Genomic DNA, 57,124 nt, shown 5'->3' with positions numbered 1-57,124 from the left:
CACCGGCATCTTGCTCCTGGCTTCGCTCGGGCAACTTCTGATCGTCATGGTCGGGGCTATCGACTTGTCCGTACCCTCCATCGTTGCCGTGGGTGCGGGAGTGGTCGTGCACTACGCGGCACCGGGAAACAGCAGCATGGTTCTGACGATCATTGCAGCGCTCGGCATCACGGTACTGCTGAGTGTCGCGAACGGTTTTTTGATCTCGGTCCTGGGCCTGAACGCGTTGATCGTGACCATCGCGACGAACGGCATAATCGCCGGCGGTATCGGTTTGTGGACCGGTGTGTCGTTCTCCGTCTCCGGTGCCGCGCCCGAGAGTCTCCAGCGTTTCGCCGACCGGGCACCGCTGGGCATCAGTGCCTGCCTGATTCTTGCCGTCGTGCTCGCAGTCGCACTCTCGGCAGTTCTCCGGAAGACGCGGGCCGGACGCCAGGTCGTTTCGGTCGGTACCAATCGCAGGGCCGCGAAGATGCTCGGAATCAGAACGCACGCAGTCGATCTGACGACCTTCGCGGCCGCCGGACTGTTCTACGGCGCGGCCGGCGTCATGCTTGCGGGCTTCGTCGGTACCCCGGACGCGTCGATCGGTAGCCCGTACCAGCTGACGACCATCATCGCGCTGGCCATCGCCGGCGCGACCTTTGCCGGAGGGCCGGCGAGCGTGGCCAGCCTCGTGGCCGCCGCAGGCTTCCTCGAACTGCTGGACCAGGCTCTCGCAGTCAGGGGATTGTCGGCCGGTTGGCGCGACGTCGTCCAAGGATCCGCACTCGTCATCGCCGTGTCCGCCCTGACCATTGCCAGGTTGTCGGCGAGTGGGACATCCCGAGGCGTTCGGTTCATTCGGCGGCCGAAGCCCGACGCTCTTCTCGCCGCACGCGGCTGAATCTCGTACCAGACCCAGACACACAGGAGAACCGATCATGGTGACAACCATCACCCGTCCGAGATTCGTATCCCCCCGCCGGGTTGCCGCGGTGCTTGCGGTGGCAGTCGCGTGCGGCTCACTCGTTGCATGCTCGAGCACGACCGGTTCGAGCGCGGCCGAGAGCGGAGCCGACGCCAGCGCAGCAGACGGTCCGTCGGCGACCGCGACGCCCGAGCAGTTGGCCACTACGATCCGGAATGCATTTCTAGCAGACGTCGATCCGGAATCCCTCGATCCGACGGTTCGCGAGACACTGGAGGTCGCAGCCGTGCCGCCTACTCCGGAGCAGCAGGATCTGCTGACGACGTGCCTGGCGCAGACTTCCTGCGACACGGGACGGGGATCGTTGACGGTCGCGTTCGCCAACGACACCACCAACGCGTACCGAAACATCTACCGAGCCGAATTCACTGCGCAGGCCATCGCCTATCCGGCCGTGAAGACGATCATCTACAGCAACGCCAACAACAGTGTGAGCGCGGTCAACGCCAACCTGCGCAGTCTCATTGCGCAGCGGGTCGACGCCATCGTCATCAACTCCAACTACGCGGCTTCCATCGTGCCCGCACTGCAGCAGGCCCAGCAGGCAGGAATCGCGGTCATCGAGGCCGGAAACCCCGTCCCCGAGAACGTGTCGGAACTTGTCACGTCCGTGTTCGAGCCCGATCTGTGCGGCGCCTGGGGCGATGCCGGAAATCAGTTGGCCGACAACGTCACCGACGGACATAGCTACGCCATATACACCGGTATCGCCGGCAACCCGAACGCAGCGGTCTGGCAGCCGTGCCTCGACAGCGCGCTGACCGGCCGCGGTTGGACGCAAGCAGAAAGTGGTCTGACCGAGTGGACTCCGCAGGGGACCGCGCAGGCCGCGAGTGCTCTCATCGCATCGGGTCGTAATCCGGCCGCTATCGCCTACGACTACTCGCCGGAAGACTTCGTCAAGCCGTACATCGACCAGCGAATCACCCCGCCCTGGGTTCTCAGTGGGGGTGCGGTGAACTACGCCTGGCTCAACACGTTCGAGGATGCCAAGGCTGCGAACCTGAACCCACAGGGCTACCTGGTGAACAGTCAGGTCTGGTACGGACGCATCGGCGTCACTGCAGCACTGAAGTCGCTGGCGGGACAGGATGTCTCGTCCGCCGTGACCGTCGCGCAGCCCGTCGTGACGGTGGACAGTGTGCTACCGCTGAATGTGGAAGGCACCCCTGCCAACGCACCGGTCGGCGGACTGCTCTCAGTCGAGCAAATGACCACCGCATTGGCTGCGGGCTGATGATCGTAACCCCGGCTTCGATGTCACGAGTGACAGCAATGAACGGAAGGAACCGCACGTGAGCACGACGGCCAGAGAGAACACGGCCACGTCGACGTCGGTACTCGACGGGGCTGTGGTTCTGCAGAACGTCACCAAGACGTTTCCGGGTGTACGTGCGCTCGGTGATGTGCACTTCGACACCCGACCCGGTGAAGTCCACGCTCTCGTCGGGGAGAACGGCTCGGGTAAGTCGACTCTCATCAAGGTCGCCTCGGGCGTGTTGGTTCCGGACTCGGGAACGGTGACCATCGGGGGGTCCGAGCTCCGCGGCAGAGGCACCGGGCGGGCGCGGCGGCTCGGATTGATGACGGCGTATCAGGATACGTCGTTGGTCACCGAGCTGTCCGTGGCCGACAATGTGGCGCTGTCGTTCACCGCGTTGGGTTTGCGTCGCCCCGATGATGTTTCGGCACTTCTGTCGGATTTCGATCTACCCTTCGGGCCGACGGACAAGGTACAGGCGCTCGGTCCGGGTGCGCGTCAGCTGCTCGAGGTCGCCAGAGCGATGTGCCACAAGCCCGCGGTTCTGATGCTCGACGAACCGACCGCAGCGTTGGACATGCGATTCGCGTCCAAGCTCGAAGACCTCATTCGCCGTACTCGCGACGAGGGGGTGGCCATCGTTTACGTGAGCCACCGACTCGAAGAGGTCCGGCGGTTGGTCTATCGGCTCACGGTCATCCGCGACGGGGAGATTCAGGGAACGCACGACACCAAGGACTGGGACGTCGACCGGATCGTCGAGCTCATGGTGGGAGCCCCCACCGATCTCGAGTTCCCCACCCGCAACCGTGTCTCGAACGGCCCGACGTCGTTGAAGGTGGACAACCTCACCGGTGACGGTTTCGGGCCGGTGTCGATCTCCGTTGCTGCCGGTGAGATCGTCGGTGTCGCGGGTGCGGAGGGTAACGGCCAGCGAGCATTCCTGCGGGGTTTGATCGGTGTCGGGCGTCGAGGCGGGTCGGTCGAGATCGATGGCGCCGCGGTGAAGACCGACAACCCGTCGAGCGCCCTGCAGTCCGGAATCAGCTTCCAGAGTGGAGACCGGGCGGGGGAGTCCATGTTCGGGGCTTTGTCCGTCATGGACAACAGCACGGCGCAGTACGGTGCCGAGTCCGGCCCCGCCGGTCTGGCGACCGCCAAACGGCTGCAGGCGGCGTTCGCGCGTGTGTCGAGCAGCTTGGGAATCGTGGCGGCATCGCCGCATCAACCGATCGGCGCCCTGTCCGGCGGAAATCAGCAGAAGGCGATCCTCGCACGCCCAGCACTGCGTCGCCCCAAAGTTCTCGTGGTCGACGAGCCCACTCAGGGTGTCGACGCACGTGCACGCGTGGACATCTACGACATGCTGAGCGAGGCTGCCGAGAGTGGAATCGGCGTCCTGGTCAACTCGTCGGATTCTTCCGAGCTCGCGGGTCTGTGCGACCGCGTCTACGTGATGTCGCGGGGCGCGGTCGTCGAAGAATTGATGGGAACGATCTCCGAGGCGGACATCGTCCGGGGATTCGTCGGTGCGGTCGATGTGGACAAGGATCAAGAAAGCGGTCCCACATCGGGGTCCTTCTTCTCGCGGTTGCGAGCGCGGACGACGTCGAGTGTGTCGATCGTTGCTCTTGTGTTCTTCATCGCTGTGGTCGCTCTGTATGCAGGGTTCCAATCTCCCATCTTCTGGACGGGTGAAAACCTGTCCAACCTTCTGCTGCTGTGCCTACCGCTGACCTGTGTTGCGATTGGACAACAATTCGCCTTGCTGCCGGGCGGTTTCGACATATCGGTCGGCTCGACGATGAGTCTCACGGTGGTCGTTGCATCGATGACGTTGACCCAGTTCGGTCCCAGTTCTCTTCTGCTCAGCCTCGTGATGTTCGTTCTCGTCGCTGTTCTGGTGGGCGGGTTCAATGCCATCGTCGTCGGGGTGTTGAAGGTCAACGCAATCGTGGCAACGATCGCGACGCTGGGAATCGTGCAAGGTATCGCCGTGGTACTGCGACCGGAACCGGCCGGGCTCATCGCGCCCGAGCTGGCAGAGATCTTCAGTCTCGGAATCGGTTTTGTACCGACAGCGTTCATCGTCGTCGTCGTGATCGTCGTGCTGCTCGAGGTGTGGCTACATCGGTCGCCGTCCGGACTGGCCATTCGCGCAGTGGGGTTCAACGCCGAGTCGAGCGCGCGTGTCGGTGTTCAGGTCTCGAAGATAAAGGCCGGGGCACTGATGTTCTGCGCGGGAGGCGCAGTCGTGGGAGGCATCTTCCTTGCCTCGCAAGCGGGCGTCGGTTCCAACGCGGTCGGTGCCAGTTTCGCACTGCCGTGCTTCGCGGCCTGCTTCCTGGGCGGCGCCGTTCTCAGCGGTGGCCGTGGATCGTTTGCCGGCGCGTTGCTCGGTGCATTCCTGCTGTCGCTGCTCGACAACATCGCACCACTGCTCGGCATCCCCGATCCTGCTCGCCAGGTCATCTACGGGGTGATCATGTTGGTCGCTGTGTCGGCCTACGCCGCGAGTCAGCGGAAGAGCAGGTAGGCAGACGGCCGAGAAGGGGGGATCGACGCAGGTCAGACGCAACACACGCTGTTGTCAGGAGGTTACCTGTCAGGAAGTTGACAGCATGGTGATGCGCGTCATACTGTAATGACAGGCACATCGACCGTCTGATGCGAGGCGCGTCGCCACGATGGCCGACAGATGCGCTCCGGCTGCCCTGAGCACCGCAGACACCACAGGAGAACCACATGTCCAGTTCGAACGAAAACCTCATCGACGAGGCCCCACCCGGGGGCCACGGGGTTGCCGTCGCGCATGCAGACCCGGCTGCGATGCGCAAGATCTCGATCGCGAGCGTCGCAGGCACCACGATCGAGTTCTACGACTTCTTCATCTACGGCACCGCTGCGGCGCTGGTGTTCCCGCAGGTTTTCTTCCCGGCGCTCGGTGCTGCCGCCGGAACCGTCGCATCCTTCGCGACACTCGGCGTTGCCTTCTTCTTCCGGCCTCTGGGTGCCATCTTGTTCGGACACTTCGGCGACAAGCTCGGCCGTAAGAAAACCCTCATCACCACGCTGCTCGTGATGGGAATCGCGACGGTTCTCGTTGGTCTGATGCCGACCGCGGCCACGATCGGTGTTGCCGCGCCGATTCTGTTGGTACTCCTGCGAATTCTGCAGGGCTTGGCCGCCGGCGGTGAATGGGCGGGAGCCGCGCTGTTCACGTCCGAAAACGCCCCGGTGGGCAAACGTGGTTTCTGGAGCATGGCGCCGTCCCTCGGTGGCGGCATCGCATTGACGCTCGGCAACCTGACATTCCTCGTCACCGGGCTGTCGATGAGCGAAGAACAGTTCGTGAGCTTCGGATGGCGGATCCCGTTCATCGGCAGCCTCCTGTTGGTCGCACTCGGACTGTTCATCCGGCTGAAGATCGAAGAGACTCCGGTGTTCCGGACGCAGGTCAAGCGCGAAGGTGTTACGAAGCTTCCGTTCCTCGAGGCCCTCAAGAGTCAGCCGCGAGAGCTGTTCCTCGCCGCAGGCATGGTCATCTGTGTGCCGTCCTTCACTTACATCGGCTCGTCGTACCTGATGAACTACGGACGCAGGGAACTGGATCTGCAGACGAACTTCGTGCTCGCCATGGGTTGTATCGCAGGCGCCGCCATCACCGCAGGCATCGTGCTCGCCGCTATCTGGTCCGACCGGATCGGTCGTCGCCCGGTCATCATTGTCGGAGCATCGCTCGCCGTCGCCTGGTCGCTGGTACTGTTCCCGCTGCTCGATCTGGGTGGTCGCACTGCATTCGGCGTCGGCGTCTTTGTCACGATGTTCATCTCGGGCGTCGCCTGCGGGCCGCTCGGCGCCTACATGTCCGAGCTGTTCCAGACCCGGTACCGCTACACCGCCGCCGGGTTGAGCTACAACTTGGGCAACATGATCGGTGGAGCAATTCCGCCGCTGATCGCGGCTGCCGTCACCGCGGCATATGGTGGCTTCGCCTTCGGCGTGGTTCTCGCCGCTTTCTGTCTCGTGAGCCTGGTGTGCATCCTGCTCCTCAAGGAGACCAGGGGTAACGACCTCACCGTCTGATCCGCGACGGCGTGTTTCATGATCGTCCGGCAAGGGGCGCTGCGGGTTCGATTCCGCAGCGTCCCTTGTCTTCGTTCGCTGATCGAGACCCGATGTCGATCAGCATCACAAGCAGAAGGGTGATCGATGGGTAATCAGTCGGAACCCGGCGCGCTGCGCCGAGTAATGCTGGGTCAGGATGCGGACGGTAAGTCCGCCGTCGTGTCCAACGAGCAGACCGAGGAACGGACCGTTAGACCCAACGGCGCTGTGATTCAGTAAATTTGGCGGCAAGAGGTGGTGCCGGCACGTATCGGCGATGACGGTCGACGGGTGGGTGAGGTCGATTCTGATCTTCCGCAGGCCGGTTTGTCGGTTCGACTGTTCACGATTCCACCGGAAACGACGTCCACCGACCTCGAGCTGGTGGCGTCGGATGTGGTCTACGTGGCCACTGTGATCGCCGGTACCGCGCACCTCGTGCTCGAAACGGGGGAGGTGGAACTCCAACGCGGGGACTGCTTCGTACTGCCGGGCAGCAAGCATGCATGGCGAAATCCCCACGGGGAGGTCGCGGAAATCGTCACCACCGTGTTTCCCCAGGAACCCGCAAGCTGACCGATTCTGGGGCGGGCAATCGCGCGTCCTGGACTGTCAAGTGCTTGACAAAGTGTCGCAGAACACGTTATATAGAGGTGCATCGGTTGTTCGACGGGCAGCGTCACCGAGGTGATGTGCGCGCATACCGATTCGACGACCAGCGCACAGGCGGACGCGATTATGGCGGCCGCTGACATCCGAATGCTTGTTGGTGCGGACAGCATGATCGACAGGGCCGGTTACGCCGAGACTCATCAGGCGCCGGTGTGAAATTCGACGAAGGGAAATACTGTGGCGAATGAGGGACAAGGGCGCTCGTTGCGTTCGTTCGGCGAAGACAAGGAGACCGGGGCCGACGTGCAGTGGGTCGACGGTTCGCTCGAAGACGAAAGCTCGCCGGGTGACGTACTCATCAAGGTCGAGTACTCCGGTCTGAACTACAAGGACGCGCTGGCCGCTACCGGCGTCGGCCGCGTCGTGCGCCGCTTCCCCTTGACGCTGGGAATCGACGCCGCAGGTGTCGTCGTCGAGTCCGCGGACCCGCGCCACAAGCCTGGCGACCGCGTCGTCGTCACCGGCTACGGACTGTCGGAGCAGCACGACGGCGGATGGGCCGAGTACCTCCGGGTTCCCGGCGACTGGCCGATCCATCTCGAGGATTCGATGACGACCGAAGAAGCAATGGCCTTCGGTACTGCGGGACTGACGGCCGCGATTGCCGTACACCGTCTCGAGCAGAGTGGTCTGGCTCCGGGACAGGGCCCGGTTGCCGTGACCGGAGCCAGTGGCGGCTCGGGCTTGCTGGCCGTCGCCATGCTCGCCGGACTCGGTCACGAGGTCGTTGCGATCTCCGGGAGTCCGGAGACGCACGACATCCTGAAGAAGATGGGCGCCTCCTCGGTGGAGGATCGTCCCGACACCACGAAGATCCGGCCGCTGGAAACCGCTCGGTGGGCGGGCGCCGTCGACGCCGTCGGTGGGCAACCGCTGGCGTGGCTGCTCGCGACGACCAAGCCAGGCGGCAGCATCGCCTCGTTCGGTAACGCAGCCGGAAACACACTGTCCACGACAGTCATTCCGTTCATCCTGCGCGGCGTCAACATTCTCGGCGTCACCAGTGCACACTTCGACGAAGCGCTTCGCGTTCGCGTGTGGGAGCGGATGGCCACCGATCTGCGTCCGGCGGACCTCGGTGCCATCTACAACACCCGCCCCCTGACCGAGGTGCACGACGCCGTCAAGGAACTGCTGGCGAACGATGTCACCGGTCGCGTAGTCCTCAAGGTCGGCGACTGACCTCGGTCCTCGGACCAGATAAAACAACAACTGCCGCAACACCTTCGGGTGTTGCGGCAGTTCTTTGTTCAGTCGCTGTCAGTGAATGGTGACGCCGCTGTCCACGGACAACACCTGTCCGGTGACGACTCGGGATTCTTCGGACGCCAAGTAAACGGCCATGTGCGCGATGTCGACCGGGGATGCGGGACCCAGCAGGTGCCGGTCGGACAGAGCCTGCACCTTCGGGTCTCGCGCACGGCCCTGAACCCGCGGGGTCAGCGTCATGCCCGGTGCGATCGCGTTGACACGGATGCCGTGCTCCGCGTACCCGGCCGCCATCGAGCGCGTCAGAGCGGCGACGCCTCCCTTGGCCGAGGTGTAGCAATCGCGATCCGGCAGCGCCATGAGCGCACCCATCGACGTCATGTTGATGACCGATCCGCCGCCCGCCTCGATCAATTTGGGAAGGCCGTGCTTGCAGGAGACGAACGGTCCGAACAGATCCAGTCTGATGACGCGCCAGAACTCCTCCTCTGGCGCTTCGGTGACGATGGCGTCGCGGCTCGACGATCCGCCTGCGACGTTGCACAGGACGTTGAGCGAGCCGAAGGCTTTCACTGTCGCTTCGATCTGCTCGCGGACGCTGTCGCTGTCGCCTGCGTCGCAGCGGAGCGCAATGGCCTTGCCCTCGGCTGCACTCGAGATCGACTCCTGTGCGGCTGCGAGGTCGATGTCCGTAGCGGCCAGCGAGGCGCCCTCGGCGAGGAAGCGCTCGCAGATCGCCCGACCGATTCCTCCGCCGGCACCAGTGACGAATGCGATCTTGCCTTCTAGTCTGGCCATGTCAATACCCTTCGCTTGCAATCGATATCAGTTTTCGTGGGCGAGGACGTCGCCGAGAAGCGCTTCCATGCGTGTTTCACCGTCGCGTGTTTCTCCGCCGACCTCGAGGAAGGTACGAATCGCGGTGAGCGATTCTTCCGACGCCATCAACAAGCGGAACCGGTAGTTCTCCTCGCGCAGTCCTTGCTCGATGGGTCCGTCGGACATGGTGACCGCCTCTTTCGTGAGGCGGACCGCGTCGGGTGGGCAGGACGCGATACGCGCCGCCGTCGAGGCGACGAACGCGTCGATGTCCTCGGGAGCCAGCGCCCGGTTCAGGTATCCCCAGCGTTCGGCGGTGGCGGCGTCGAGATCCAATCCCCCCAGGATGAGCTCGAGGGCGCGGGATCGGCCGATGAGACGAGGCATGTACTGCGATGCGCCTCCTCCGGGCACGGCGCCCAGCGGAACGGACATCGTGTTGAACACGGCCTTTCCGAGCGCGCCGAACTTCATGTCGCACGCCATGACGATCGCCGCGCCGCCGCCTGCGGCGCGCCCCTCGACCTGTGCAATCGTCACCTTGTCCATGGTGCGCAGTCGCTCGCAGATGTGGTGCATGCGGTTCAGCTCCACCTCGTCGGCGGACTTCGGAAGTTCTTGCGGCTGAAGCTTGTAGAGGTTTGCGAACTCGTTGTGCGTGATGAAGATGTCGGGGTCGGCGCTCTTGATCACCACCACGACGGTGTCGGGATCCTCGGCCGCTTCACGGGTGAACCGGTCCAGGTCGTCCAGCAGTCCGAGGGTGATCATGTTCAGGGGAGGGTTGTCGACCGTCGCGGTGACCACCCGTCCTTCGACGGCAACTTTCAAGGTGGTGAACGAGGCGTACCGCGAATCCGTCATCGGCGTTTCCTTCTCTTCTGCTGCGTCGGGCACATCGTCGTGCAGGATGCCGCCAGTATCGGCCCATGGCCGTGCGTGGCGGAAACCACATCCGAGTCGATCGACAGTATGGCCGCCGGCCAATCACTGTCAAGGACTGGACAGACAAGGTATTGACACGTTATGTAACCTGGAGCACACTCGAACGGTGAACGTCTGTGACGTGGCGCGCAGCTGCAGTCCGTCGATCACCTCGGATCGTCTAGAGAAGGAACCACTATGACCTCGATCGATATCACGACGCCGACTCTGCGACATGCGGATCGGTTCTTCATCGGCGGTGAATGGGTGGCGGCATCGAGCTCGTCGACCATCGACGTCATGGATTCGACGACGGGTGAACTGTGCCTTTCCGTCGCAGAGGCGCAGCCTGCCGATATGGATCGAGCAATTGCAGCCGCGCGCACCGCATTCGACGACGGACCCTGGCCGCGGATGACACACGCAGCTCGCGCCGAGTACTTGCGTGCATTCGCGAACGCGTGGCGTGCGCGTGTCGACAGCATCCGGCACTTCTACCCTCGCGAGGCAGGCGCTCTCGACTCGCTCGCCGGACGATTCACCGAGCGCGCGGCGCTCGAATACGAGTACTACGGTTCTCTCGCCGACACCTTCCCCTTCGAAGAGCAGGTTCAACCCACCGCGGGCGGCGAATTCGGGCTCCTGGTTCGTGAACCCGTGGGCGTCGTCGGTGCCATCATTCCGTGGAACGGTCCGGTCGGGTCTATCAGCCACAAGATCGCACCCGCGTTGATCTCCGGCTGCACCATCATCCTGAAGTCGTCACCCGAGGCTCCGGCCGAGGGTCTCATGGCAGCAGAGATCGCCGAGGAGATCGGACTTCCCGCAGGCGTCCTCAACGTCGTCGCTGCCGACCGGGAAGTGTCCGAGATGCTCGTGACCGATCCTCGCGTCGACAAGATCTCGTTCACTGGTTCCACCGTGGCCGGACGACGCATCGCGTCGCTGCTCGGCGACCGTATCGGTAGGTACAGCCTCGAGCTCGGTGGAAAGTCCGCTGCCGTCGTACTCGACGACGCCGACATCGCCACAGCGGGCGCCACCCTCGCGGCCGCGGAGTGCATGCTGGCCGGCCAGGTGTGCTCGTCGCTGACGCGCATCGTCGTCGTCCGGTCGCGCTACGACGAACTGGTCGAAAGCCTCGCATCCTCCTTCGCCGGAGTGGTGGTGGGCGATCCGTACCACGCCGATACGCAGATGGGTCCACTCGTCAGCGAGCGTCAGCGCGCCCGGGTCGAGGGCTACATCGCGAAGGGCAAGTCCGAGGGCGCCAGGTTGGTCACCGGGGGAGGGCGACCCGCTCACCTGGACCGCGGCTATTACGTCGAGCCGACCGTGTTCGCAGACGTCGACAACAGCCACACGATCGCCCGCGAGGAGATCTTCGGTCCGGTCCTCAGCGTCATCCCCGCCACCGACGAAGCCGACGCCGTACGAATCGCCAACGATACGATCTTCGGGCTCAACGCGTCCGTGTTCACCGAGGACGTCGACCGTGCCCGTGCCGTTGCCCGTGAAATGCGTTCCGGCACAGTAGGACACAACGCGCTGCGGATGGACTTCGGTATCGCGTTCGGTGGCTTCAAGCAGTCCGGAGTCGGACGTGAGGGTGGCACCGAGGGTCTGCGTCAGTACTTGGAGACCAAGACAGTGATCCTCGACGGACCGCCTGCGGACTACCGAAACTGATCTCGATACCGAACCACGCAACGACAGGAGCCTCATGTCCGTTCCAGCGCAGTACGAGGCGTACGCGCTTCGCTACGCCTCGATCGAAACCAACAAGGCCGGCAAGTTTCACGACTTCGCAATCTTCGGTGAGCCCGACGAACAAGTGCCGATGGATTTCTACTTCTGGCTGATTCGCAACGACGACCGAGTGATTCTCGTCGACTGCGGATACGACGACGTCCGCACCCCGGTGCGTGGCTACTTCCAGGATCACACTCCGGTCGAGTTGCTCGGACGCTTCGGCGTGACACCGGAAGACGTGGATCATGTGGTGATCTCGCACATGCACTTCGATCACATCGGCAACGTCGACCTCTTTCCCAGCGCGACGTTCTTCGTTGCCAAAGAGGAATTTGCCTTCTGGACAGGGCCTTTCGCGGACCGGATTCACCTGGCCCGACATGCCGAGGGTGCGGAGGTCCAGTTGGTGGTGGACCTGCACGCACAGGGCCGCGTTCACCTCGTGGACGGCCAGGAGGAGATTCTGCCGGGTATCAAGGCCACCCCCATTCGCGGGCACACGGCGGGTTCGATGATCACCGAGGTGACGACACCGACGGGGACCGTCGTCGTGGCTTCCGACGCTATTCACCTGTACGAGGAGTTGGAACGGGACCGGCCGTACTGGGTCTTCACGGACCTCGAGGGCATGTACAAGGGCTTCGTCTACCTCAACGAGCTGGCATCGCACCCGGACGTGTCGATCGTTGCGGGACACGATCGCCAGGTCATGACGCGATTCAAAGCCGTCGACGAAGATTGTGTGGATCTGACCGTTCGGGTGTAGTTACCGACTTCCGGGCCGGGCCGAGGGCAAGTCAACAACAAGACTGTCAAGGACTTGACACAAACCTATGGCGTGAGCCACAGTAGACAGCAGTAGTCGCGAAGGTCATGCCGTCTCGAGTACGGCAACGAAGGCGAGAGGAAGACGCAATGTCGGTGAACGGCCGAGCAGCAGAGCGCAAGCCGGCAATTGTGCCCGGTGACCTGGAAAGTCTGCTGGCCTCCGCGGTCATCGACAAGCAAGCCGATATCGACGAACTTGCTCTCCGTGCATCGATCAACCTCAAGCGCGCCTCCGTCGTTCTGAACCAGCGTGAGGGCCGGATTCTCCAGTCGGTCACCGGACGGACCTCGGCGTCGTTGCGAGTGCTGACGATGGTGTGGGCCTTCGGCCCGATCGAGGCGAAGGACCTCGCGCGGCTGTCCGGTGTCACACGTCAAGCGGTCTCCGGATGTCTTGCCACGCTCGAGCGCGACGCACTCGTGCAACGCGAGTACGAGACCGAGGGAGACAAGCGGTTGATGCCGATCACCGTCACGTCGGCCGGTCAAGAGTTCGTGGAGAAATATCTGATGCCTCAGAACGAGGTTCACCAGGGATTCTTCCGCGCTCTCGGCGACGACGAACTCAGAACACTGGTCGAGCTGCTCGCTCGACTGGTCGCCTCGGACCATGCACCAACCTCCGACCGTCGAGCGACGGTCCCAGGACCGAAGAATTAGGGAGTAGACAAGTGTCGACAGGAGTAACCCGATCGGACGCCGACTCGTTCGGCGCATGGGAGTTACCGGAGCAGCTGCAAGACCTGCGGTCCGTCGTCGCGTCGTTCATGAAGAACGAGGTGCGTCCCGCCGAGGACAAGGTCGATACGGATGCCTACGAGTTGCTTCCCGACGACCTCGAGCGGTTGCAGAAGCGCGCAAAGCAGGCGGGTCTGTGGTGCATCGAATCACCCACCGAGTACGGCGGCGCGGGACTGAACCTGCTGTCGCAGGTGGTTGTCGCCGAGCAGGCGTCGCAGTGCCGGATGGGTGCCTACGTCCCGGCCGCAGGAACGTTCGGGTGGGATCCGCCCAACGTGATCTTCGACGGCAACGACGATCAGATCAAGCAGTGGGCATTGCCGACGATCGAGAAGGGATCGCACACCTTCGTCGCGATCTCCGAGCCCTCGGGCGGCGCAGACCCCGCTCGCGCGATTCGTACCAGGGCGCGTCAGGACGGGTCCGACTGGATCATCAACGGCGCGAAGACCTGGATCTCGAAGGCCGGTCAGTCGGACTGGGGAATCGTGTTCGCCCGCACCAGTGACGAGAAGGGCAGCCGCGCGATCAGCTGCTTCATCGTGGAGTCCGACACCCCGGGCCTGACGATGAGCGAGATTCCCGTCATTCGTTCGTGGTCGCCCTACGAGCTGAACTTCGAAGATGTGCGCGTTCCTGCCGAGAACATGCTCGGTGAGCCCGGTCGTGGCTTCGAACTCGCTCAGCGGTGGCTGGTCAACAACCGCGTCACGTACGCGGCCGCTGTCATCGGTGTCGCCCAGGCGGCACTCGACCTCGCCGTCGAGCACGCCAAGAATCGCGAGACGTTCAACAGCCGTCTGGCGGACAAGCAGGCCATTCAGTGGATGCTCGCCGACTCGGAGATCGAGCTGCGGGCCTCGCGAATGCTCACCTACCAGGCAGCATGGAAGGCCGACCTCGGCCAGGACTTCAAGATCGACGCCTCGATCGCCAAGGTGCATGCCACAGAGGCAGCGGGTCGCATCGTCGACCGCGCCGTTCAGATTCTCGGTGGCCTCGGTGTCGCCAAGGAGATGCCTACCGAGCGTTGGTACCGCGAGATGCGAATCAAGCGGATCGGTGAAGGACCGTCCGAGGTCCATCGCATGGTGATCGCTCGCGACCTGATCGGCAAGGAGAAGCGATGAGTATCGAATTCGACCTCGATTCCGAGGGCGTCGCAACGATTGTCATCAACCGTCCCGAGCGTCTCAACGCTATGGACAAGGCGGCGTACAGCGATCTGTCCGACGCCTGGACTCGGGTCCGTGACGACAAGAATGTGCGCGTCGCCATCGTGACCGGCGCCGGTGACAAGTCGTTCACCGTCGGAGCCGACATCAAGAGTTTCCTCCAGGCCGAGGAAGAGCCTGCCGATTTCTGGATGACACAGCAGGACCAGTTACTCAACCGAGGGCTGGAAGTGTGGAAGCCGGTCATCGCAGCGGTCAACGGTTACTGCCTCGGTGGGGGTATGACACTGTTGTTCGCCACCGATCTTCGCGTCGCCAGCGAGCATGCGACCTTCGGTCTGACCGAGGTCAAGCGCGGAATCTTCGCCGGTAACGGCGGCACCCAGCGAGTGATGGAGAACCTCCCCAAGGCAGTTGCGATGGATCTGCTGCTCACGGGCGATCCGATCACTGCGACCGAAGCAGAGCGTTGGGGCCTGGTCAACAAGGTCGTGACCGCGGACAAGTTGATGGAAGAAGCACACGACTACGCGTCGCGCATTGCCAAAAACGCGCCTCTCGCAGTCCAGGTGTCCAAGGAACTCGCCCTGCGTTCGCGCGATATGGATCTCGCGACAGGCCTGCGCATGGAACAAGCAATGACGAAGGTCCTCAAGACGACCTGGGATGCAAAAGAAGGGCCGGACGCGTTCGCCGAGCGTCGCCCACCAGCTTTCAGAGGAGAATGACATGACCGACATGGGTAGGCCGCTTGCCGGAGTACGAGTGCTCGATCTCGGCCAGATCTATGCAGGCGGTTACGCAGGATTCCTGCTGGCGTCCGCAGGCGCCGACGTCGTGAAGGTCGAGCCTCCCGGAGGTGAAAACCTCCGCCGCCGCGGTGCGGTGGGCGGAGGCGCCTACCCGTTCGCGGTTCTGAACGCGAACAAGCGTGGCCTCAAGCTCGACCTGAAGAAGGACTCGGGCCGCGACGCCTTTCTCGGCCTCGCCGAGAAGGCGGACGTGGTACTCGAGAATTACGCTCCCGGGGTGATGGATCGACTCGGGCTGGGGGAGAAGGTCCTTCGCGACCTCAACCCCCGTCTGGTCTACGGTCGGGCATCCGGATACGGACAAGAGGGTCCGTATCGGAACCTCCCCGCGATGGACTTGACCGTTCAGGCCATGACCGGCGTCATGAGCACGACGGGCTTCCCGGATCGGCCACCTGTCAAAGCCGGCCCGGCGATCGCGGACTTCATGGCGGGCGTGCACCTGTACGGTGCCATCGTCTCGGCCCTGTACCAGCGATCGATCACGGGTGAGGGCGACGTCGTCGAGGTCACCATGCAGGAATCGACGTTCCCGTCATTGATGTCGGCGCTGGGTCTGCTGTTCAGTGGGGCCCCGAACCAAGAGGCGTGGCGCACGGGGAACCGCCACTCCGGCAACGCGGAAGCTCCGTACAACACATTCGAGGCACGCGACGGTTACATCGCAATCCTCTGTGTGACGGACGCGCACTGGAAGTCGCTCGCAACCATCATCGGCGGCGACGCACTCGCGAGCGACGATCGCTTCACCACGCTCAAGGGCCGCGTCGACCTGATGGACGAGGTCGACAAGATCGTGGCCGACTGGAGCGCGACGTTGTACCGAGCGGAGATCGAGGAATTGTTGCTCACCGCGCGTGTTCCCTGCTCGCCGGTGAAAGAACTTCCCGAAGTTGTTGCCGATCCCAATCTTTGGCACCGCGGCATGCTGCGCGAGATGGATCACCCCGAACTCGGTCCCATCACTGCGGTCAGCAACCCGATGCGATTCGGCTACGGAACACCCGACGACCTCTCACCGAGTCCGAGGCTCGGCCAGCACTCACGCGAAGTGCTGAGCGAACTGCTCGGATATTCGGACGAATACTTGAATGAACTCGAAGTGGACGGAGCTATCTGATGCGCGGGAAGTCAGTGATCGCAGGTGTGGGCCACACTGCGTTCGGCAAATTGCCGGGCCGCTCGACGGTGTCGATGAACATCGAAGCGGCCAGGAACGCTCTCGCCGATGCCGGAATCGAAAAAGATATGGTCGACGGTCTTTTCGTCAAGTGCCCGACATCGTTGATCGAGTCGTTCTACGGTCAGAAGCTTGCCGAGGCGATGGGCATCATGCCTCGCGTCGGCGGTGTCTGGGATCAGGGCGGAGCGGCCAACGGCAGCATGATCGCTATGGCTGCGATGGCGATCGACGCAGGCCAGTGCGACGTCGCCCTGGTGTGCTTCGCGGACAATCCGCGGTCGGGAACGCCGCAGGCCTACCGAAAGCCCAAGGGCATCAACGGGTTGTACGGCTGGTTCGGCGTACCGTCCGGATACGCGATGATCGCGCAACGGCACATGGCGGAGTACGGCACCACCAGCGAACAGTTGGGCGCCATTGCCGTCGCGATGCGTAAGCACGGTGCCGCGAATCCGCGTGCGCAGCTGCGCAAGCCCATCACAATCGAGGACCATCAGGCCGCACGCTGGATCGTGGAACCTCTGCACCGTGACGACTGCTGCCTGATCTCGGACGGCGGAGCCGCAGTCGTGGTCATGAGTGCAGAACGGGCGAAATCGCTCGGGATCGACAACGCCGTCTCCATCCTCGGTTTCGGCCAGGGACAGACGTCGTGGGAGGTCGAGCAGCGCCCGGTGCTGACGTCCACCGCCGCAAAGCAATCGGCCGAAACGGCCTACGCGATGTCCGGACTCAAGCCCTCCGACATCGATGTTGCGCAGCTCTACGACTGCTTCACGATCACCGTTCTAACGATGCTCGAGGACTACGGATTCTGCAAGCCCGGTGAGGGCGGCAAATTCGTCGAGCAGGGTGCACTCGAACTGGGTGGTGCCCTTCCGACCAACACCAGTGGCGGGCTGCTCTCCGAGACCGGTATGCCCGGCATGCAGTTGGTCATCGAAGCAGTACGTCAGCTTCGCGGTGAGTCGACGTCGCAGGTGAAGGACGCAGACAAGGCAATCGTCGGTACCCAGGGCGGCACCATGACAACACACTCGACGCTCATCCTCGGTCGATGAGCCAGGACACAACGGAGGACGACGTGACGACGCAGGCTGCGCTTCCCGTTCCCGATCTCGACGAGCTGGAACAGCACTTCTTCGACGCATTACGCGCTGGCGAACTCGTCTTTCAGAAGAGTGCCGTCAACGCATGGATGCCACCTCGAACCGAGGACCCGGTATCGCTGTCACCGGATTGGGAGTGGGTGGCGGCGTCCGGCTCGGCCCGCCTCGTCTCCTGGGTGACCTACCACATCGCCTACCACCCGTACTTCGAGGACAAGCTGCCCTACCAGGTAGCAGTAATCGAACTCGACGAGGGGCCGCGGATGATCGCACCCCTCGACCTGCGCGGGTCCGACCCGATCGTCGACATGCCGATGCAATTGGACATTCGCACGGCCGACGGCTGGCCGCTGCCGGTGTTCGTGCCCGCCGAGGACGACGCCCAAAAGAAAGACGGAACCAGCTGATGGCGCGCACGTTGTGGGAGCCTCCCGCCGATGTATGGGAGACAACGCAAATGGGCCGGTTCGCCTCGCTTGCGAGTGAGCGCACCGGTCGTCGGTTCGACAGCTACGACGAGTTGTGGTCTTGGTCTGTCGAGGATTTGAACGGTTTCTGGTCGACGCTGTGGGACTTCTACGACGTGCCGAGCTCCGGTTCACGCGAGCGGGTGCTGACGGACTCGACGATGCCTTTCGCGACCTGGTTCCCCGATGTCGAGATCAATTACGCCGAAGCGATGCTGCGCTTGGCCGGCCGCGGTGAGGACGACGTCGTCGTACGCGCCCGTTCGCAGACCCGCCATGACCTCGCGGTCACTGCAGCGGAGCTTCGCGATCAGGTGGGGCGGGCTCGGGCCGGCCTCGTGCGGCTCGGTGTCGTGAAGAACGACCGGGTGGCCGCCTACATCCCCAACATTCCCGAGGCTCTCGTCTTGATGCTGGCGTGCGCAAGTCTCGGCGCCATCTACACCGCGTGCCCGCCGGAGTTCGGCGTCACCAACGTCATCGACCGGTGGTCACAGATCCAGCCGAAGGTGCTCGTTGCGGTCGACGGTTACGTTTACGGCGAGCGCGACATCGACAGGACCGGGCACGTCGCCGAAATAGTCGACGCTCTCGGCTTGCAGGACCGAACGGTCATGTTGCCGTACTTGGACCCGGGCCGCGAGGTCGCCCGGCCGATGATTGCCTGGAGCGACTTCCTTTCGGATGGTTCGACACCGCTGGTGTTCGACCGTGCCGGTTTCGACCATCCCCTGTGGATCCTGTTCTCCTCCGGGACCACCGGTCTGCCCAAGGCGATCGTGCACGGACACGGAGGCGTCACCCTGGAGATGCTGAAGTTGCAGGGTCTGCAGCACGATCTGAGCCCGAAAGACACGTACTTCTGGTATTCGACGACCGGGTGGGTGATGTGGAATCTCATGGTGTCGAATCTGCTCGTCGGGTCCACCGTCGTGATGTACGACGGAAACCCCGGGAGTCGCGAACTCGGAGATCTCTGGTACACCGCAATCGATCTGGGCGTGACGTACTTCGGTGTCTCGGCCCCGTTCCTGATGCAGTGCCGCAAGGCCGGAATGAATCCGAGCCAGTTGGGTGATCTGTCGAAGATTCGTGAGATCGGTTCCACCGGTGCGCCGTTGCCCGAAGAGGGTTTCGAGTGGTTGTACGACGAACTCGGGCCGAACATCCGGGTGAATTCCACGTCCGGCGGCACCGACGTCTGCACCTCTTTCGTCGGAAGTGCGCCGGTCCTGCCGGTGCGCTCCGGCCAGATCGCGTGCAGGCAGCTCGCGGTCAGCGTCGAGGCGTGGTCGGCGGACGGTAAGAGTCTCACCGACGAGGTCGGTGAAATGGTCGTGACAGCACCGATACCGTCGATGCCCGTTGGATTCTGGGGCGACGACAGCGGTGTGAAGTACCGGGCCGCGTACTTCGAGCACTGGGACGGTATCTGGCGCCATGGTGACTGGATCACCGTCGCAGCGGACGGGCACTGCGTCATCAGTGGCCGCAGCGACGCCACTCTCAACAGGGGCGGCGTCCGTTTCGGGACGTCCGAGTTCTACCGTGTGGTCGAAGAACTGGACGATGTCGCGGACAGTCTGATCGTGCATCTCGATTCGGCCGGAGGCGATGTCGGCGAGTTGATCCTGTTCATCGTTCCAGCTGCGGGTAGGAGCGTCGACGACGACATGCGGTCGGTTGTGGCCGATGCGCTCCGAACCAAGCTGTCACCGCGCCACATTCCGGACATGATCTACCAGATCGACGGAGTGCCGCGGACGCTGTCCGGTAAGAAGCTCGAAGTGCCGGTGAAGCGGATTCTGGCGGGATCGGCGGTGCGAGATGTTGCAGATCTCGCGGCGGTGTCGAATCCGGCTGCGTTGACCTTCTTCAGCCAGCTCGCCGAGTCGAGGAAGTCCGAGGTAGTGGTATGACCGTCACAGTCGAAAAGCGCGGCCCGATCTCGATCTTCACGATCGATCGACCGGCGAAGCGAAACGCATTCGACGCCGTGACCACCGAGGCACTCGATGCGGCGCTCAACGAGTTCGAGGACGACGATTCGGCACTCGTCGGAGTTCTCACCGGCGGACCGAAGTTCTTCTGCGCAGGAACGGACATCGTCGCTTCGGCGGGTACCCCGACGAAGCGCGGGGGACCGTACGGCATCGCCGGTCGTCGGCTGACCAAACCGATCATTGCCGCAGTCGAAGGCGTGGCTGCAGGTGGAGGGTTCGAGATCGCGTTGTCCGCGACGATGATCGTGGCGTCCACGACTGCCACGTTCTCGTTTCCCGAGGTCGGACTCGGGCTGGTCGCGGAATGCGGTGGTCTGTTCCGTGGCCCTCGGGCCCTGCCACTGAACGTTGCCAGGGAGATGCTGCTCGCCGGTGCTCGGCTCGGTGCGCAGCGAGCTTACGAGCTCGGTTTGGTCAACAAGGTGGTGGAGCCCGAACACGCTTTGGAGGAGGCGGTGTCGCTGGCCGAGGTCATCGTGGCGCAGGCGCCGATCGCCATCCGTGAAACGCTCCATGCCGTCGAAGCGCTGTACGCGCACGCGGACAAGGAGAACTGGGTCGGCACGACCGAGGCCAAGAACGTCGTCCGATCGTCGTCCGACTCCGTCGAGGGAGTCACCGCGTTCACCGAAAAACGCGCTCCGCGTTGGGTCGGCCGATAGTCCCGATACGCAAGCCATGGCAACACGTCTTCGAACCAAGGAATTGATATGGAAAACGAAAAAGTTGTAGTCATCGACGGCGCTCGTACGCCGATCGGTAAATTCTCGGGCGTATACAAGGACGTTCCTGCGCACGAACTGGGCGGGCACGTGGTGACCGAGGCGCTGGAGCGTTCCGGCGTTGCTCCGGCCGCTGTCGACGAGGTCATCATGGGCCAGGTCGGTGGCGTCGGACCGGATGCGTTCAACGCTCGTCGTGTCGCACTCGCAGCAGGCTTGCCCAAGTCGACCCCGGCTTTCAACGTCAACCGGTTGTGCGGAAGTGGACTGCAGGCCATCTGGTCTGCGGCACAGCAGATCCGTTGGGGCAGCGGCGATGTCATCGTTGCAGGCGGCGACGAGTCGATGACGCGGATGCCGTTCTACGACTACAGCGATCGCTCGCGTCGGCGCCTCGGAGATGTTGCGTTGCAGGACGGCACGCTGATGATGCTCACCGATCCGTGGAGCCACGTGCACATGGGCATCACTGCTGAAAATGTCGCCAGCAAGTACGGCGTCACCCGCGAGGAGCAGGACGAATTCGCCCTGCAGTCGCAGCAGCGGGCAGCGAGCGCGGCGGCCAAGGCTGCGTTCACCGAAGAGATCGTTCCCTTCGAGATCGGCGGACGGCGTCCGAAGACGATCACCGAGGACGAACACCCGCGTGCCGATACGACCCTGGAAATGCTTGCGGGCCTGCCCACGGTGTTCAAGGACTCGGGCACGGTCACGCCGGGCAACTCCTCGGGCATCAACGACGGTGCGGCCGCAGTGGTCGTGACCGGCGAGTCGTACGCCCGCGAACACGGTCTGAGCCCGCTTGTGAGCCTCGAGGCCGTGACGACCGCGGCCATGGAACCCGAGCTCATGGGGTACACCCCGGTTCTGGCGCTACAGGCGTTGTTCGAGAAGACAGGCCTGTCGCCGAGCGACATCGACATCTTCGAAGTGAACGAGGCCTTCGCCGCCCAGGCCTTCGCGATCATCCGCGATGCAAAGCTCGATCCGGAGAAGGTGAACCCCTATGGCGGTGCTATCGCACTCGGTCACCCGGTGGGTGCTACCGGCGCCAACCTGACGCTGCGTGTTGCCAAGCATCTGAAGCGGACCGACGGTGAACTGGGCATCGTTACGATGTGCATCGGTGGTGGACAGGCTCTGGCGGCGCTGTTCCGCCGCGTCTGACCCTATTACCTACGGGGGTCCTTTTCTGTTGTCCCAGAGGGGGCATCGGTGAAGGGCCCCCGTTGTCGTCTCCGTCGAGAAGGCGGTTCTTCAGCTCCACTCGGGTGCGAACAGCCGATAGACGGCACGTTCGAATGCCGCGTACCGGTCCATGAATCGTGGTTCGCAGAACGGGAATGTCTGCGTCATGAACACCGCGGCAAGGTCACTGACGGGGTCGATCCAAAAGTGTGTGTTGGCGGCCCCGGCCCAACTCAGGGACCCGGCGCGGCGCATGGTCGGGACGTCGGTCTCAGTGCGCATGAAACCGGCCGTGAACGTCTTGCGAGTCCCGGGGAAGAACTCGACATCCGCCGAGACATCGCGCGACGTCGATTCGAGCACGGGTACGGACATGTCGCCGATCTGGTTGGTCGTCATCTCGTGAACCGAGCGCGCACTGATTACTCGCCGACCGTCCAGTTCACCCTTGCCCAGGATCATTCGCAGGAATCGAAGGTAGTCAGGGGCGGTGCTGAACACGGCGTGCCCCATGCTGTACACCTCGGGGTTCGAAATGGGCGACGCGAACGCGCAATCCGCGAAATCCTCATGTGCGGTTCGTATCCGTAGGTCCGCCAGCTGATCGCGAGGATTCAACTCGAAGCATGTGTCGTGCATTTCCAAGGGGCCGAATATCTCGTGTCGGCAGAACTGGTCGATGGGACGCCCGTCGATGCGCTCGACCAGCAGGCCGACCCAATCGATCCCGATCCCGTAGGTGAACCCCTCACCCGGATCGAACATCAACGGATAGCGCATGGATGCGAGGGTTCCCGTGTGCACGTTCGGTGCCCCGGTGGTTTCTTCCCACATCCGGTGTTTGCGGTCGAATGTCTTCGTGGAAAGCCCGGACGTATGCGTGAGGAGATGACGCAGTGTTGCGCGTCGGCGTGCAGGTCGAAATTCGGGTGAGCCGACACCGATCGACTCGAGTACTCGTAATTCGTCGAACTCCGGCAGGACCGACGCTACCTCGGTGTCCAACGTCAATGTGCCGCGGTCAACGAGAATCATTGCCGCCAAGCTTCCGATGGCCTTCGTCATCGACAAGAGTTTGAACACTGTTCGCGGGCCGGCGCGGTGGGACGGGTTTGCGTATCCAGACTGGCCCTGCCACACAGTGCCTTCGGAGTTCGCAACCATCGCTACGACGAATGGCACATCCTGCTGTTCCACTGCGTCATCGAGCATGCGATTCAGATTCGACACGGGCTGTCCTCCGTTGCGGCGGTGATGGCGATCGTTGTGTCGAGCGGAGACCTGTGTTCGAGAACGGCGTCGCGCTCGCGCTGGTCCGGCCGGACTCGGTGCCGGTCGACGTGCCTGTTCCGTCACCGGGGGCACAGTCTCGGGCCTGTTCAAGGACACATCACACCGTTGATCTTTGTCAATGGTCAAGGAGGGGTCTGTCCTGGTATTGACAATGATGGAACGGCGGTCCTACGCTTGTCGCGCAGATCACAATTGCCCGTAGGCGAAGTGCATCTTGCTACATCAGCCGGCCGGCGATCACGTCGACTGCCGCTCGAACATCTCATTCATGTGAGGGACCATGTCCAACAACATTTCAGCAGCAGTTGCCACCGCGCCGCGAACTTCACGCGGCGAGCGTCGCAGGATCATTGTTTCGTCGCTGCTCGGCAACACGGTCGAGTGGTTCGATTTCTATATCTACGGCATCTCGGCGGCGCTGTTCTTTCCGACCATCTTCTTTCCTAGCGATTCTCAGCTCGTCGGGACACTGGCATCGTTCGGCACGCTGGCGGGCGGGTTCTTGATTCGTCCGGTAGGCGGGTTGATAGGGGGGCACATAGGGGACCGCTATGGACGAAAGAAGGTGCTGGTCGCAAGTATGGTTCTGATGGGAGGCAGCACCGTCGTGGTGGGGCTCCTGCCCGGGTACGACATCTGGGGTGTGTGGGCGGCCGTGCTTCTCATCATTGCCAGGCTCTTGCAGGGCATCGGCGCGGGTGCCGAATACGGCGGCAGCGTCCTCATGATCACAGAACACTTCGACAGTCGCCGTCGCGGGTTCTGGGCGAGCCTCGGAAACACCGGGGTGTTCGCGGGCGGAGTCTTCGCGACACTCACTTTCGCGATAATCACTCGGTTCCCGGCGGAGCAGCAGGAGTACCTGTGGCGTGTCCCCTTCATTGCGTCGGCGCTTCTTGTGGGAGTCGGCCTTTGGATCAGGCTGGGAGTATCCGAGACCCCCGCGTTCAAGGCCTCGATTGCAAAGCGAGTGGAATCAGCGGCACCGTTCGTCGACATGATGCGTCGGTACAAGGGCATGTTGCTGATCGTTGTCGTGGTAGCGACGGCGGCCAGTCTCCCGTACCAGATCTACGTGACGTTCGGGACTGCCTACACCCGTGCGGTGGACGGCAATGTCAGCCACCTCCTCAACTCGCAGACGATCATCGGTTTCATGGCGCTGGCGATGACGCCGATGTTCGGTTATCTGTCCGACCGAGTCGGACGCAAGCCGCTCATGGCTGCCGGCATCATCCTGATGATCCCCGCGGTGTACTTCTTGTTCTCTCAAATCAACGGTCAGAACCAGAGCATGATTCTCCTTGCCCTGGTGTTGTGCGAAGTCGGCCACTGCATGGCATACGGACCGCTGGCGGCGTTTCTCGCAGAGCACTTCGACACCCGAACTCGATACACCGGTGTTTCGATGGGTTATCAGATATGCGGTGCACTCGCTGGACTCGCGCCACTCGGTGCGACTGCAATCCTGAAAGCGTCGGGTGGTGCGCCGAACGTGGGCTGGGTACCGATCACTCTGGTGGTCACCGGCGTCCTCGGCATCGTGGCGTTGGTCCCGGCCAAAGAAATGGCAGGCAAGGCACTGACGGAGTGATTTGTTCGCTCGTCTCGGCGCGCTGATGAGCAAAGCCCATGTGATCTGTCCTACACTTGACTGTCTAGAGCAAGCCTAGGCCCACTCAAGGGGGCGGGCAGATATGGAGTGGGGACTTGACTCGTCAACGGCATCAGGCCCGAAACGTGCATTCGCGTGATCTGGAGGACGTCATCGCCTCCGTGGTGACGGACCACTATCCGCACCTCGACGAGTCTGCCCTGCGGCTCGCAACGAACCTGAAGCGCGCTGCCAACGTTCTCGTTCAACGTGAAGAATCCGAGATCTTCAACGAAACGAACCGTTCGTCAGCTGCCGTTCGGGCGTTGACGATGATTTGGATTTTCGATCCGATCGAGGCACGCGACATATCGCGTCTGTCGGGTTTCAGTCGGCAGGCCGTATCGGGTGTGTTGACGACGCTCGAACGTGACGGTCTCATCTCCCGCGAGCGGGGTTCGAGTTACGACCGACGGCTGGCGCCGGTGTCCATCACCGACGAAGGACGCGAGTTCGTCGAGCGAATGATTCCCGCGCAGAATGACACCGAAGCCGGTTATTTCTCGGCACTGAGCGAGCACGAGCGCCAGCAGCTGACCCATCTGCTGTCCAAGCTAGTAGTCGGATCCGGCGCCCATCAGACCGATGCGGATGCGGTAGCAAAGTAGTAGTTCCAACCCGATTGTCTTGTCATTGACAATATGCAGGTGTTCCGGCTAGTGTGGTGTGGCACACAGTCCGATCGGTCGTCCCGAACCGAGTCGTTTCCAGGTTTCGCATCGGCGAACCGAAGGGCTGGGTCATTGCCTGCGATTCGCGGCCTCCAGCGAAGAGGAAACACATGATCACTGTCAATGCGCGAGCCACCTACGGAGCTCACGAACCGTTCAAAGCAACCCCTATCGAGCGCAGAGATGTAGGCAAGCGCGATGTGCTCATCGACATCTTGCACTCGGGCATCTGCCATTCCGACATCCACCACGCCCACGACGACTACGGACGCACACACTTTCCGCTGGTTCCGGGTCACGAAATCGCTGGCACCGTTGCCGCCGTGGGATCCGACGTCACCGAGTACGCAGCCGGCGACCGGGTCGGTGTGGGGTGCATGATCGGCTCGTGTGGGAAGTGCGCGCACTGCCTGAACGGTCAGGAACAGCACTGCGTCGAAGGCGACGTCAAGACTGCCAACGGCCTGGACCGCGCAGGCAATCCGACCCGCGGCGGTTACGCCGACCGCATCGTGGTCGACGCGAATTTCGTGGTTCGTATCCCTGACGCCTTGCCGCTGGACAAGGCCGCGCCGCTGCTGTGCGCCGGAGTCACCGTCTACACCCCGATGCGTCGGTACGGCGTCACCACCGGTTCACGCGTCGCCATCGTGGGATTCGGCGGACTCGGCCACATCGCCGTGCAGATGTCCAAAGCATTCGGTGCGCGCACCACGGTGTTGGACATTTCGCTCGACAAGCGAGACGACGGCCTGAGGTTGGGAGCCGACGAGTACGTCGCCACTTCCGACCAGGCGCAGTTCGCCACTCTCGCATCGTCGTTCGACCTGATCATCTGCACGGTTCCCGTCAATCTCGACTACGACGCGTACCTCGGTCTGCTCGATGTGGGCGGCACCCTCGTCATCATCGGACCGCCCACGAAACCGCTGTCGTTGAACGCTTTCTCGTTGATCTCGAAGCAACGGTCGATTGCAGGGTCGCTGATCGGCGGCATTGTGCAGACTCAGGAGATGCTGGACTTCTGCGGAAGCAACGGTATCGCCGCGGAGATCGAGACGGTGAGTGCCGACGAAATCGACCAGGCGTACGAGCGAGTCCTGTCAGGAGACGTTCGGTACCGATTCGTCATCGACGCAAGCACTTTCGCGCCTAAGTGAGCGTGCAAGCGCAGGTGGACGTAGACGTGGCGACAGAACGAGAGGGATTTTCGATGCGGTTCGACGGAAAAACGGCTGTGGTGACAGGCGCGGCGGGGGGCATCGGTTTCGCTGTCGCAGAGCGTCTCGCAACCGAGGGTGCACACGTCGTGGTGGTGGATATCGACGAGGTAACCGGTACTGCCGCTGCGAAGGCGCTGCAGGACAAGGGGTTGAATGCTTCGTTCGTGAAGGTCGACGTGTCCCGCACTGCCGAGATCGACACTGCCGTGCGAGGGATCGTCGACGAACTGGGACCGATTCACGTTCTCGTCAACAATGCCGCCGTCATCACACCCACCACGCTGGAGGAAAGCGACGACGAAGCGTTCGACACGATCTTCTCGGTCAACGTCCGCGGGATGGTGGGGTTCACTCGCGCAGTGTCCCGCACTATGATCGACGCGAAGGTCGCCGGATCGATCGTGAACATGTCGTCGATCACCGCCGCGCAAGGTGCGCCGAACCTGGTTCTGTATTCCGCTTCCAAGGGTGCGATCTCCGCGCTGACGCGTTCTGTGGCGATCGCGCTCGCAGACAACGGGATCAGGGTCAACGCGGTGGCTCCCGGCACGATCGGCACGGAAACCGCCAACGCGATTCACCGCGAGCAGCCGGAGGTTCGGCGTCAGGTGCTCGCGCGTACGCCGTTGCGACGGGTCGGTGAGCCTTCCGAGGTGGCCGCGGTCGTGGCGTTCCTTGCCGGCGACGACGGTTCGTACATGACCGGTCAGGTGGTTTACCCGGACGGTGGCCGGCTTGCGTTGAGTTACACGGTATCCACCGAGTAGCAGAAAATACATTCGGCGACAACGAAATCCGACGACAAGCCGCCGCACCGACCTTCGGTGCGGCGGACTCATTGGCGAAAACCGGGTTGTCGGAAGTAACGTGGTCGCTCAGAGGACCAGAATGCCCCTACCGACGATCTTGCCCTGCTGAAGGTCGTCCACGGCGTCGTTGATCTGGTCGAGGCTGTATCTCGCCGTGACGAGCGTGTCGAGGTTCAGCGTGCCGTCCCGGTGCCAGCCGACCAGGCGGTCGAAGTCGACCTCGGGCACCGAATTGCCGCCCTTGCAGCCGATCAACCGCTTCTCGTTCGCAACCAGGTCCAATCCCTCGAGGCTCACTTCCTGGGTGGGTACACCGACCAGCACGACGCTGCCGCCAGGGGTGCGCGTGACGTGGGACGACCGGACGGATGCCAGGCCCGAGCGGATGGTTTCGGGCTTCGCAATGCAGTCGAACACGAAGTCCGCACCACTTGTGTACTGGGTCTTGGTGAGTTCGTGTATCCGCGCAACCGCATCCTCGTGACGCACATTGACGGTATGGGACGCCCCGAATTCACGAGCCTGCGCCAGCTTCGCATCGTCGACATCCACCGCGATGACCGGCTTGGCCCCGGAGATACTCGCAGCGGCGATAGCCGAGAGACCGACGCCACCGCATCCCCATACCACCGCACTGTCACCCGGTTTCACGGCGGCGGTGTTCGTGACTGCACCGGCGCCCGTCATGACTGCGCACCCCACGACGGCGCCGACGTCGTCGGGAGTTCCCTCCGGCGCACGGCAGACGTAGAGCTCGTCCACGACCGTATGTGTACCCCAGGCGAATACGTTGTGTGTGACGGCGACGCGGCCGTCGAGCAGTGGCACTTCGGACGAAAGGGGCAGCCTGTCGAGTGTGCGAGTACGCGGCACCCAGGTCACGAGTACGCGTTCACCGATTTCGAACTCGGTGACCGCGGTTCCGACATCCACGATCGTTCCCACCGACTCGTGTCCCATGATCACCGGACGGGACGCAGCGGGAGCGCCGAAGCGAGACGGGTTCTCGATCTGGTCGAGCTGGCTGTGGCAGACCCCCGATGCGGTCTGCTGCACCACGACCTCGTGCGGCCGCGGCCTCAACAGGGCTTCCTCGAGTTTCAAAGTCTTGCTTCCCAACGGAAGCACGGCGAGTGTTGCGCGAGTCGACATGGACGGGTCCTTTCTGTTGCCGCGGCGCGGCAGTTCGTTCACCGCCGCGCTGCGGCGGGATGACTACACTTCGATCGAAGCGGGATCTCAGCTGGGCAGCTCCTTGCCCTTGCCCTCGCGGGCCGCAAGTGCGGCAATGATTCCCAGAACACTGGTGGTGAGGACGATGAGCGGAACATACGCGACGCGCCCTGCGTTTCCGGCGAGCATGAACGTGGCGGCCATGGGAGCCAGACCGCTGATCGCTCCGCCGATCTGATAACCCATGGAAGCGCCGGTGTAGCGAGTGCGTGTGGTGAACAATTCTGCCAGCAGTGCACTGAACGCGCCGTACATCATCGAGTGTCCGCACATCGACAGGATGAGGAACAGGAAGATCATCGGCATGTTCCCCTGCTGCATGAAGTGGAACAGGAAGTACACCGAGGGCACGACCCAGGCGGCACCGAGGATCATCAGTGGGCGTCGACCGACGTAGTCGGAGAGGAATCCGAACAACGGAACCAGGAAGAAGCCGATGGCGCCCATGACGAATTCGTAGTCCAGCAGGGTATCGACCGGCACGTCGACAAGCTTCGCGTAGCCGTTGGAGAAGGTGACGAAGATTTGGTACGCCACGGTGTGGGAGGCACCGAGGCAGATTGCGATGAGCAGGCTCTTGCCGTGGTTCCGGACCACCTCGACGAGTGGAAGCTTCGTCGGTTCCGAGGGCGCACTTTCGAGTGCGTGCTTGAACGCGGGAGTTTCCGAGACGCCGACCCGAATCCACAGTCCGACGAGCACGAGGATCATCGACGCCAGGAACGGCACGCGCCACAGCCATTCTTGCTGCTCGTCCGAGGCGCGCGTGACCACGGCGAACACGGCGGTCGCGAGGACTCCACCGGCCGAAACGCCCATCACTCCGACGCTTCCCCAGAATCCTCTACGGCGGGTGCCGAACGTTTCGACGAGCATCAGCATGCCGCCGCCCCACTCGGCGCCTGCTCCGAGGCCCTGAATGACTCGGACGACGACGAGTATCAACGGAGCCCAGAAGCCGATGGTGGCGTAGCCGGGGAGAACGCCGACCACGGCGGTGGCCAGACCCATCGTCATCATGCTGACGATGAGAACCTTCTTGCGTCCGTACTTGTCTCCGAAGTGTCCACCGATGATGCCGCCGATCGGGCGCGCCAAGAATCCTCCGGCGAGGGTTCCGAACGATGCGACGGTGGCCATAGTGGGGGACATGTTCTGAAAGAAGATCGCTGGGAAGTACAGTGCCGCAGCGATTCCGTAGATGTAGAAATCGAACCACTCGGTGACGGTTCCGATGAACGTCGAACTGACGACCCGGGCACGTTCGGAGGACGAGATGGGCGGTTTCTCGGCGGCCGTGGTTGTTGTCATGGAGGGCCCTTCGCATGGTGCGTACGGTTCGGCTGGTGAGCACGCGTTCGAGCGGTTTCGGCTCGCTCAAAGCGGTTCGCGTGCAGAAGTTCCGATCGACCGTGTCATGGAGCACATAGTATGTCAGTGGCCGTACAAGTTACCCCGAACGATCCCGCTACCTGTCAGGGGCTTGACAATCAAGTGATGGAGGTCATAGCCTGATGCGGTGGATGGGCCGCGGTTGCCCGGAACGGCCGGTGCGGCCCGACCGCCTCACGCCGAGTGTCGGCGTGAGCGCATCCGGAGCGCGGTGACGCGGAACACATTTTCGACAGAGAACTCAGTGCGACATGACACCTCATGGCCGCCAAATCGGAAGGATCGAATGTGACGACCCTCATTCTCGGCAGCAACGGGTTCATCGGACGTCGGTTGACGAGCCTGTTGGCGAGTCAGGGGGAAGAGGTCGTCGGCATGGACATCGCGCCGCCGCCGCCCGGATTCGAGGAACTTGCGCCGCAGGTCCGTTTCATCCGGGGCGATCTACGCCGATTCGACGACGTCGTGGCCAGCATGCTGTCGGTTCGCCCGACGCGAGTGGTCAACCTTGCGTACATGCTCGGTAGCGACCATGCCCCGCATGTCGCGCAGCAATTGAACGTCGTCGGCATGGACAACTGCTTCGAAGCGTCGCGACTGGCGGACGTCGAGCACGTCGTCTTCGGTAGCTCGTTGGCGGTCAACGGCAAGCAGACGTACTTCGGTGAGCGATTCGTGACCGAGGAGGATCATCTCTACGGCATCGGTTACCAGTACGCCACCCACAAGATCTTCAACGAGTGGCAGGCCAAGGACTACCGCGAAAAGCACGGCATGAACATCACCGCCGTGCGCCCGGCCAACGTGTCCGGCCACGACAAGGTCTTCGGTTCGGTCGACCACGTGCAGATCATCACCGGACCGGCGCTGGGACGGCCGGTGTCGTTCAAGTACGCGGACGCGATGCGTTCGCCCATTCACGTGGACGACGTGGCCGACATCTTCGCGAAGATCACCCTTACCGCCAAGCCGGAGCACGACGTCTACAACACGGGCGGCACTGCAACGAGCTTGGGCGAATTGGCGGAATTGGTCAAGGAGTTCGTACCCGGCGCCGGTATCTCGTTCGAGAACGAGGTCGGCGGCAAAGCCGACTGCACCAACTACCTCATCGACAACTCACGGCTCCGCAAGGAGTTCGGGTTCGAGTTCCCGTCGCTTCGTGAGCGTGTGCAAAAGATCATTGCGGATGTGCGCGCGGAGCAGGGACGCAGCACTGTCACCTCGGGTGTCTGAACGTGACCCACGTCGACTCCGACCGGCCGACCTACGAGGCCTACGCGCTTCGGTACGCCAGCCGTGAGGGTGACAAGGCCACAGAATTTTTCCGGTTCGATGCGTACCAGGAACCCAACGAGGAAGTACGTATCGACTACTTCTTCTGGCTGATCCGCGGTCACGGCCGAATCATTTTGGTGGACTGCGGTTTCGACGAGAACGCCGGCCTGGACAAGGGGCGCGCGATGGACAATCACCCGTTGCGTCTGCTCGAGTCGCTGGGAATTTCCGCCGACCAGGTCGATCACGTCGTCATTTCGCACATGCACTTCGATCACGTCGGCAACCTTCTGCTCTTTCCCAACGCCGAGTTCACGATGGGCCGAGCCGAGTTCGACTTCTGGACAGGCCCACGTGCGAACCGGGCGATCTTCGAATGGGCATTGCCGAGAGCGGCGTTGGACGCCGTCCAGGAATTGAATGCAGCCGGGCGGCTGACGCTGGTCGACGGTCCGCACGAACTGCTGCCCGGCGTGACGGTGACGCCGATGGGCGGACACACGCCCGGGCTGTTGGTGACCGAGGTTTCGGCGGGGTCGGGACAGGTCATCCTCGCCTCGGACGCCGTGCACTCCTATGAGGAACTCGACCTGGACAGACCGTACAACCTGTTCAACGACATCGAGCAGGTGTACTCGACATACGACTCGCTCCGAGCCCTCGACGCACGGGCGGACAGTTGGGTCGTTCCCGGGCACGACCCGTTAGTGCGTCGATACTTCGACTCGGTTCACCATCCCGACTGTTTCGACCTGACCGTTCCACCCGTTCGGCCGTCCGTGAAATCCAATCAGACCGTGCAACAGACAGGAACGCCCGCATGACCGACCGACCAGAACCGACCATGGCGCAGAAAGCGCTGGGCAATTACGCGCCCACACTGGCACATCTGACCGACGAGGTGTTGTTCGCCGACGTGTGGGCAAGGCCGGAACTCTCGCGTCGAGATCGAAGTCTGATCACCGTCGCCGCACTTGTGGCTGGTGGCAACACCGAACAACTGCGCGGGCACCTAGCGTTGGCGAAAACGAACGGTGTGACAGAGGCAGAGGTCGAAGAAGCGTTCACGCACCTGGCCTTCTACGCCGGTTGGCCCCGGGCCATGTCGGCATGTGCCGTCGCGCGGTCGGTGTTCGGCGAGGAAGACAACCAGTCGTAGACCCGTGGGACCTACGCTACCGTCATCGAAAGGTTTCTATGAGTATAACTTCCGTCATTGTCGCCGGTGCCCGAACCCCTGTCGGAAAACTCCAGGGTGGTCTGGCCGGCTTGTCCGGTGTGGAGCTTGGCGCCATCGCGATCTCGGCAGCTCTCGAGAAGGCGGGTGTACAACCCGAACGCGTCGAGTACGTCATCATGGGGCAGGTATTGACTGCGGGGGCGGGCCAGATGCCCGCGCGTCAGGCTGCGGCGAAGGCCGGCATCCCGATGTCGGTACCGGCTCTGAACATCAACAAGGTGTGCCTGTCCGGGATCGAATCGATCATATTGGCGGATCAGTTCATTCGATCGGGATCGTTCGATGTCGTCGTCGCTGGTGGCATGGAGTCGATGAGCCAGGCCCCACATATGCTGCCGGGCTCGCGCAACGGCTACAAATACGGCGATGTCACCCTCGTCGATCACATGGCGTTCGATGGATTGCACGACGCTTTCACCGATCAACCGATGGGCTTGCTGACCGAAATCGGCAACGACCACGACGTGATCTCGCGTAGTGACCAGGATTCGTTCGCCGCCCGGTCGCATCGGTTGGCCGCGGCCGCTTGGGAGAACGGCATCTTCGACGACGAGGTCGTCCCGGTCGAGGTTCCCGGCAGACGAGGAAAAACGACGATCGTCACCCGGGACGAGGGGATACGCGCGGACACCACGGAAGCGAGTCTTGCCGCGTTGCGCGGCGCGTTCCGCGAAGGCGGTTCGGTGACTGCAGGAAACGCGTCGAGCATCAATGACGGTGCGTGTGCACTCGTGGTGATGAGCAAGGCGCGCGCCGAAGCGGAAGGGTTGACGTGGCTCGCCGAGATCGGCGAGCACGGAATGGTGTCCGGGCCCGACTCCGGATTGCAACTCCAGCCGTCAGGCGCCATCGAGCAGGCCTGCAAGAAAGCGGACATCACGACAGGGGATCTCGACCTGGTCGAGATCAACGAAGCGTTCGCCGCGGTCGGGATCGCGTCCACCCGGGCGATGGGTATCGACCCCGCCGTGGTGAATGTGAACGGGGGAGCAATCGCTCTGGGCCACCCGATCGGGATGTCCGGTGCCCGAATCGCACTTCACCTCGCTCTCGAACTGAAGCGTCGCGGCGGTGGAACGGGCGCTGCCGCGCTGTGCGGCGGCGGCGGACAAGGTGACGCGTTGATTCTTCGCGTGCCTTCGCGGGCCGCTGTGCAGTGACGTCTGCTCACCAGCACGTTCGGGTCGAGGGCACGGTGGTGCGGATCGCCATCTCGACCGCTGCAAACGGAACGTCGTTGTCGCCAAGAGCAATCGAGGCGGGAACGGCGGCACTGAACCGGCTCGACCCTACGGTGAGAGCCGTCGTGCTCGTCGGCGACGGTGCGAATTTTTGTTCCGGAGGGGACGTCAGAGGATTCGCTACTGCGCCGAATCGAGGCGCCTTCGTCGCCGAGATGGCCCGCGACCTGCATGCCTTCGTTCGGGCGGTCGTGGCGTCACCGGTACCGGTGGTCGCTGCCGTACACGGATGGGCAGCGGGCGCGGGAATGAGCATCGCGCTGCACGCCGATGTTGCGCTCGGCGACGCCTCGACCAAGTTGCGACCGGCCTATCCGTCGATCGGATTCACCCCCGACGGTGGAATGTCCTGGCTGCTACCGCGCATAGTGGGTGTGGCGCGAGCGAGGGAAATACTGTTGACCGACTCCGTGCTTGGCGCCGACGAAGCTGTGAAATTGGGGTTGCTCAGTAGGCTTGTCCCGCTCGGTGAGGTCTATGCGGAGGCGATGCGTGTCGCGCAATCGCTCACCACGGGACCGAGTTCGACATATCACGGAATCCGCAGACTTCTGGCGCACTCGCCCGACCGGTCTCTGTCCGAACATCTCGACGCCGAGGCGGATGCGATCAGCGCTGCGGCAGTGAGTCCCGACGGCATCGAGGGTGTCGACGCGTTCGTTGCTAAGCGTCCAGCAGTCTTCCGAACCGTCGAACGACACGAACGGCAATCGAACCGATGACCGGCGCGCGTTCCGAAACGAAACGACAATCTGCACTTCTCCCTGTGCTGGTGTACGCCACGCTGACGGGCGCAATTGTGAGCTCACTGGGAATGCTGTTGGTTCCCACCATTTCGGAAGAGATGCACGTATCGGTCAGCACCGCGCAGTGGATGCTCACGGTCAACCTCCTCGTGGGTGCGGTCGCGACGCCCATCATGGGTCGTCTCAGCGACGGGCCCCACAAGAAACGGCTACTGCTGACGGCGCTGGCGGTCATTCTCGTCGGTTCGGTGGTGGCTGCTTCGGCCCCGAATTTCGCAATCTTCCTCGTCGGCCGTGCGCTGCAGGGGCTCGCCTATGGCATGGTTCCGGTGGCCATCGCCGTTGCACGGCGATACGTGGCCGCTGACAAGGTGCAATTCGGCATTTCGAGCATCTCGGTGGTCGTGTCCACCGGGCTCGGACTGGGCTACCCGCTGACCGGAATCCTGTCGGGCCTGTTCGGATTTCGATCCGCGTTCATCTTCGCGGCGGTATTTCTGGCGACCGCTGTGGTCGGCGTTGCGAAAATCGTCCCTGCGGGACCGGACCATCGAGCGGAGACTACGAAGTTCGATCTCGTCGGAGCAACATTTCTCGGGATCGGACTCTCCGCCCTGCTCCTGGCGGTCGGCGAGGGTGCCAACTGGGGTTGGGCGTCGCCCGTGACAATCGCGTCGTTCGTTGGGGCTGGGATAATGCTGGGGGCGTGGGCGGTCGCCGAGACGCGCGTGTCGAACCCACTCATCGATCTCGGTGTGTTGCGCAACGCCGATGTATTGCTCGCAAACGCCACTGCGATCGGGCTCGGCGCGGCAATGTACGTAACGTTGTCCATAGTGAGCCTGGTCGCTCAGGCACCGTCGTCCACCGCATACGGGCTTGCGTTGCCTGTGTTCTGGGCAGGATTCGTGATGCTTCCGCTGTCGGCTGGCAGTCTTGGCGCCAACAGATTGGTGCGCGTCCTGGCTCACCGCATCGAGATGTCCACCCTGTTGTTCGTCGGCGCGGCCGCGGTAGCGATTTCTGCTTTCGGGCTGTGGCTCGCTCATGCCGAGTTGTGGCAGATCATGATCGGAATGCTGGTGTTCGGCGTCGGGATCGGAATGACCTACGCCGCCATGCCTGCGTTGATTGCCTCCAACGTCGCGGCCGCGGAGCTGGGAAGCGCGGTGAGCTTCAATCAGGTTCTGCGCACAGTGGGCGGCTCGTTCGGTAGTGCGATATCCGGGGCTGTCCTCGCCGCACATCTCGCACCGGACCTTCGCCCCACGTCGACGGCAGTCAACGTGACCCTGGGGATCGGTGCGCTGGGTTGCGCGGCGGTGTTCGTCGCTCTGGTCCTGAACAAGCTGTTCGTCGGTGCGACTCGGCGAGACAAGGCCGCTACCCGGTCGTAACGGCATCCGATTTTCGTCTGCGTAGCACGAGACCTGCGACCGTGGCGATCACCGCTACAGCCGCAGCCACGCCCAGGCCGGTCTGCACCCCCACGTCGAGGCCCTGGTGTGCAACAAGGGATCCGAAAATTCCGATGGCCAGAGCGCCGCCGATCTGCCTGCTGGTGTTCAGCACACCTCCCGCCGTTCCTGCACGCTCGGCGGGTACGGAGTCGAAAAGCATGGCAGTGACCGCGGGCATGGCCAGTGCCCCGCCGAGGCCCACCGGAACCATGAAGAGAGCCAAGACCGCAACCGGGGCCACGGACGCCCAGATACAGAGTGAAGCGAGGCCGAGAGCCATCATTGCCATCCCGAGCGCTATGGGTACGCGAGGGCCGTATCGCGCAGTCGCCCGGCCGGCGATTACGTTCATGATCGATACCAGCAGCGTCATCGGCATGAATGCCATTCCGGTCTCTAGGACCGACAGTCCGCGGCCCTGCTGGTAGTACAGGCTGAAGAGAAAAACCATGCCGTAGTAGCCGATCATGAACGCGAAGCCAGTGAACATCGCGATGGTGACGGGCCGTGAGCTGAACATGTCCAGCGGCACCGTCGGATGTCGCCCGTATTTCTGTGCCGCGAGGAATACCAGGGCGCCGACTACCGCCGCGGCTCCCGCAGCGACGACACGCGGGCTGCCGACACCCGCTGCACCGACCTCGATGACGCCGTAGGTGAGCGAGCCGAGCGCGGCAAGTGCGCTGACCTGTCCAACCCAGTCAAACGGGACGACGCGGCGCTCCGACTTCGGGATCCTGGCGAGTAGTACGAACATCAGAAGGCCGACGGGCAGGTTGACGAGGAATATCAGACGCCAGCTCACCAGGCTCATCGAGCCGCCGAGCAGCGGTCCAGCGGCGGCAGCGACTGCACCACCGAGGGCCCAGATGCCGATAGCACGTGCTCTTTTCGCGGAGTCGGGGAACGCTTCGCGTAGCAGCGCCAACGAACTGGGCGTGATCAGGGCCGCCCCGATGCCCTGAAAGAGCCTCCCGGCGACGAGCAGTGCGAGATCCGGTGAGAATGCGCAGGCCGCCGAGGCCAGCACGAACACGATCAAACCCAGGCAGTAGGTGCGTCGCGCGCCGATGCGATCTGACAGTGCGCCCGCGAACAGAAGCAGAGCGGCGAACATGAGGGTGTATCCGTCCACTACCCATTGCAGCCCGGTGATGCCTCCGCCGACGTCGTCGGCGATACGCGGCAGCGCAACGATCACGACCAGCGCGTCGAGGGTGATGACGAAGAACCCGAGAAGGGCCACGACGAGAGAGGCAGTGCTGGATGCAGCCTCGGAAGCGTCATCGGAATCGAGGCGTGCATTCGAGAATGCCGATCGGCTGCGCAAGATGTCGTCCTGTCTCCCATGGCCGCGCCGCAGCATTCGGTGCTTCGACTCGCTGCATATTGTCCGGGACCGGCCTGTCTGGTAATTGACATTAGCCCTTGGGGTCCTCGATAGTGAAGCCGGGCAGAGCCGAGTAGCGCGCTCGCCAACGACTTTCAGGAGGTCACGTGAAGATCGAAGGAGCAGTCGCAGTTGTCACCGGCGGTGCGTCTGGGCTCGGGTACGCAACGGCCGACGCACTCGTGACGAGAGGCGCGACCGTTGTACTGCTCGATCTGCCGTCGTCGAACGGTGCCGCTGCTGCAGAGAAGCTCGGTGATCGTGCACACTTCGTCGGCGCGGACGTGACGTCGACAGACGAGGTGGCGGCAGCCGTCGACTTCGCCGAGAGCCTGGGCGATGTTCGAGTTGTGGTCAACTGCGCGGGTATTGCTACGCCGGGGAAGGTGCTGGGCCGATCGGGTCCCCTTCCGCTTGAAGACTTCGAACGCGTAGTTCGCATCAATCTGATCGGAACCTTCAACGTTCTGCGCCTGGCATCGGAAAAGATCGCTCGAACCGAGCCTGTCGATGGTGAACGTGGGGTCGTGATCGACACGGCGTCCGTGGCGGCGTTCGACGGTCAGATCGGACAGGCGGCATACGCTGCCTCGAAGGGTGGGGTCGCCGCCATGACGCTGCCTATCGCACGTGAGCTCGCTCGCAGCCTGGTTCGCGTTGTCACCATTGCCCCCGGAATATTCGAAACGCCCATGATGGCCGGTCTTCCGGAAGAGGCGCAGAAATCGCTCGGCCAGCAGGTGCCTCACCCGTCGCGGCTCGGCAAGGCAACGGAGTACGCGGCGCTGGCACTGCACATCATCGACAATCCGATGCTCAACGGCGAGACCATCCGACTCGACGGTGCGATCCGCATGGGGCCACGCTGACACGAGAGGTCTGGACACGCGCATGACTGAACTACACCCGGCTGCAGCGCACCCGCCATACGAATCCGAAGATCCCCTGAACACACCTGAGTTCGCGGTTCCGACCGAGGTGTTGAGGCTCGCGACAGTGACGCGGTCGAGGCTCGGCAGGAGCTGGCCCGATACGGCGTCAGCTGGGCGGGCTACGAAGCGCTGGATCAATTGTGCCGAACCGGCCCGACGGGGTAGGGGCACTCGCCCGTCGACTCCGCCGACACCGCACTTCCGTGCTGGCCACGATGGCACGGCTGGAGGATGCCGGTCTGATACGCAAGGCCGAGGTCGCCGGTAAGTGGAACGAGCATCCCGTCGAAGTCACCGAGCGCGGCCACACCACACATCGGCGCGCGTCTGCCGCGCTGTTACAGACGTCGTGAGATGTTGTGTCGGAAAGATATCGAGGCAATGGGACTTCTCGTCGCGACTGTGGAACGGTCGGACGGCCGGGGTGATTCGGGAAATCGTTGATCCGAACGTGGGCGACTCGACGAACCACGCAAACGACAGGGAAGAACGGCCCACCTCCGATTGAAGGTGGGCAGTTCTTCCCTGTTCAGTAAGCCACAGCCCTCAGGATGGCTGTTGCAGGTGAAATGCCGTGTAGACCAGCGTGGCCGGCTCGTTCGACGTGTTTTGCATGTCGTGCATGCTGCCGGGAAGCACGATGCTTTCTCCCGGCTCAAGGTCCACTCCGTCGACCTCCAGATCGATGCGTACTCGACCCGAGATCACGGTGATGACGAACAGTGAGTCGCTAGTGTGCAGGCCCTGCGCAGCGCCTGCGCCCGCCTCCGCAGACTCGGGGGGAAGGGTGTACCTGCGCACCACGGTGCCGCTCCCCGGAGCCGTCACCTCCATTTCGGTGTGACTGGTGCCGTCGTCGTCGACATGTGCCGGAAAGCTCTTCTGTCTCCACAGTTCATGGAGGGCAGCGCCATTGGGCCTGACTGTGGACGGGGTTGCTATGTCGTCGGCGACAACGGCCGACCGTCCGTCCTCGTCGGTGCCTACCACCACTCGGCGCGGCCGGCGGGTCTTCTCTTTGCTCGTCACTCGTATCGCTCCTCGTTCATTCGAATCTCGATGGAAAAGCAGTTGTCACGCGGCGTCGATATCGGCAGCGGTGGAACCGACTTCGCCCAAGTCCTCGTCCGCGGTCTCTTTCAGCAACCAGACGCTGACCAGACCGATCAGGCACAGCGCGGTCACGAACAATCCGAAGACGAAAGACCCTGCTGCAGCAATGATCGCGGCACCGATCAGTGGCGGGATTGCGCCTCCGATGATCTGCGCGACGCTGTAACTGAACCCACTGGCGGTGTAGCGGAAGCGGGTGTGGAACAACTCGGACAGAACGGCGCCCACCGGACCGAGTGCTGCACCGGCGAGAATGAGCGTAATGCACAGTCCCACTCCGAATGCCCACGCTGTTCCGATGTTCAGGAACGGGAACAGAACCAACGCCCAGAGAACTGCAAGCGAGTTGGCCCACAGAAGAGACTTCCTGCGGCCGATACGATCGGCGAGCACACCGCCGGCGAGAATCGACGCCGCGTACATCACCCCGGCGACGATGCCGAGTGTGAGGACCAGCGTGCGGTCGAGGCCCAGCTGGGTTGTTGCGTAATTGGGGAGGTAGGCCGCGCCGAGGTAGGAGAAGGTGGGAACGGTCACGACAATTCCGATGCCGAGCAATATTTGTCGAGGTTGACTCTTCAGGGCCTCGATGAAGGGCAGTTTGGAGGCGCCGCTGCGAGCCTGTTCCGCTTTGAATACCGGAGTCTCTTCGATCTTCAGTCGAACGTACAGGCCGACGGCAACCAGAATTGCGCTCAGCAGGAACGGAATTCGCCAACCGTACGCGAGGAAGGCTTCGTCGCTCATGCTTGCGCTGGTGATAGCGAAGACGGCGGGCGCAAGGGCCAGTGAGCAACCTCCGCCGAAGGGCGGAATCATGGTCCAGAACCCTCGTTTGCCGGGAGGTGCGTACTCGGCTGCGAACATGACGGCGCCCGCCCATTCACCACCGGCGGCCAAACCTTGGAATATGCGTAGCACGACTATCAGTATCGGAGCCCAGATTCCGATCTGGTCCGCCGTCGGCATGAGGCCTACGAGGATGGTTGCGCCGCCCATCATCATGAGCGTCGTCACAAGCGTCTTCTTACGACCCAACCTGTCGCCGAAGTGACCGAAGATGATGCTGCCCAGAGGGCGCGCGACCAACGCGACGCCGAGCGTCGCGAACGAGGCCACTGTTCCTGCCGCGGTGCCTAGCGCAGGGAAGAACACGTCACTGAAGACGAGCGCGGCAGCGAATCCGTAGATCAGGAAGTCGTAGAACTCGATCAGTGTGCCCGTGAAACTGGCCAGGCCCACGCGCCGCATGGCTTTGCGCGACGCCCGGTCGACCTCCTTGTGCCCGTCGGTGCCGGCCGGTGCAGCCACCTGACCCTGCGGTGTTGTCATCGCTCATCCTCATTGCCGGCGTTCCGACGGTCTCGACGTTCGGGTCGCTTCGCGGATTGCAGAAGCGTGCAGCGCGAACGGCTGCACGAGCTTTATATAACGTACGTCACACTACTGTCAATGACCAGACTGACCGTAACTTGACAATATAAGGCCGGGTAACGACATGCCAGTCCCGTGGTTCCCGCGTCACGGGTGAACATGCCGTGCAGTCCTCGATGCGAGCGGCTCGTATTGTCCGGCGGCTGACAACTTCCGGCACAATGAGAGGACCGCACCGAGTCCCTCGAATCCGCGGGACGCAATTCCCTCGATCAGGAAGACGGACATGACCACCACAGAATTCGAAATGCCGCTGAGCCACGCCGATCGCCTGTACATCGGTGGCCAGTGGGTTCGCCCGTCGACGACGGCGACCATCAGCGTTGTCGATTCCGCAACCGAGCAACCGTTCTACGAGGTAGCGGCTGCCAGTGCGGCAGACATGGACCGTGCGGTCGGTGCGGCACGAGACGCGTTCGACAATGGACCGTGGCCGCTTCTGACGCACCAGGAACGCGCCGAATACCTGCGCGGTTTCGCTGAACACCTGCGGCGCCGTGCTTCCGACATCGGCCAGGTCTGGCCGCGCGAATCGGGAGTTCTGCACGCGCTTGCGAAGCCGTTCACGGATTTCGGTGCGCGGGAGTGGGACGACAATGCGGCACTGGCGGACACATTCGCGTTCGAGGAGCGCATCGAACCGAGCGCCGGCGGTGTCTTCGGTCTGCGACGACGTGAGCCGGTAGGCGTCGTCGGTGCGATCATTCCGTGGAACGGGCCCCTCGGTTCGATCTCGCACAAGGTCGGCCCGGCCCTACTGGCAGGCTGCACCGTGGTGCTGAAATCGGCCCCAGAAGCCCCGGGGATCGGCTTCATCGTCGCTGAGATAGCCGAGTCGATCGGTTTGCCCGCAGGCGTACTGAACGTTGTAACCGCCGACCGTGAGGTGTCCGAGCTGCTCGTGCGCGACCCGAGGGTCGACAAGATCTCGTTCACAGGGTCTACCGTCGCCGGCCGTCGCATCGCGTCCATCTGCGGCGAGCGAATCGCCCGATTCAGTTTGGAACTGGGCGGCAAATCCGCCGCCGTTCTGCTCGACGACGTCGACGTCGAATCTGCAGCCAAGACTTTAGCCGCGGCAGAGTGCATCGTGAGCGGCCAGGTGTGTTATTCGCTGACCAGGATCGTGGTGCCACGAAAGATCGAGAAGGATTTCGCCGAGGCTCTGGCGGCTGCGTTCTCGGGTGTGGCCGTCGGCGATCCGTACGACGCCGCGACACAGATCGGACCGCTTGCTTCCGCTGTTCAACGGGACCGAGTGCAGGGCTACATAGCTCGCGGAATCGACCAGGGTGCCACTTTGGTGTCGGGTGGCGGGCGGCCCGCACATCTCGATCGGGGCTTCTATGTGGAACCGACTGTGTTCTCCGGTGTGAGCAACGAACACGACATCGCCCGTGAAGAGATCTTCGGTCCGGTATTGAGCGTCATCGCCGTGGATAGCGAAGACGAGGCGGTGCGTGTCGCGAACGACAGCATCTACGGACTGAACGCCTCCGTCTTCACCCCCGACGCCAATCGCGCGAACGCGATCGCGAAGCGGTTGCGGAGCGGAACCGTGGGCCACAATGCCACACGCAGCGACTTGCGGCTGGGCTTCGGCGGATTCAAACAGTCCGGCATCGGACGCGAAGGCGGCGTCGAAGGTCTGCGCAATTACCTCGAAACCAAAGCGGTCATTCTCGAGGACGTGCCGAACGAGTACCGGTAACTCTCTTATCAATCGGGTGTCGGCGGCTATTTGCTGGCACCGGACTCTTGTCGGAGCCGGTCCCAGCCCGGTTCCGGCGGAGTTCGAAGGGGGCACTGGTGGTACCGGGCAGGGCAGTCACTGGTGAGGATTCGTGGCCGGCTGTGCAATGGGCGGATTGCGTCGACGGATTTCCGCGGCGCGCTTATCGAGCAGAAGGATGGATAGCGATGAAAGCCACTTTCATGTACGCCCCCGGTGATGTGCGCGTCGAGACGGTACCGGACCCCAAGATCGTCGATCCGACAGATGCGATCGTGCGTGCCGTCCGCGGTTGCATATGCGGTTCCGACCTGCACCCATACCACACGATGGACGCGTCCGAACACGGTCGGGCCATGGGCCACGAGTTGATCGGCGTCGTCGAGGAAATCGGCTCGGCTGTGACCGCATTGAAGAAGGGTGACTTCGTCATCGTCCCCTTCGTGATGAGCGACAACACGTGCGCATTCTGCCGTGACGGACTACAGACCTCGTGTATGCACGGCGCCTTCTTCGGCGACGACGGGATCGGTGGAACGCAAGCAGAATTCCAGCGCATCGTCCAGGCCGACGGCACCCTGGTGAAGGTTCCGGGCATCGACGAGGGCTCCGATCTGCTTCCGAGTCTGCTCACGCTCTCGGATGTCTACCTGACCGGTTACCACGCCGCCCGGATGGGCCGCGTCGAAGCGGGCAAGACCGTGACGGTGATCGGTGACGGTGCAGTCGGGCTGTCTGCAGTTCTGGCGTCGAAGCAGATGGGCGCGGAGCGCATCATCCTGATGGGCCGGCACAAGGTGCGCACGGACCTCGGTATCGAGTTCGGTGCGACGGACGTCGTTGCCGAGCGCGGTGAAGAAGGTATTGCAAGGGTCATGGAGCTGACCGGCGGAGAGGGCAGCCACATCGTCCTCGAAGCCGTCGGTCATTTGCCGGCTTACGAGCAGTCCTACGGCATCGTTCGCCCCGGCGGAGTAATCTCGCGTGTCGGCGCACCACAGTACGAGGACGCTCCCGTCGGCTTCGGATCCCTTTTCGGCGACAACGTCACTCTCACCGGAGGCATCGCGCCGGTCCGTGCATACCTCGAGCACGCCATCCCTCAGGTGTTGAACGGTGAGATTAACCCGGGCAAGGTCTTCGATCTCGCACTCGGCATCGACGAGGTCCCGGGCGGATACGCCGCGATGGATGCGCGCGAGGCGCTCAAAGTAATCATCGAGTTCTGACGAAGGACAGGTATTCGATATGTCGACATGGCTCATCACAGGATGTTCCAGCGGATTGGGTCGCGCCTTCGCCGAGGAGGCGCTCGGTCGCGGGCACAACGTCGTCGCCACGGCCCGCAGTACCGACAAAATCCAGCAGTTCGCCGAAGGCAACCCTGAGACCGCTCTGGCTCTCGCGCTCGATGTGACCGACGTCGACAGCGTCCGCGCTGCGGTGGCAACGGCCGAAGAGAAGTTCGGGCAGATCGATGTCCTGATCAACAACGCCGGCTACGGGTACCGAGCCGCCGTCGAAGAGGGGGACGACGATGATGTTGCTCGGTTGTTCGACACGCATGTGCACGGAATGGTACGGACCGTAAAGGCCGTACTGCCAGGGATGAGGGCCAGGCGGTCGGGCACGATCGTCAACTTGTCGTCGATCGGCGCTCGCGTCACCGGACCTGGGTCCGGATATTACGGGGCGGCCAAGTCGGCGGTGGAAGCGCTCACTTCGGCGTTGCGGAAAGAAATCGCGCCCCTTGGACTCACAGCGACAGTGGTCGAACCGGGTGCGTTCCGCACGGACTTCAGCGGGCGCTCATTGACCGAGTCTTCTGTTGTCATCGAGGACTATGCCGAAACCGCCGGAAAGCGGCGGAAAGCCAAGGACACCAGCGACGGGAAGCAACCCGGTGATCCGAAAAAGGCGGCCGCTGTTCTCGTCGACGCCGTCGACGGAGGCCAACTGCCGTTTTTGCTCCTCCTCGGTTCCGACGCCGTGCGTGTTGTGCGAGGCGCCTTGTCCGACCTCGCGTCGGACATAGACGCCTGGGCGGACACGGTGTCCGTCACCGACATCGACGAGTAGTTCGAACCTGATCGCACCGGCCGTTTTCGAAGAAAAATTTCCGAAGACGGCCGGCTTTCGCGGTCTGAGCACGAGTTCGAGCAGTACCGAGGTTTTACCGAACTTTGTACTGGCCTTGACAACAATGCAACTCGTGTCATATGTTGGAGCGCATGTGACTCACGTCATACGGGACGAGGTGGCGGCTCATGTTGCCGAAAGCGGCGGCCTCGAGGAGTTGTTCTCTCCGGATTCGGGTGCGCCAGCCATTCTGCGCCGACCACGGCAACAGAGACTACGAGAGGGAAGGTGTTATGACTGCGTTGCAGATCGTGTCGCTCCTTGTTATGGCCGCAGGCTTTTTCGTTGCGACCAAATGGCGCCTGAGCCTCGGAATACTGCTGTTACCAGCAGCTTTCGTGATCGGCACCGTGGGCGGTCTGGATACCAAGACCATTACCGATGGCTTTCCCACGGAAATGTTCCTTCTGCTCTTGGGTTTGACATTTCTCTTCACCGTCGTAGAGGCAAACGGCACCATGAAATACATCATGGATGTGTTGCTCGGCCTCGTCGGGACGAGGGTGATTCTGGTGCCGTTCATTCTCTTCTTCGTAGCCGCAATCGCAACGGGGGTGGGTGTTTACGCGGTTGCCGTGTTGGCGCTCCTGATACCTATTGGAATGCGATTTGCTCGCCAGTTCGATATAAGCATCTTCTTGGTCTCGTTGATGACAATTCACGGAATGCTTGCAGGCCTGTTCAGCCCCATTGCGATCGACGGGGTATTCGCGGAACGTCTTCTGTCGGATGCCGGGCTGCCCACGAACGCACTCCAGCTTTTCCTCTGCCACATCGCAGTACACGCGATCCTCTGTCTCGCAGCGTTCTTCTTGTTCGGCGGCATCAAGCTGTTTCGTAATCCTCCATCACTCGTCGTGGACGACGAGCCTTCGGGAACATCGAATACGCCCGGTAGTCCCCAGGGTTCACTCGATACTCCCGCCGGGGGATCGGTGGGCACCGTCACAGATGTTCGGCAACGGGTGACTGTGGTGGGCGACAAGGTTCGCGTCGGCACGCCCACGCTGTACCAGGCGTGCACGATGCTCGCCATCGGCCTTCTCATCGTTTCCGCCGTGTTCACCGAATTCGATCTCGGATTCGTGGCGCTCACGCTTGGCGTGGCTCTGGCTTTGGTGTTTCAGCGAACGGGCGGCGAAGAACTCGTCACGAAGGTTCCATGGACGGTCATGCTCCTGATCGGTGGAGTTCTCACCTACATTTCCGTCATGACCGAGATCGGGACTCTGGACGCGATCGGAGACGTGCTCACAGGCTTCGATCAGCCGGCAGTCGGCGTGTTGCTGCTGTCGTTCTTCACTGCCATCACATCGGCCTTCACTTCGACCCTGGGTGTTCTCGGTGCGAGCATGCCACTGAGCATTCCGATGATGGACGGCGGCATGAGCATGCTGTCGGTGGTCGGACCCGTGACGATTTCTGCAACTGTTGTCGACGCCAGCCCCATGGGTATCGGCGGAGCGTTGGTCCTTGCCTGCGCTCTCCCGGAAGAACGTAACTCGCTCTTCCGCAAGATGGCGCTGTGGGGATTTGCGATGGTGCTGATCGGTCCGCTGCTGTCGTGGACGATTTTTACCGTGTTGTGAGCGTGAAATATGGTCTGCCCCCTCCTCCCGGATGATCCAGAAGAGGAGGGGGCAGGGATTGTGGGGTAATTGCTTCAGTGCAGTGCGCCCAATTCCGTCATGTCGATGTCTTCGTCCGACTTGCCGAGAGGATGGAGGTTGCGACGCAGTCCTGGGAGTAGGAGCAACGCGCCGGCCGCGAAGGCAAGACCGATGAGCGGCAACCACTGCACGCCGAACGCTTCGACGCCGATACCACCGACTGTGGCTCCCAACGCGATACCGAGCTGACTCAATACTACCGAAATGCTGGTCACGGTTTCTGGGGCACGTCGTCCGGTCGCGAGCACGGCCTGCTGATAGAGCATGACGGTTCCCGAGAACCCCATGCCCCAGAACACCAACACGATCAGAACGACCGGCAGTGCCGGTGGGGTCAGCAGCAACACCAGGAACGATACTGCGATGAGAGCGGGTGCCGCGATCAATCCGGTGATCAGAGAACGCTGTCCGAGGCGACCGGCCAAAGTGACGCCGATGATGCCCGCGCCGCCGAGAATGAACAGTGACAGGCCGGTGATGCCCGCGCCTACGCCGAGCCGTTCGAGGTAGGGCGCGATATACGTCAGGACCGCGAAGTGTCCGAGCATGATCAGTGCCCATGCAACACACACTCGCAGAGCGCCGGGCAGCATTGCAGCCTTGGCGAGTGTCACGTGCTCGGTGGACTCGGAATGCATAGACGGGACGACGCGACCCAGCACCAGGGCGATGACCAGTGCAATCAACGCGGCGACCATGAATGCCACGCGCCAGCCCGTCGCGTCACCCAACAGGGAGCCGAGGGGAGCGCCGACTGCAAGGGCGAGACTGTTCGCGGTGAACACGATGGTCATGGCGCGGCCCACGTAGTGAGCGCCGCCCATTCGCGCTACGACGGACGGCAACAACGCCCAGATCACGCCGTGGGCGGCACCACCAATGAATCGTCCAGCGATGGCGAATTCGACGCTGGGTGTGAATGCGACCATGAGATTGCTGACCACGAAAAGCAGCACGATCACCACGAGCGCCGAGCGGCGAGAGAACTTGATCGCGAGTCGTGTCAGTGGGATCACCGTCACGACGTTGCCGATTGCGTAGGCGGAGGTCAGCAACCCTGCAACTCCGAGCCCAACGTTCAGGTCGGGTGCAATGTCGGTGAGGAGTCCGGCGGGGAGTAACTCTGTGGTGAGGCTGAGGAATCCTGTGAAAGCGAGGACTATTACAGCGAAGAGGGGAAACCGTTCTTTGTGAACAGATTTCGGCGGTGTGCTGCGGGCGGCAGACTTTGATGTCGACGAGGTCATGCTTTGACGGTAGGAGTCTTTCGGCGGTCGAGGGAGGAACAAATCAACCCCCCCGGTCCGGGCGAAACAGTGCAACACAGTAGTGCTCGAGATGCGTGAACGCATGGGTCCGATCCTGTCGCTCGATCCGAGACCGCGCACCGACCTTCGTCAGCGTGAATTACGCTGTGATGCAGAAGCTATATCGTTGTCCGCATGGGTAGCCGCCCAACTGGCGAGAAGTTTCAGAGCGTCTGCCGACGGTGAATTCGCCTCGGCGGTGTAGGTGACAAGCGTGTGGCCGGATTCGCCGGTTCGCATTGCCTCGTAGGTCACCGTGACTTCGCCCACGATCGGGTTGTGCAGGGTTTTGGTCCCCGTGCTGTGGTTGCGGACGTCGTGCTCGGCCCACAATTGCCGGAAGTGCTCACTGCGTACCGACAATTCGCCTATCAGTGCGACCAATTGCCGGTCCTGGGGATTGTTTCCCGAGGCGAAACGCAGCATGGCAACGCAGTCGCGAGCCGACTGCAGCCAGTCCGCATAGAATTCGGTCGAACGGTCGTCCAGATAAACGAAGCGGGCGATGTTGCGGTCGGCAACGTTCGGAAGGGTCCCCAGACCCATGTACAGCACGTTTGCAAGCGGATTCATCGCGAGAACGTCTGTTCGGTGCCCCTGGATCATGGCGGGAACACCGTCCAGAACGTCGAGAAGGCGCAGTAGGCTCGGACGCACATGCCGGGGTTGGCTGGGTGGCACGTTTCGGATCTGCGCACCCGCGCTCGTCAGGGCGAAGAGATGCGCTCGTTCGGCGTCGTCGAGTTGCAGGGCACGCGCGACTGCATCGATGACCGACTCCGACACGCCTTTCAAGCGGCCACGTTCGAGTCGGATGTAGTAGTCGGTGCTGATGGCGGCGAGTTCGGCGACCTCCTCGCGGCGCAGACCAGGAACGCGTCGCGAGCCGGTGCCCCCAGCCAGACCGACGTCTTCGGGTCGGACCTTCGAGCGACGGGTAACCAGGAATTCGCGAATCTCACTCTCGAACTTCATCGATCGATTCTAATCCGCTTCACGAAATCGAAAGAGGGTCCAATAGGCCCTCCCTGACTGTTGGCGTCATCGGCCGGCGGATCGAAGACGGATCGGAGCACCTGCAGTTGTAGTGGAATCAATTTCGAATTGCGAACCGGCCCGCAGGAACAATCGCAGTGGGGCTGCTGTGAATCCTGGTCAGACCTTCCTGGACGACGGCGGCGACCAAGCGTCCCCGGGAATCGAATATCTGGCCCTGGGCGAGGGCTCGTCCACCGTCTGCCGACGGCGATGTCTGGTCGTACAACAGCCACTCGTCCGCCCGGAACGGCCGCAGAAACCACAGCGCGTGATCGAGCGAGGCCGCCTGCACTGCAACGCCGGGATGTGGAGCGATGGCTGCCCTCAACAGCAACATGTCGCTCATATAGGTGAGCGCACTCACATGAAGCTCGTGCTCGTCCGCGAGCTCGTCCCGATACCGAAACCAGACCTGTTGTCGGGCGGGGAGTGGCGGACGGTCCTCGCTACCGGCCGGCTGCACCACCCGGATGTCCCACTCTTTCCACTCCTCGTACAGGGAATCCCCGTACTCGGACAGTGTTTTCGGGTCCGGAAGAAAATCGGGCTCAGTGACGACCGGCATGGTGTCCTGGTGAGAGATTCCGTTGTCCCCGACGTGGAACGACGCCGACATCGTGAAAATAGCCACGCCATTCTGCACGCCGGTCACCCGCCTTGTGGTGAACGACCGTCCGTCGCGAATGCGATCGACCGAGTAAACGGCCGGCTGATGCGGATCACCGGGGCGGAGAAAGTAACCGTGCAGCGAGTGCACACGGTAGTTGTCCTCGACGGTTCGTACAGCGGACACCAGCGCCTGTCCGGCGACCTGCCCGCCGAATGTCCTGGGCAACTTACTTGCGATCGTGCAGCCGCGGAACATGTCACGCTCGATGCGCTCCAGGCTGAGGATGTCTTCGATACGGGCCATGCTCGAGACCGCCCTTTCGTGCGCGCTGTCTGTACGTCGACGCACCGCCGTCGGCGGCGCGGTGGACCGCGTGGGGATCCATACTGTGCCCGTCCCGGACGAAGCCATGATCACCCGGTGCGAGTGCTTCTGTCAACAGGCTAACTGTCAAGGGCAATACTATATCCTGGGTGGTGGTAGGTGGCATCGCCGCCTATCGAGTTCGGGAAGCGCGTCACCGCACTCCGACGGCAGAGTCGGGGCTCGATGGACCGGTCGGCGAGTGAGCGATGCTGTTCAGCGCATGACAACGACCACGACCGACGGTGGCCACCTGACCCGAAATCAGTACGACGGCGCCAACGGCAATGCTGGGTACACCCAGTAATGTCAGCTGAATGTATGCAACAGTCGTGCACGAGTGGGGCGGCCCGGAGGCCCTGGTCTTCGAGCAGGTGCCCGATCCGGAGCCCGCTGCCGGACATGTGATCGTCGAACTGCGTGCCAGTTCGGTGAACCGACACGACGTACTCGTCCGGCAGTCGGGTCGCGGGTTTTCGTTGCCGCGCATCCTCGGGGCAGACGGTGCGGGCGTTCGCCGCGACACCGGTGAAGAGGTCGTCGTCTACCCGGGACTGAATTGGGGGGACAACGCGTCGGCGCCGGGTGCCGCGTTCTCCGTTCTGGGCGATGTGGTCGACGGTACGTACGCCGAACTGGTGTCGGTGCCCGAGGCGAACATCTTCCCGAAGCCGCGTCACCTGAGCTGGTCCGAGGCCGCAGCTCTGCCGGTCGGGGCGCTCACCGCATACCGGGCGTTGTTCACCAGGGCGGGCGTGCAACCCGGCGAGACGGTGTTGGTTCTCGGCGCAGGCAGTGGGGTGTCCACGTACGCCGTGATGCTGGCGTCGTCGATCGGCGCGACCGCGTTGGTGACGTCGTCGAGTCCCGAGAAGATCGCTTGTATGAAGACAGTCGGCGCGTCCGACGGGTTCCTCTACACGGACGCTGAGTGGTCGGGGCAGGTGGTGGCGTCGACCGGTGGAGTGGACGTCGTCATCGACGGTGCCGGAGCCGACCTCCATCGATCGCTCGAATGCCTACGGCCGGGCGGCCGAGTCGTGGTGTTCGGAGCGAGTGCCGGAACGACCGCTGCGGTGGACGTTCCCGGCCTCTACTTCGGGCAGTATTCGGTTCTCGGATCCACTCTCGGTACCCCGACCGAATTTGCAGATGTGTTGTCGCACATCGAAGAACATCGGATCAGGCCGGTCATCGATTCCGAGCGTCCGTTGAGCGAGGCCCGCAGCGCTCACGAACACATCGAAAGCCGAGCTCATTTCGGCAAGCTGATCCTGACGGTCTGAATCAGGCCAGGCTGCCCGCGATGTCGATCACGAAGCGATACCGCACGTCCGATGCGAGCAACCGGTCGAAGGCCGAGTTGACATCGTCGACGGCGATCTTCTCGATTTCCGCACCCACGCCGTGCTCGGCGCAGAAATCGAGCATGTCCTGGGTATCGCTGATGCTGCCGATCAGAGAACCTGTGTAAGAGCGGCGATTTCGCAGCAGTGACCACGCGTTGACCGACAGTGGCTCTGCTGGAGCGCCGACGTTGACGAGGGTTCCGCCCAACGCGAGCATGCCCAGGTAGGCGTCGACGTCGATCACGGCAGTGATCGTGTTCAGGATGACGTCGAAGGTGTCGGCCTGCTGAGTGAATGTTTCGGCGTCGGATGTCGCGAAGTAGTGCTGCGCGCCGAGGCGCAGGCCGTCGTCGCGCTTGCGCAGCGACTGCGACAGGACGGTGACTTCTGCGCCCATGGCGACCGCAAGTTTGACGGCGACGTGACCGAGCCCGCCGAGTCCGACGACTGCGACCTTGGTGCCGGGGCCGACGCCGAGGTGCCGCAGCGGCCAGAACGTGGTGATACCTGCACACAGCAGCGGCGCGGCGTCGTCGAGTTCGAGGCCGTCGGGGACACGGAGGACGAAGTTCTCGGAGGCGACGATGTGCGTCGAGTAGCCGCCCTGGGTGAACTCACCGTACTTGTCGACGGAGCCGTAGGTGAGGGTGGTTCCGGTGAGGCAGTACTGCTCTGAGCCCTGCTTGCAGTTGGCGCAGGTTCCGCACGCGTCCACGATGCATCCGATACCGACTCGATCACCGACAGCGTATTTCGTGACCTCGGCGCCGACGCCGCGGACGATACCGGTGATCTCGTGGCCTGGTACGAGAGGATAGGTCTCCTCCCGCCATTCGCTGCGGGCGTGGCTGACATCGGAGTGGCAGACGCCGCAGAAGTGAATCTCGACGAGGACGTCGTCGGCCTGCAGTTCACGACGCTCGATGATTCTGCGGGCGAGTGGTTCCGTGGCCGACGGTGCAGCGAATGCGTTGACGCTGAGCATGATGTCTCCGGTTCTGTGGGGTGTGGACCGACCGCATTGGGTCACCGACCATTCGTCAATGGCCGTTCTGTCCGACCATTGACAGTACCCGTAGCGCGTAATAGTGTCACAGATCACGTGAGGCTGACCACAGCGTATTCCTGAACGCCTCCACGAACGCGGTTCTTGTCGATAGGCGACCTCGGAAGGATCGACATATGTCGGACTACTCGATCTGTGCCCTCGAGTTCGCTCAACTGCCGAACTATCCGGACAACGCACTCGTGTACGGCAAAGCCGAGGGTTCACGGATGCTGCCGTTCTACTACGTCGTCCTCCAGAACGACGAGCATGTCATTCTCATGGACGCAGGGTTCGACAGAAACGAATTCGGCAGGCACATGATCGACTCGTACGGAATCGCCGGTTGGCAACCGCCCGAAGTGGTGATGGCGCGCATCGGTCTGTCCCCGGAACAGGTGGACACGATCGTCCTGACGCACCATCACTTCGACCACGCAGGCGGACTCGGACTCTTTCCCAATGCCGAGGTGTTCGTCCAGCAGCGGGAGATAGACAACTTCCTGGCGAAATATCATGTGTCGGAACGCATGCGCTGGCTCGTGAACGGCTTGGACCCGGAGACACCCGGAGTCTTCGATGCGATTGCGGCCGACGGTCGGTTACGCGCCATCGACGGCCCGGTCGAGGTTGTGCCGGGCATCGAGGTTCGACCCGCCTTCGACACCCACACTGCCGGATCGCAATACGCCGTGTTGACACAGTCGGACGGTGAGCCCTGGATCTTCCCCGGTGACGTGGTGTACGTCTACGACAACCTCGTCGGGCCGCAGGGTGACGGAATGATCACCCCGATAGGTCTGGGGCAAGGCAATCAAGAGTGCTGCATACGATCCTCGGACGAAATGTTGACTGCGGCGGGCGATCGAATCGATCGAATTCTCCCCTGGCACGACGTGACCATCTGGGAAAAGTTCCCGTCCGCGACCCATGAGGACGGCCTGCACGTGGCCGAAATATCCCTTGCGCCAGGGATTGTGAGCAAGCTTCCTGCCCTGACGGCGACCGCAGAATGACGCGGGTGCTTCCCGAGAACGAGGAGACATGATCTTGCTGACCTGTCGCTGTATTCCGAACGAGGACAAGGAGGACGAGTGCGAGGCTGCCGCTCGTGACTTGATGGAGCATTCTCGGGAGCTGATCGATCACGGCGCAGGACAGTCCTTTCCTCGGACCTTCTCAGTTCGAGGTCAGGGCTGTCCGTAACGTGTAGCTGCCGAATCCCGACAGCTTCTCGAGCAGAACCGCCGAGGGCGCGTCGCCGAACACCTCGATATCGGTCAGAATGCCGCAACTCAGCAGGACCGACACATCCGTGTTCGCCATGTGGGACAACACGCTGCTCGCGTCCCGGTGGACTTCCACCAGAGTGAGATTGCGAGTTCCCTCCTCACTGCTCCAGAAGTAGCCGAGCAGCCCGGCGTCTTCACGACCGGTTTGATCACCGAGGTGTCTCGGCTCCGCATCAGCGCCATGCCGTTCTCCAGTTCGCTCCACTCGTCGAGTACGTGTGACACCAGTGGGGCGGTGTCGATCTTCCCGTTCTCGATGAGCACCAGCAATCGTCCGAGGTACTCGCGGCCGTCCTTCACCAACACTTCGGTGATGAACTTCTCCATGACGCCGAAGTTGAGGAACTCCATGGGGATGCGAACGTCCTTGTCGTCGAAAAAGACCGCGACACAATCCACGTGGCCACCGAACTTGACGGCCGTGAGTGCAGTGGTGAATGCACCGGTTGCGCTGCCGCCACTCGCGACGAGGACGCTGTCCACCGGCTTGCCGCCGGTCAGGGCCAGCACCTGCGCGGCGACGTCCCCTTGCTTGTAATCGATGATGTCGGTGGCGCCGTAGAACCTCGCCAACTCCACTGTCTTGGGCCGCGAACCGACGGCGATGATTCGCCCTGCGCCGCGAAGCGCTGCGCCGGCGACTCCCAAGAGTCCGACCGGACCGATGCCCAGAACCAGTACCGTGTCACCGAATTCGATGTTCATGCGCTCGACGCCGGAGAAGCCTGTCGACATCATGGCCGGTACCATCACTGCTTGCTGATCTGTGACGGAATCGGGTATCAGTGCGAGGTTCTGGTCGGCGTCGAGCGTCTTCACGAATTCGGAGAAGGTGCCCGCATTGTCTGCGTCCTCGGAGAAGTACGGACTATTCGTTTGGTGGTATTTGGCCTCGCCACGCTGAGCGGCCGGATGACGCCAATCGGAGAACCCGGTGGGGATGATCACTCGATCGCCGGCGGCGAAGTCCACCACCGATTCGCCGACACGTTCTACTACGCCGACCGCCTCATGCCCCACGACCTTACCCAGAGCGGCTGGAAACGCTGCAGTTTCGATGAGGTGCACGTCCGTGGTGCACGTCGCGACCATGGTCGGACAGATCAGAGCGTCGTACGGACCGATGGCCGGGACCGGTACGACCGCCCAGGTCCTGACTCCCTTTCCTTCAGAATGAATCCTTGCACGAGTGTCGATTCCTTTCTCGGGACACGGAAGTTCAGGTGGCGCGGTCGGCTGACCGGATCTGCTCCCGCGTAATCAGTTTCGACAATAGCCGCGGTGTGTTCATCATGGGAGGTACTGGCAGTACCGGTTGCATCGGTGAGTGTGTTGACGGGTGTGATCGGCGACGTTTATTGTGAAGCGATCGAGTGGTGAGCGTCACAGGTCTCGAGTGCCCACCCGTCAATAGTTCGATTCATCACCGAAGTCCCGTTCACGCAGGTGATTCCGCGTTGTCCGGACGAACTCGACCGCACTTGTTCGTCACCGTCACGATCTGCACATGCTCGATTTGCACACAGAGGAGCTCATCAATGACCTACGCCATCGATGCCCCGTTCGAATTCCGCGACAAGCTGGGGGAGGGGCCGCACTGGGACGACAAGACCGGCACGCTGTTGCGGGTAGATGCCCTCGGTGGCAGAATCCACCGTCTGGAACCGGATTCGGGTCGCAACGAGGAACTGCTCAGCGTGTCCGGCGAGGTCGGATTTGTCGTACCGACCACCGACGGACGCATCGTGGCGACCGTCGTGAACGAACTGGTCGAGCTGGGTGCCGACGGTCCGAAGAAACTGGCTGCGGTGGACGAGGGCAACTCGGATCTTCGCATCAACGACGGTAAGTGCGATTCGCGTGGTCGGGTGGTGTTCGGCACCATCTCGGCGGCCCGGGCGCCGGTGGGAGCGTTGCACCGGTTCGATTCGTCCGGCCGACACGAGGTGCTGGCCACGGGTATCTCGGTCTCGAACGGCATGGGGTGGGACGAGTCCCTGGACCGCTTCTACTACATCGACTCGTGGACCCAGTGCATCGACGTCTTCGACTACGACGTGTCCAACGGTGACGTCGGTGGCAGGCGGCCGTTCGTCGAAATCCCGCAGGAGGAGGGCCTTCCGGATGGCATGGCGATCGACAGCGAGGGTGGCGTATGGGTCGCTCTCTTCGGCGCCGGTGAGGTTCGCCGCTATGCACCCGACGGCTCGATCAGCGAGCGCGTCTCGCTCCCGGCAACGTACGTCACCAGCATCGCCTTCGGCGGCGCGGACTTGAAGACTGCCTACGTGACGTCGGGATACTACGAATACGACGCCGCGCAACGCGAGGAGGAGCCGCTGGCTGGCGCGATCTTGACGTTCTCCGCAGGCGTCGCCGGGGTCCGTGGGGCCACCTTCGACCAGCCGGTGGGCTGAGCGCACACGTAGCCCCTCGTACTCCCTTCGCAGCGCGCTCGACACCGTCGTTCCCCGGAACGGCAGTGGCGGGCGCGTTGTCGTGTGCATGTGCTGGTCGCAGGTCCGTTAGCGAAAGTCAATAACGGGACAGGACGGCTATTGACAAACGTCCACGCGCTCGGTCCGCACCCAGTTGCGTAGGGTCTCGCGGCTGACCCCCAGGTCGTTGCCGATGCCCTCGAACGTGTGGCTCGGATCGGACGGATACAACGCGACGGCATCGGCCTTGAACTCCGCCGAGTACGCCTTCATCACCATCTGTGACATCACTTCCTCTGGACCCTTCACGACCCAGTGTTCAGGATGTCCTCACTCAGTCGGAGAACCCCCGACCTCGCCCGCAAGAACACCACCACCACCACCACCACCGCTACTGCGACCGCGCCGGATGCCGCGCAGCTGGACGTCGCCGCCCTGATGAAGGCGGTGACCGAGTCACCGCAGGCACGGGACGCGCTGATGCGGTCGCTCGCCGCGCTCGGGCAGTCCACGGCCAGCAACACCAGCCCCGACACCGATGCCGGGGCGGTCGCATCCGCCCACCAGGCCGCGGGGCGCGCCAGCACGACCGGATCCGACCGGACGGCCCGGGGGCCCGGGCGGTGTTCTGGGTGCCGGCGGGGTGGATCGAGTACTCGGGGGTGTCGGGGGTGAGGTAGCTATCCTTGAGCAGCGCTGGCGGTGCCTGGTGCACGCTGGCGCCGAAAGAAGATCGGGGTTAGGGCTGGGTTAGGGCCGGTACGGCACCTCGGAGGTACGGACTGTGATGTCGGTGTACTTGTTCCCGGCGAGTAGTTGCTCCACGGCTTCTTTGTGGAGTTCCTTGTGGGTCCGGGGCCAACGATGACTTCGCGGATCGCGTTACCGGGAAGGTGGTGTCGACGTCGGGGATGACACCCGAGCGTGCGGTCCGGTCGAAACTTCAAACACTTATCGCAGGATGGCAGCCGCGACGGGCTCTGGTGGGCTAGCGTCAAAGCCGTGTAGTTAAGTCGTGGGTTGTGTTGTCAAGGGTCGATGTCGGTGAGGATGTTGATGGCGATGGTGGCCTTGAGACTTGGCCCTCGAG

Annotated in this window: 52 protein-coding genes and 1 pseudogene (1 of these 53 cut by a window edge); 38 read left to right on the top strand and 15 right to left on the bottom strand. The window is 62.8% G+C overall.

The genetic code is table 11. The features are described 5' to 3' along the window. The 7 genes from ACFVJ3_RS36105 to ACFVJ3_RS36075 all read left to right on the top strand — a co-directional run. Positions 1–886: the 3' portion of an ABC transporter permease gene (locus ACFVJ3_RS36105; protein ID WP_378456631.1), read on the top strand. 185 nt of this gene lie to the left of the window's left edge; the window shows 886 of its 1,071 coding nt (coding positions 186–1,071); its start codon lies off the left edge, out of view; the stop codon is at positions 884–886. 37 nt (positions 887–923) lie between these two features. After that, entirely contained in the window at positions 924–2,207 is a 1,284-nt protein-coding gene (locus ACFVJ3_RS36100; RefSeq protein ID WP_378456630.1) for a substrate-binding domain-containing protein, read from the top strand. Positions 2,208–2,265: 58 nt separating this feature from the next. Continuing rightward, positions 2,266–4,767 (top strand): ATP-binding cassette domain-containing protein, encoded by a 2,502-nt coding sequence (locus tag ACFVJ3_RS36095; protein ID WP_378456629.1) that lies wholly within the window; start codon positions 2,266–2,268, stop codon positions 4,765–4,767. Positions 4,768–4,976: 209 nt separating this feature from the next. Continuing rightward, positions 4,977–6,317, top strand: coding sequence for an MFS transporter (locus ACFVJ3_RS36090; protein WP_378456628.1), 1,341 nt, complete (start codon positions 4,977–4,979; stop codon positions 6,315–6,317). A 126-nt stretch (positions 6,318–6,443) separates the two neighbouring features. Then, positions 6,444–6,578 (top strand): hypothetical protein, encoded by a 135-nt coding sequence (locus ACFVJ3_RS36085; protein ID WP_378456627.1) that lies wholly within the window; start codon positions 6,444–6,446, stop codon positions 6,576–6,578. Between the two features lie 51 nt (positions 6,579–6,629). After that, positions 6,630–6,914, top strand: a complete 285-nt coding sequence (locus ACFVJ3_RS36080) for a hypothetical protein (RefSeq protein ID WP_378456626.1) — start codon at positions 6,630–6,632, stop codon at positions 6,912–6,914. Between the two features lie 273 nt (positions 6,915–7,187). Then, entirely contained in the window at positions 7,188–8,192 is a 1,005-nt protein-coding gene (locus ACFVJ3_RS36075; protein WP_378456625.1) for an acryloyl-CoA reductase, read from the top strand. A 78-nt stretch (positions 8,193–8,270) separates the two neighbouring features. On the opposite strand, the gene ACFVJ3_RS36070 is transcribed toward ACFVJ3_RS36075, so the two are convergent. Both ACFVJ3_RS36070 and ACFVJ3_RS36065 read right to left on the bottom strand, forming a co-directional pair. Continuing rightward, positions 8,271–9,017, bottom strand: coding sequence for an SDR family NAD(P)-dependent oxidoreductase (locus ACFVJ3_RS36070; protein ID WP_378456624.1), 747 nt, complete (start codon positions 9,015–9,017; stop codon positions 8,271–8,273). Positions 9,018–9,044: 27 nt separating this feature from the next. Then, the gene (locus tag ACFVJ3_RS36065; RefSeq protein WP_378456623.1) at positions 9,045–9,902 is read right to left on the bottom strand and encodes an enoyl-CoA hydratase/isomerase family protein; all 858 of its coding nucleotides are present in this window, start codon (positions 9,900–9,902) and stop codon (positions 9,045–9,047) included. A gap of 258 nt (positions 9,903–10,160) precedes the next feature. Between ACFVJ3_RS36065 and ACFVJ3_RS36060 the strand changes: the two genes are divergently transcribed. From ACFVJ3_RS36060 to ACFVJ3_RS36010, 11 genes are all read left to right on the top strand, one after another. Then, on the top strand, positions 10,161–11,651 hold the full coding sequence (locus ACFVJ3_RS36060) for an aldehyde dehydrogenase (protein ID WP_378456622.1): 1,491 nt from the start codon (positions 10,161–10,163) through the stop codon (positions 11,649–11,651). Positions 11,652–11,685: 34 nt separating this feature from the next. After that, positions 11,686–12,480 (top strand): N-acyl homoserine lactonase family protein, encoded by a 795-nt coding sequence (locus ACFVJ3_RS36055; RefSeq protein ID WP_378456621.1) that lies wholly within the window; start codon positions 11,686–11,688, stop codon positions 12,478–12,480. Positions 12,481–12,629: 149 nt separating this feature from the next. Then, entirely contained in the window at positions 12,630–13,202 is a 573-nt protein-coding gene (locus tag ACFVJ3_RS36050; RefSeq protein WP_378456620.1) for a MarR family winged helix-turn-helix transcriptional regulator, read from the top strand. Positions 13,203–13,213: 11 nt separating this feature from the next. Then, a complete protein-coding gene (locus tag ACFVJ3_RS36045) occupies positions 13,214–14,413 on the top strand; it encodes an acyl-CoA dehydrogenase family protein (protein WP_378456619.1) in 1,200 nt (399 codons plus the stop codon). Next, complete coding sequence (locus ACFVJ3_RS36040) at positions 14,410–15,186, top strand: enoyl-CoA hydratase/isomerase family protein (RefSeq protein WP_378456618.1); 777 nt, start codon at positions 14,410–14,412, stop codon at positions 15,184–15,186. Before ACFVJ3_RS36045 ends, ACFVJ3_RS36040 begins: the two co-directional genes overlap by 4 nt. Before the next feature lies 1 nt (position 15,187). Then, a complete protein-coding gene (locus ACFVJ3_RS36035) occupies positions 15,188–16,390 on the top strand; it encodes a CaiB/BaiF CoA transferase family protein (RefSeq protein ID WP_378456617.1) in 1,203 nt (400 codons plus the stop codon). Beyond that, positions 16,390–17,514: a thiolase family protein gene (locus tag ACFVJ3_RS36030; protein WP_378456616.1), complete on the top strand. Its 1,125-nt coding sequence runs from the start codon at positions 16,390–16,392 to the stop codon at positions 17,512–17,514. The genes ACFVJ3_RS36035 and ACFVJ3_RS36030 overlap by 1 nt, the downstream gene beginning before the upstream one ends. Then, positions 17,511–17,969 (top strand): Zn-ribbon domain-containing OB-fold protein, encoded by a 459-nt coding sequence (locus ACFVJ3_RS36025; RefSeq protein WP_378456615.1) that lies wholly within the window; start codon positions 17,511–17,513, stop codon positions 17,967–17,969. Before ACFVJ3_RS36030 ends, ACFVJ3_RS36025 begins: the two co-directional genes overlap by 4 nt. Continuing rightward, entirely contained in the window at positions 17,969–19,948 is a 1,980-nt protein-coding gene (locus ACFVJ3_RS36020; RefSeq protein ID WP_378456614.1) for an acetoacetate--CoA ligase, read from the top strand. The genes ACFVJ3_RS36025 and ACFVJ3_RS36020 overlap by 1 nt, the downstream gene beginning before the upstream one ends. Continuing rightward, positions 19,945–20,694: an enoyl-CoA hydratase-related protein gene (locus ACFVJ3_RS36015; protein ID WP_378456613.1), complete on the top strand. Its 750-nt coding sequence runs from the start codon at positions 19,945–19,947 to the stop codon at positions 20,692–20,694. Before ACFVJ3_RS36020 ends, ACFVJ3_RS36015 begins: the two co-directional genes overlap by 4 nt. 48 nt (positions 20,695–20,742) lie before the next feature. Continuing rightward, positions 20,743–21,921 (top strand): thiolase family protein, encoded by a 1,179-nt coding sequence (locus ACFVJ3_RS36010; RefSeq protein ID WP_378456612.1) that lies wholly within the window; start codon positions 20,743–20,745, stop codon positions 21,919–21,921. Between the two features lie 90 nt (positions 21,922–22,011). On the opposite strand, the gene ACFVJ3_RS36005 is transcribed toward ACFVJ3_RS36010, so the two are convergent. Further along, on the bottom strand, positions 22,012–23,154 hold the full coding sequence (locus ACFVJ3_RS36005) for a serine hydrolase domain-containing protein (RefSeq protein ID WP_378456654.1): 1,143 nt from the start codon (positions 23,152–23,154) through the stop codon (positions 22,012–22,014). 361 nt (positions 23,155–23,515) lie between these two features. On the opposite strand from ACFVJ3_RS36005, the gene ACFVJ3_RS36000 reads away from it, so the two are divergent. The 4 genes from ACFVJ3_RS36000 (at position 23,516) to ACFVJ3_RS35985 (ending at position 27,550) form a co-directional block, all read left to right on the top strand. Continuing rightward, positions 23,516–24,829, top strand: coding sequence for an MFS transporter (locus ACFVJ3_RS36000; protein WP_378456611.1), 1,314 nt, complete (start codon positions 23,516–23,518; stop codon positions 24,827–24,829). Positions 24,830–25,011: 182 nt separating this feature from the next. Continuing rightward, the gene (locus ACFVJ3_RS35995; RefSeq protein ID WP_378456610.1) at positions 25,012–25,497 is read left to right on the top strand and encodes a MarR family winged helix-turn-helix transcriptional regulator; all 486 of its coding nucleotides are present in this window, start codon (positions 25,012–25,014) and stop codon (positions 25,495–25,497) included. Between the two features lie 173 nt (positions 25,498–25,670). Then, the gene (locus tag ACFVJ3_RS35990) at positions 25,671–26,720 is read left to right on the top strand and encodes an NAD(P)-dependent alcohol dehydrogenase (protein ID WP_378456609.1); all 1,050 of its coding nucleotides are present in this window, start codon (positions 25,671–25,673) and stop codon (positions 26,718–26,720) included. Between the two features lie 53 nt (positions 26,721–26,773). Further along, on the top strand, positions 26,774–27,550 hold the full coding sequence (locus tag ACFVJ3_RS35985) for an SDR family NAD(P)-dependent oxidoreductase (protein WP_378456608.1): 777 nt from the start codon (positions 26,774–26,776) through the stop codon (positions 27,548–27,550). Between the two features lie 108 nt (positions 27,551–27,658). Here the strand turns inward: ACFVJ3_RS35985 and ACFVJ3_RS35980 are convergent, their stop codons facing one another. Both ACFVJ3_RS35980 and ACFVJ3_RS35975 read right to left on the bottom strand, forming a co-directional pair. Continuing rightward, positions 27,659–28,744, bottom strand: coding sequence for a zinc-binding dehydrogenase (locus ACFVJ3_RS35980; RefSeq protein ID WP_378456607.1), 1,086 nt, complete (start codon positions 28,742–28,744; stop codon positions 27,659–27,661). Between the two features lie 87 nt (positions 28,745–28,831). After that, positions 28,832–30,136: an MFS transporter gene (locus ACFVJ3_RS35975; protein ID WP_378456606.1), complete on the bottom strand. Its 1,305-nt coding sequence runs from the start codon at positions 30,134–30,136 to the stop codon at positions 28,832–28,834. Positions 30,137–30,505: 369 nt separating this feature from the next. Here ACFVJ3_RS35975 and ACFVJ3_RS35970 point away from each other — a divergent pair, with 369 nt between their 5' ends. Genes ACFVJ3_RS35970 through ACFVJ3_RS35945 form a run of 6 tightly spaced genes read left to right on the top strand, consistent with a single transcriptional unit; the run spans position 30,506 to position 36,119 of the window. Continuing rightward, entirely contained in the window at positions 30,506–31,453 is a 948-nt protein-coding gene (locus tag ACFVJ3_RS35970; protein WP_378456605.1) for an NAD-dependent epimerase/dehydratase family protein, read from the top strand. Positions 31,454–31,455: 2 nt separating this feature from the next. Further along, the gene (locus ACFVJ3_RS35965) at positions 31,456–32,319 is read left to right on the top strand and encodes an N-acyl homoserine lactonase family protein (RefSeq protein WP_378456604.1); all 864 of its coding nucleotides are present in this window, start codon (positions 31,456–31,458) and stop codon (positions 32,317–32,319) included. Then, a complete protein-coding gene (locus ACFVJ3_RS35960) occupies positions 32,316–32,654 on the top strand; it encodes a carboxymuconolactone decarboxylase family protein (RefSeq protein ID WP_378456603.1) in 339 nt (112 codons plus the stop codon). The genes ACFVJ3_RS35965 and ACFVJ3_RS35960 overlap by 4 nt, the downstream gene beginning before the upstream one ends. Before the next feature lie 38 nt (positions 32,655–32,692). Next, positions 32,693–33,895 carry an acetyl-CoA C-acetyltransferase gene (locus ACFVJ3_RS35955; RefSeq protein ID WP_378456602.1) on the top strand — a complete coding sequence of 401 codons (1,203 nt, stop codon included), beginning with the start codon at positions 32,693–32,695 and terminating at the stop codon, positions 33,893–33,895. After that, positions 33,892–34,698 (top strand): enoyl-CoA hydratase/isomerase family protein, encoded by an 807-nt coding sequence (locus ACFVJ3_RS35950; protein WP_378456601.1) that lies wholly within the window; start codon positions 33,892–33,894, stop codon positions 34,696–34,698. The genes ACFVJ3_RS35955 and ACFVJ3_RS35950 overlap by 4 nt, the downstream gene beginning before the upstream one ends. Then, on the top strand, positions 34,695–36,119 hold the full coding sequence (locus tag ACFVJ3_RS35945; RefSeq protein ID WP_378456600.1) for an MFS transporter: 1,425 nt from the start codon (positions 34,695–34,697) through the stop codon (positions 36,117–36,119). Before ACFVJ3_RS35950 ends, ACFVJ3_RS35945 begins: the two co-directional genes overlap by 4 nt. Here ACFVJ3_RS35945 and ACFVJ3_RS35940 read toward each other — a convergent pair. Continuing rightward, positions 36,106–37,428, bottom strand: coding sequence for an MFS transporter (locus ACFVJ3_RS35940; protein WP_378456599.1), 1,323 nt, complete (start codon positions 37,426–37,428; stop codon positions 36,106–36,108). The genes ACFVJ3_RS35945 and ACFVJ3_RS35940 overlap by 14 nt on opposite strands. A gap of 251 nt (positions 37,429–37,679) precedes the next feature. On the opposite strand from ACFVJ3_RS35940, the gene ACFVJ3_RS35935 reads away from it, so the two are divergent. Beyond that, positions 37,680–38,441 carry a 3-hydroxyacyl-CoA dehydrogenase gene (locus tag ACFVJ3_RS35935; protein WP_378456598.1) on the top strand — a complete coding sequence of 254 codons (762 nt, stop codon included), beginning with the start codon at positions 37,680–37,682 and terminating at the stop codon, positions 38,439–38,441. Between the two features lie 278 nt (positions 38,442–38,719). Next, positions 38,720–38,857, top strand: coding sequence for a hypothetical protein (locus ACFVJ3_RS35930; protein ID WP_378456597.1), 138 nt, complete (start codon positions 38,720–38,722; stop codon positions 38,855–38,857). Between the two features lie 193 nt (positions 38,858–39,050). Here the strand turns inward: ACFVJ3_RS35930 and ACFVJ3_RS35925 are convergent, their stop codons facing one another. Beyond that, complete coding sequence (locus ACFVJ3_RS35925) at positions 39,051–39,533, bottom strand: hypothetical protein (protein WP_378456596.1); 483 nt, start codon at positions 39,531–39,533, stop codon at positions 39,051–39,053. 45 nt (positions 39,534–39,578) lie between these two features. After that, complete coding sequence (locus ACFVJ3_RS35920; protein ID WP_378456595.1) at positions 39,579–40,949, bottom strand: MFS transporter; 1,371 nt, start codon at positions 40,947–40,949, stop codon at positions 39,579–39,581. A gap of 328 nt (positions 40,950–41,277) precedes the next feature. Here ACFVJ3_RS35920 and ACFVJ3_RS35915 point away from each other — a divergent pair, with 328 nt between their 5' ends. From ACFVJ3_RS35915 to ACFVJ3_RS35900, 4 genes are all read left to right on the top strand, one after another. After that, the gene (locus tag ACFVJ3_RS35915; RefSeq protein ID WP_378456594.1) at positions 41,278–42,762 is read left to right on the top strand and encodes an aldehyde dehydrogenase; all 1,485 of its coding nucleotides are present in this window, start codon (positions 41,278–41,280) and stop codon (positions 42,760–42,762) included. A 209-nt stretch (positions 42,763–42,971) separates the two neighbouring features. After that, the gene (locus ACFVJ3_RS35910; RefSeq protein ID WP_378456593.1) at positions 42,972–44,012 is read left to right on the top strand and encodes a zinc-binding dehydrogenase; all 1,041 of its coding nucleotides are present in this window, start codon (positions 42,972–42,974) and stop codon (positions 44,010–44,012) included. A gap of 19 nt (positions 44,013–44,031) precedes the next feature. Then, the gene (locus tag ACFVJ3_RS35905; protein ID WP_378456592.1) at positions 44,032–44,862 is read left to right on the top strand and encodes an oxidoreductase; all 831 of its coding nucleotides are present in this window, start codon (positions 44,032–44,034) and stop codon (positions 44,860–44,862) included. Between the two features lie 293 nt (positions 44,863–45,155). Next, a complete protein-coding gene (locus ACFVJ3_RS35900) occupies positions 45,156–46,511 on the top strand; it encodes an SLC13 family permease (protein ID WP_378456591.1) in 1,356 nt (451 codons plus the stop codon). Positions 46,512–46,585: 74 nt separating this feature from the next. On the opposite strand, the gene ACFVJ3_RS35895 is transcribed toward ACFVJ3_RS35900, so the two are convergent. The 3 genes from ACFVJ3_RS35895 to ACFVJ3_RS35885 form a co-directional block, all read right to left on the bottom strand. After that, positions 46,586–47,839 (bottom strand): MFS transporter, encoded by a 1,254-nt coding sequence (locus ACFVJ3_RS35895; protein WP_378456590.1) that lies wholly within the window; start codon positions 47,837–47,839, stop codon positions 46,586–46,588. A gap of 150 nt (positions 47,840–47,989) precedes the next feature. Further along, a complete protein-coding gene (locus tag ACFVJ3_RS35890) occupies positions 47,990–48,874 on the bottom strand; it encodes a helix-turn-helix transcriptional regulator (RefSeq protein WP_378456589.1) in 885 nt (294 codons plus the stop codon). Between the two features lie 118 nt (positions 48,875–48,992). After that, positions 48,993–49,850, bottom strand: coding sequence for an acyl-CoA thioesterase (locus ACFVJ3_RS35885; RefSeq protein ID WP_378456588.1), 858 nt, complete (start codon positions 49,848–49,850; stop codon positions 48,993–48,995). 377 nt (positions 49,851–50,227) lie between these two features. Between ACFVJ3_RS35885 and ACFVJ3_RS35880 the strand changes: the two genes are divergently transcribed. Then, positions 50,228–51,196 (top strand): zinc-binding dehydrogenase, encoded by a 969-nt coding sequence (locus ACFVJ3_RS35880; protein ID WP_378456587.1) that lies wholly within the window; start codon positions 50,228–50,230, stop codon positions 51,194–51,196. Position 51,197: 1 nt separating this feature from the next. On the opposite strand, the gene ACFVJ3_RS35875 is transcribed toward ACFVJ3_RS35880, so the two are convergent. Then, positions 51,198–52,244: an NAD(P)-dependent alcohol dehydrogenase gene (locus tag ACFVJ3_RS35875; RefSeq protein WP_378456586.1), complete on the bottom strand. Its 1,047-nt coding sequence runs from the start codon at positions 52,242–52,244 to the stop codon at positions 51,198–51,200. Positions 52,245–52,441: 197 nt separating this feature from the next. Here ACFVJ3_RS35875 and ACFVJ3_RS35870 point away from each other — a divergent pair, with 197 nt between their 5' ends. Continuing rightward, complete coding sequence (locus ACFVJ3_RS35870; RefSeq protein WP_378456585.1) at positions 52,442–53,320, top strand: N-acyl homoserine lactonase family protein; 879 nt, start codon at positions 52,442–52,444, stop codon at positions 53,318–53,320. A 163-nt stretch (positions 53,321–53,483) separates the two neighbouring features. Here ACFVJ3_RS35870 and ACFVJ3_RS35865 read toward each other — a convergent pair whose 3' ends face one another. After that, positions 53,484–53,630: a hypothetical protein gene (locus tag ACFVJ3_RS35865; RefSeq protein WP_378456584.1), complete on the bottom strand. Its 147-nt coding sequence runs from the start codon at positions 53,628–53,630 to the stop codon at positions 53,484–53,486. Then, positions 53,600–54,703: a zinc-binding dehydrogenase gene (locus tag ACFVJ3_RS35860; RefSeq protein ID WP_378456653.1), complete on the bottom strand. Its 1,104-nt coding sequence runs from the start codon at positions 54,701–54,703 to the stop codon at positions 53,600–53,602. The genes ACFVJ3_RS35865 and ACFVJ3_RS35860 overlap by 31 nt, the downstream gene beginning before the upstream one ends. Positions 54,704–55,134: 431 nt before the next feature. On the opposite strand from ACFVJ3_RS35860, the gene ACFVJ3_RS35855 reads away from it, so the two are divergent. Beyond that, positions 55,135–56,013 carry an SMP-30/gluconolactonase/LRE family protein gene (locus ACFVJ3_RS35855; RefSeq protein ID WP_378456583.1) on the top strand — a complete coding sequence of 293 codons (879 nt, stop codon included), beginning with the start codon at positions 55,135–55,137 and terminating at the stop codon, positions 56,011–56,013. A gap of 156 nt (positions 56,014–56,169) precedes the next feature. Here ACFVJ3_RS35855 and ACFVJ3_RS35850 read toward each other — a convergent pair. Continuing rightward, a pseudogene (locus tag ACFVJ3_RS35850) lies at positions 56,170–56,313 on the bottom strand (transposase); the annotation flags it as partial. A gap of 45 nt (positions 56,314–56,358) precedes the next feature. On the opposite strand from ACFVJ3_RS35850, the gene ACFVJ3_RS35845 reads away from it, so the two are divergent. Further along, positions 56,359–56,709 carry a hypothetical protein gene (locus ACFVJ3_RS35845; protein ID WP_378456582.1) on the top strand — a complete coding sequence of 117 codons (351 nt, stop codon included), beginning with the start codon at positions 56,359–56,361 and terminating at the stop codon, positions 56,707–56,709. The last annotated feature ends 415 nt before the right edge of the window (positions 56,710–57,124 follow it).

The organism is Rhodococcus sp. NPDC127593, assembly GCF_042671975.1.
In the GTDB taxonomy this organism is placed as follows: Bacteria; Actinomycetota; Actinomycetes; order Mycobacteriales; family Mycobacteriaceae; genus Rhodococcus_F.
This window is presented reverse-complemented; position numbering and strand designations above follow the sequence as displayed.

What these genes read in the sequence shown, in the direction of transcription:
- ACFVJ3_RS36035 (WP_378456617.1), top strand. Translation starts at nt 15,188, where the DNA reads ATGACCGACATGGGTAGGCCGCTTGCCGGAGTACGAGTGCTCGATCTC.
- ACFVJ3_RS36000 (WP_378456611.1), top strand. Translation starts at nt 23,516, where the DNA reads ATGTCCAACAACATTTCAGCAGCAGTTGCCACCGCGCCGCGAACTTCA.
- ACFVJ3_RS36030 (WP_378456616.1), top strand. Translation starts at nt 16,390, where the DNA reads ATGCGCGGGAAGTCAGTGATCGCAGGTGTGGGCCACACTGCGTTCGGC.
- ACFVJ3_RS35960 (WP_378456603.1), top strand. Translation starts at nt 32,316, where the DNA reads ATGACCGACCGACCAGAACCGACCATGGCGCAGAAAGCGCTGGGCAAT.
- ACFVJ3_RS36050 (WP_378456620.1), top strand. Translation starts at nt 12,630, where the DNA reads ATGTCGGTGAACGGCCGAGCAGCAGAGCGCAAGCCGGCAATTGTGCCC.
- ACFVJ3_RS35855 (WP_378456583.1), top strand. Translation starts at nt 55,135, where the DNA reads ATGACCTACGCCATCGATGCCCCGTTCGAATTCCGCGACAAGCTGGGG.
- ACFVJ3_RS36025 (WP_378456615.1), top strand. Translation starts at nt 17,511, where the DNA reads ATGAGCCAGGACACAACGGAGGACGACGTGACGACGCAGGCTGCGCTT.
- ACFVJ3_RS35875 (WP_378456586.1), bottom strand. Translation starts at nt 52,244, where the DNA reads ATGCTCAGCGTCAACGCATTCGCTGCACCGTCGGCCACGGAACCACTC.
- ACFVJ3_RS36010 (WP_378456612.1), top strand. Translation starts at nt 20,743, where the DNA reads ATGGAAAACGAAAAAGTTGTAGTCATCGACGGCGCTCGTACGCCGATC.
- ACFVJ3_RS36015 (WP_378456613.1), top strand. Translation starts at nt 19,945, where the DNA reads ATGACCGTCACAGTCGAAAAGCGCGGCCCGATCTCGATCTTCACGATC.
- ACFVJ3_RS36060 (WP_378456622.1), top strand. Translation starts at nt 10,161, where the DNA reads ATGACCTCGATCGATATCACGACGCCGACTCTGCGACATGCGGATCGG.
- ACFVJ3_RS35905 (WP_378456592.1), top strand. Translation starts at nt 44,032, where the DNA reads ATGTCGACATGGCTCATCACAGGATGTTCCAGCGGATTGGGTCGCGCC.
- ACFVJ3_RS35980 (WP_378456607.1), bottom strand. Translation starts at nt 28,744, where the DNA reads ATGTCGACTCGCGCAACACTCGCCGTGCTTCCGTTGGGAAGCAAGACT.
- ACFVJ3_RS35930 (WP_378456597.1), top strand. Translation starts at nt 38,720, where the DNA reads ATGGCACGGCTGGAGGATGCCGGTCTGATACGCAAGGCCGAGGTCGCC.
- ACFVJ3_RS35900 (WP_378456591.1), top strand. Translation starts at nt 45,156, where the DNA reads ATGACTGCGTTGCAGATCGTGTCGCTCCTTGTTATGGCCGCAGGCTTT.
- ACFVJ3_RS36040 (WP_378456618.1), top strand. Translation starts at nt 14,410, where the DNA reads ATGAGTATCGAATTCGACCTCGATTCCGAGGGCGTCGCAACGATTGTC.
- ACFVJ3_RS36065 (WP_378456623.1), bottom strand. Translation starts at nt 9,902, where the DNA reads ATGACGGATTCGCGGTACGCCTCGTTCACCACCTTGAAAGTTGCCGTC.
- ACFVJ3_RS35910 (WP_378456593.1), top strand. Translation starts at nt 42,972, where the DNA reads ATGAAAGCCACTTTCATGTACGCCCCCGGTGATGTGCGCGTCGAGACG.
- ACFVJ3_RS35915 (WP_378456594.1), top strand. Translation starts at nt 41,278, where the DNA reads ATGACCACCACAGAATTCGAAATGCCGCTGAGCCACGCCGATCGCCTG.
- ACFVJ3_RS36100 (WP_378456630.1), top strand. Translation starts at nt 924, where the DNA reads ATGGTGACAACCATCACCCGTCCGAGATTCGTATCCCCCCGCCGGGTT.
- ACFVJ3_RS35865 (WP_378456584.1), bottom strand. Translation starts at nt 53,630, where the DNA reads ATGGCGAACACGGATGTGTCGGTCCTGCTGAGTTGCGGCATTCTGACC.
- ACFVJ3_RS36085 (WP_378456627.1), top strand. Translation starts at nt 6,444, where the DNA reads ATGGGTAATCAGTCGGAACCCGGCGCGCTGCGCCGAGTAATGCTGGGT.
- ACFVJ3_RS35985 (WP_378456608.1), top strand. Translation starts at nt 26,774, where the DNA reads ATGCGGTTCGACGGAAAAACGGCTGTGGTGACAGGCGCGGCGGGGGGC.
- ACFVJ3_RS35990 (WP_378456609.1), top strand. Translation starts at nt 25,671, where the DNA reads ATGATCACTGTCAATGCGCGAGCCACCTACGGAGCTCACGAACCGTTC.
- ACFVJ3_RS36020 (WP_378456614.1), top strand. Translation starts at nt 17,969, where the DNA reads ATGGCGCGCACGTTGTGGGAGCCTCCCGCCGATGTATGGGAGACAACG.
- ACFVJ3_RS35890 (WP_378456589.1), bottom strand. Translation starts at nt 48,874, where the DNA reads ATGAAGTTCGAGAGTGAGATTCGCGAATTCCTGGTTACCCGTCGCTCG.
- ACFVJ3_RS35845 (WP_378456582.1), top strand. Translation starts at nt 56,359, where the DNA reads ATGTCCTCACTCAGTCGGAGAACCCCCGACCTCGCCCGCAAGAACACC.
- ACFVJ3_RS35880 (WP_378456587.1), top strand. Translation starts at nt 50,228, where the DNA reads ATGTATGCAACAGTCGTGCACGAGTGGGGCGGCCCGGAGGCCCTGGTC.
- ACFVJ3_RS35975 (WP_378456606.1), bottom strand. Translation starts at nt 30,136, where the DNA reads ATGACAACAACCACGGCCGCCGAGAAACCGCCCATCTCGTCCTCCGAA.
- ACFVJ3_RS36090 (WP_378456628.1), top strand. Translation starts at nt 4,977, where the DNA reads ATGTCCAGTTCGAACGAAAACCTCATCGACGAGGCCCCACCCGGGGGC.
- ACFVJ3_RS35955 (WP_378456602.1), top strand. Translation starts at nt 32,693, where the DNA reads ATGAGTATAACTTCCGTCATTGTCGCCGGTGCCCGAACCCCTGTCGGA.
- ACFVJ3_RS36070 (WP_378456624.1), bottom strand. Translation starts at nt 9,017, where the DNA reads ATGGCCAGACTAGAAGGCAAGATCGCATTCGTCACTGGTGCCGGCGGA.
- ACFVJ3_RS35920 (WP_378456595.1), bottom strand. Translation starts at nt 40,949, where the DNA reads ATGACAACACCGCAGGGTCAGGTGGCTGCACCGGCCGGCACCGACGGG.
- ACFVJ3_RS35895 (WP_378456590.1), bottom strand. Translation starts at nt 47,839, where the DNA reads ATGACCTCGTCGACATCAAAGTCTGCCGCCCGCAGCACACCGCCGAAA.
- ACFVJ3_RS35945 (WP_378456600.1), top strand. Translation starts at nt 34,695, where the DNA reads ATGACCGGCGCGCGTTCCGAAACGAAACGACAATCTGCACTTCTCCCT.
- ACFVJ3_RS36055 (WP_378456621.1), top strand. Translation starts at nt 11,686, where the DNA reads ATGTCCGTTCCAGCGCAGTACGAGGCGTACGCGCTTCGCTACGCCTCG.
- ACFVJ3_RS35870 (WP_378456585.1), top strand. Translation starts at nt 52,442, where the DNA reads ATGTCGGACTACTCGATCTGTGCCCTCGAGTTCGCTCAACTGCCGAAC.
- ACFVJ3_RS35885 (WP_378456588.1), bottom strand. Translation starts at nt 49,850, where the DNA reads ATGGCCCGTATCGAAGACATCCTCAGCCTGGAGCGCATCGAGCGTGAC.
- ACFVJ3_RS36005 (WP_378456654.1), bottom strand. Translation starts at nt 23,154, where the DNA reads ATGCTCGATGACGCAGTGGAACAGCAGGATGTGCCATTCGTCGTAGCG.